47 protein-coding genes and 1 tRNA gene (2 of these 48 cut by a window edge) are annotated in these 57,671 nt (G+C 41.7%); 34 read left to right on the forward strand and 14 right to left on the reverse strand.

Going from position 1 to position 57,671, the window contains the following annotated elements; translation table 11 throughout:
* On the forward strand, window positions 1-42 hold the final stretch of the coding sequence (locus PHI47_RS02630; protein ID WP_299933464.1) for a type II secretion system protein. 459 nt of this gene lie to the left of the window's left edge; the window shows 42 of its 501 coding nt (coding positions 460-501); its start codon lies beyond the left edge, outside the window; it ends in the stop codon at window positions 40-42.
* A 50-nt stretch (window positions 43-92) separates the two neighbouring features.
* On the opposite strand, the gene PHI47_RS02635 is transcribed toward PHI47_RS02630, so the two are convergent.
* The 5 genes from PHI47_RS02635 to uvrC all read right to left on the reverse strand — a co-directional run bounded on the left by PHI47_RS02635 (window position 93) and on the right by uvrC (window position 7,766).
* The gene (locus tag PHI47_RS02635; protein ID WP_299933467.1) at window positions 93-470 is read right to left on the reverse strand and encodes a response regulator; all 378 of its coding nucleotides are present in this window, start codon (window positions 468-470) and stop codon (window positions 93-95) included.
* 17 nt (window positions 471-487) lie between these two features.
* Window positions 488-3,886 carry an ATP-binding protein gene (locus tag PHI47_RS02640; RefSeq protein ID WP_299933469.1) on the reverse strand — a complete coding sequence of 1,133 codons (3,399 nt, stop codon included), beginning with the start codon at window positions 3,884-3,886 and terminating at the stop codon, window positions 488-490.
* A gap of 11 nt (window positions 3,887-3,897) precedes the next feature.
* Entirely contained in the window at window positions 3,898-5,463 is a 1,566-nt protein-coding gene (locus PHI47_RS02645) for a hypothetical protein (RefSeq protein WP_299933471.1), read from the reverse strand.
* 10 nt (window positions 5,464-5,473) lie between these two features.
* Window positions 5,474-5,887, reverse strand: a complete 414-nt coding sequence (locus PHI47_RS02650; protein ID WP_299933473.1) for a PAS domain-containing protein — start codon at window positions 5,885-5,887, stop codon at window positions 5,474-5,476.
* A 70-nt stretch (window positions 5,888-5,957) separates the two neighbouring features.
* A complete protein-coding gene (uvrC, locus tag PHI47_RS02655) occupies window positions 5,958-7,766 on the reverse strand; it encodes an excinuclease ABC subunit UvrC (RefSeq protein WP_299933475.1) in 1,809 nt (602 codons plus the stop codon).
* A 70-nt stretch (window positions 7,767-7,836) separates the two neighbouring features.
* Here uvrC and PHI47_RS02660 point away from each other — a divergent pair, with 70 nt between their 5' ends.
* From PHI47_RS02660 to PHI47_RS02730, 15 genes are all read left to right on the forward strand, one after another.
* Complete coding sequence (locus PHI47_RS02660) at window positions 7,837-7,965, forward strand: hypothetical protein (RefSeq protein WP_299933477.1); 129 nt, start codon at window positions 7,837-7,839, stop codon at window positions 7,963-7,965.
* Window positions 7,922-9,406, forward strand: coding sequence for an L-aspartate oxidase (gene nadB / locus PHI47_RS02665; protein WP_299933479.1), 1,485 nt, complete (start codon window positions 7,922-7,924; stop codon window positions 9,404-9,406). The genes PHI47_RS02660 and nadB overlap by 44 nt, the downstream gene beginning before the upstream one ends.
* Entirely contained in the window at window positions 9,403-10,731 is a 1,329-nt protein-coding gene (nhaD, locus tag PHI47_RS02670; protein ID WP_299933481.1) for a sodium:proton antiporter NhaD, read from the forward strand. Before nadB ends, nhaD begins: the two co-directional genes overlap by 4 nt.
* 82 nt (window positions 10,732-10,813) lie before the next feature.
* Window positions 10,814-12,358 (forward strand): glutamine-hydrolyzing GMP synthase, encoded by a 1,545-nt coding sequence (guaA, locus tag PHI47_RS02675; RefSeq protein WP_299933483.1) that lies wholly within the window; start codon window positions 10,814-10,816, stop codon window positions 12,356-12,358.
* 12 nt (window positions 12,359-12,370) lie between these two features.
* Window positions 12,371-13,021 carry a uroporphyrinogen-III synthase gene (locus tag PHI47_RS02680; protein ID WP_299933485.1) on the forward strand — a complete coding sequence of 217 codons (651 nt, stop codon included), beginning with the start codon at window positions 12,371-12,373 and terminating at the stop codon, window positions 13,019-13,021.
* Between the two features lie 282 nt (window positions 13,022-13,303).
* The gene (gene purD / locus PHI47_RS02685) at window positions 13,304-14,572 is read left to right on the forward strand and encodes a phosphoribosylamine--glycine ligase (protein ID WP_299933487.1); all 1,269 of its coding nucleotides are present in this window, start codon (window positions 13,304-13,306) and stop codon (window positions 14,570-14,572) included.
* A complete protein-coding gene (locus PHI47_RS02690; protein WP_299933489.1) occupies window positions 14,572-15,021 on the forward strand; it encodes an RDD family protein in 450 nt (149 codons plus the stop codon). Before purD ends, PHI47_RS02690 begins: the two co-directional genes overlap by 1 nt.
* Complete coding sequence (locus PHI47_RS02695; protein WP_299933491.1) at window positions 15,014-17,149, forward strand: LPS-assembly protein LptD; 2,136 nt, start codon at window positions 15,014-15,016, stop codon at window positions 17,147-17,149. Before PHI47_RS02690 ends, PHI47_RS02695 begins: the two co-directional genes overlap by 8 nt.
* A gap of 12 nt (window positions 17,150-17,161) precedes the next feature.
* On the forward strand, window positions 17,162-18,562 hold the full coding sequence (locus PHI47_RS02700) for an MlaD family protein (RefSeq protein WP_299933493.1): 1,401 nt from the start codon (window positions 17,162-17,164) through the stop codon (window positions 18,560-18,562).
* Window positions 18,563-18,577: 15 nt separating this feature from the next.
* Window positions 18,578-20,755 (forward strand): polyribonucleotide nucleotidyltransferase, encoded by a 2,178-nt coding sequence (locus tag PHI47_RS02705; protein WP_299933495.1) that lies wholly within the window; start codon window positions 18,578-18,580, stop codon window positions 20,753-20,755.
* A 93-nt stretch (window positions 20,756-20,848) separates the two neighbouring features.
* Window positions 20,849-21,226, forward strand: a complete 378-nt coding sequence (locus PHI47_RS02710; RefSeq protein WP_299933497.1) for a F0F1 ATP synthase subunit C — start codon at window positions 20,849-20,851, stop codon at window positions 21,224-21,226.
* A 49-nt stretch (window positions 21,227-21,275) separates the two neighbouring features.
* Window positions 21,276-21,360: transfer RNA gene (locus tag PHI47_RS02715), tRNA-Leu, on the forward strand.
* Between the two features lie 125 nt (window positions 21,361-21,485).
* Window positions 21,486-24,314: an EAL domain-containing protein gene (locus PHI47_RS02720; RefSeq protein WP_299933499.1), complete on the forward strand. Its 2,829-nt coding sequence runs from the start codon at window positions 21,486-21,488 to the stop codon at window positions 24,312-24,314.
* A 9-nt stretch (window positions 24,315-24,323) separates the two neighbouring features.
* The gene (locus PHI47_RS02725; RefSeq protein WP_299933501.1) at window positions 24,324-24,674 is read left to right on the forward strand and encodes a hypothetical protein; all 351 of its coding nucleotides are present in this window, start codon (window positions 24,324-24,326) and stop codon (window positions 24,672-24,674) included.
* Window positions 24,674-25,414, forward strand: coding sequence for an exonuclease domain-containing protein (locus PHI47_RS02730; RefSeq protein WP_299933503.1), 741 nt, complete (start codon window positions 24,674-24,676; stop codon window positions 25,412-25,414). Before PHI47_RS02725 ends, PHI47_RS02730 begins: the two co-directional genes overlap by 1 nt.
* Here PHI47_RS02730 and PHI47_RS02735 read toward each other — a convergent pair.
* On the reverse strand, window positions 25,411-25,671 hold the full coding sequence (locus tag PHI47_RS02735; RefSeq protein WP_299933505.1) for a hypothetical protein: 261 nt from the start codon (window positions 25,669-25,671) through the stop codon (window positions 25,411-25,413). The genes PHI47_RS02730 and PHI47_RS02735 overlap by 4 nt on opposite strands.
* 77 nt (window positions 25,672-25,748) lie before the next feature.
* Here PHI47_RS02735 and PHI47_RS02740 point away from each other — a divergent pair, with 77 nt between their 5' ends.
* Genes PHI47_RS02740 through PHI47_RS02780 form a run of 9 tightly spaced genes read left to right on the forward strand, consistent with a single transcriptional unit; the run spans window position 25,749 to window position 37,568 of the window.
* The gene (locus PHI47_RS02740; RefSeq protein WP_299933507.1) at window positions 25,749-26,993 is read left to right on the forward strand and encodes a hypothetical protein; all 1,245 of its coding nucleotides are present in this window, start codon (window positions 25,749-25,751) and stop codon (window positions 26,991-26,993) included.
* Window positions 26,990-27,985 carry a MoxR family ATPase gene (locus PHI47_RS02745; RefSeq protein WP_299933508.1) on the forward strand — a complete coding sequence of 332 codons (996 nt, stop codon included), beginning with the start codon at window positions 26,990-26,992 and terminating at the stop codon, window positions 27,983-27,985. The genes PHI47_RS02740 and PHI47_RS02745 overlap by 4 nt, the downstream gene beginning before the upstream one ends.
* Window positions 27,979-29,064: a VWA-like domain-containing protein gene (locus PHI47_RS02750; RefSeq protein ID WP_299933510.1), complete on the forward strand. Its 1,086-nt coding sequence runs from the start codon at window positions 27,979-27,981 to the stop codon at window positions 29,062-29,064. Before PHI47_RS02745 ends, PHI47_RS02750 begins: the two co-directional genes overlap by 7 nt.
* Window positions 29,057-30,310, forward strand: coding sequence for a DEAD/DEAH box helicase (locus tag PHI47_RS02755; RefSeq protein WP_299933512.1), 1,254 nt, complete (start codon window positions 29,057-29,059; stop codon window positions 30,308-30,310). Before PHI47_RS02750 ends, PHI47_RS02755 begins: the two co-directional genes overlap by 8 nt.
* A 52-nt stretch (window positions 30,311-30,362) precedes the next feature.
* Window positions 30,363-31,946, forward strand: coding sequence for a GAF domain-containing protein (locus PHI47_RS02760; protein ID WP_299933514.1), 1,584 nt, complete (start codon window positions 30,363-30,365; stop codon window positions 31,944-31,946).
* Window positions 31,947-31,986: 40 nt separating this feature from the next.
* Window positions 31,987-32,706 carry a PAS domain-containing protein gene (locus tag PHI47_RS02765; protein WP_299933516.1) on the forward strand — a complete coding sequence of 240 codons (720 nt, stop codon included), beginning with the start codon at window positions 31,987-31,989 and terminating at the stop codon, window positions 32,704-32,706.
* 3 nt (window positions 32,707-32,709) lie between these two features.
* Window positions 32,710-34,440, forward strand: coding sequence for a GGDEF and EAL domain-containing protein (locus PHI47_RS02770; protein ID WP_299933518.1), 1,731 nt, complete (start codon window positions 32,710-32,712; stop codon window positions 34,438-34,440).
* Between the two features lie 28 nt (window positions 34,441-34,468).
* Window positions 34,469-35,050 (forward strand): biliverdin-producing heme oxygenase, encoded by a 582-nt coding sequence (locus tag PHI47_RS02775; RefSeq protein ID WP_299933520.1) that lies wholly within the window; start codon window positions 34,469-34,471, stop codon window positions 35,048-35,050.
* Window positions 35,037-37,568, forward strand: a complete 2,532-nt coding sequence (locus PHI47_RS02780) for an HD domain-containing phosphohydrolase (RefSeq protein WP_299933522.1) — start codon at window positions 35,037-35,039, stop codon at window positions 37,566-37,568. The genes PHI47_RS02775 and PHI47_RS02780 overlap by 14 nt, the downstream gene beginning before the upstream one ends.
* Window positions 37,569-37,589: 21 nt before the next feature.
* On the opposite strand, the gene fetB is transcribed toward PHI47_RS02780, so the two are convergent.
* The 5 genes from fetB to PHI47_RS02805 all read right to left on the reverse strand — a co-directional run bounded on the left by fetB (window position 37,590) and on the right by PHI47_RS02805 (window position 43,080).
* On the reverse strand, window positions 37,590-38,324 hold the full coding sequence (fetB, locus tag PHI47_RS02785) for an iron export ABC transporter permease subunit FetB (RefSeq protein ID WP_299933524.1): 735 nt from the start codon (window positions 38,322-38,324) through the stop codon (window positions 37,590-37,592).
* A gap of 7 nt (window positions 38,325-38,331) precedes the next feature.
* Window positions 38,332-39,588 (reverse strand): diguanylate cyclase, encoded by a 1,257-nt coding sequence (locus PHI47_RS02790; protein ID WP_299933526.1) that lies wholly within the window; start codon window positions 39,586-39,588, stop codon window positions 38,332-38,334.
* A gap of 132 nt (window positions 39,589-39,720) precedes the next feature.
* Window positions 39,721-40,317: a peroxiredoxin gene (locus PHI47_RS02795; protein WP_299933528.1), complete on the reverse strand. Its 597-nt coding sequence runs from the start codon at window positions 40,315-40,317 to the stop codon at window positions 39,721-39,723.
* A 151-nt stretch (window positions 40,318-40,468) separates the two neighbouring features.
* Window positions 40,469-42,691 carry a 5-methyltetrahydropteroyltriglutamate--homocysteine S-methyltransferase gene (gene metE / locus PHI47_RS02800; protein ID WP_299933529.1) on the reverse strand — a complete coding sequence of 741 codons (2,223 nt, stop codon included), beginning with the start codon at window positions 42,689-42,691 and terminating at the stop codon, window positions 40,469-40,471.
* A gap of 44 nt (window positions 42,692-42,735) precedes the next feature.
* A complete protein-coding gene (locus tag PHI47_RS02805; protein WP_299933530.1) occupies window positions 42,736-43,080 on the reverse strand; it encodes a hypothetical protein in 345 nt (114 codons plus the stop codon).
* Window positions 43,081-43,138: 58 nt separating this feature from the next.
* On the opposite strand from PHI47_RS02805, the gene PHI47_RS02810 reads away from it, so the two are divergent.
* Both PHI47_RS02810 and PHI47_RS02815 read left to right on the forward strand, forming a co-directional pair.
* Entirely contained in the window at window positions 43,139-44,905 is a 1,767-nt protein-coding gene (locus PHI47_RS02810; RefSeq protein WP_299933532.1) for an ABC transporter ATP-binding protein, read from the forward strand.
* A gap of 10 nt (window positions 44,906-44,915) precedes the next feature.
* Window positions 44,916-45,983: an AI-2E family transporter gene (locus PHI47_RS02815; protein ID WP_299933534.1), complete on the forward strand. Its 1,068-nt coding sequence runs from the start codon at window positions 44,916-44,918 to the stop codon at window positions 45,981-45,983.
* Window positions 45,984-46,004: 21 nt separating this feature from the next.
* Here the strand turns inward: PHI47_RS02815 and PHI47_RS02820 are convergent, their stop codons facing one another.
* Entirely contained in the window at window positions 46,005-46,322 is a 318-nt protein-coding gene (locus PHI47_RS02820; protein WP_299933536.1) for a hypothetical protein, read from the reverse strand.
* A 9-nt stretch (window positions 46,323-46,331) separates the two neighbouring features.
* A complete protein-coding gene (locus PHI47_RS02825; protein ID WP_299933538.1) occupies window positions 46,332-46,736 on the reverse strand; it encodes a hypothetical protein in 405 nt (134 codons plus the stop codon).
* A 148-nt stretch (window positions 46,737-46,884) separates the two neighbouring features.
* On the opposite strand from PHI47_RS02825, the gene PHI47_RS02830 reads away from it, so the two are divergent.
* The 7 genes from PHI47_RS02830 to PHI47_RS02860 all read left to right on the forward strand — a co-directional run bounded on the left by PHI47_RS02830 (window position 46,885) and on the right by PHI47_RS02860 (window position 56,836).
* Window positions 46,885-47,529 (forward strand): ParA family protein, encoded by a 645-nt coding sequence (locus PHI47_RS02830; protein WP_299933540.1) that lies wholly within the window; start codon window positions 46,885-46,887, stop codon window positions 47,527-47,529.
* A 29-nt stretch (window positions 47,530-47,558) separates the two neighbouring features.
* On the forward strand, window positions 47,559-47,780 hold the full coding sequence (locus tag PHI47_RS02835) for a hypothetical protein (protein ID WP_299933542.1): 222 nt from the start codon (window positions 47,559-47,561) through the stop codon (window positions 47,778-47,780).
* A gap of 113 nt (window positions 47,781-47,893) precedes the next feature.
* Window positions 47,894-48,712, forward strand: a complete 819-nt coding sequence (locus tag PHI47_RS02840) for a polysaccharide biosynthesis/export family protein (protein ID WP_299933544.1) — start codon at window positions 47,894-47,896, stop codon at window positions 48,710-48,712.
* A complete protein-coding gene (locus PHI47_RS02845) occupies window positions 48,696-50,990 on the forward strand; it encodes a polysaccharide biosynthesis tyrosine autokinase (RefSeq protein ID WP_299933547.1) in 2,295 nt (764 codons plus the stop codon). Before PHI47_RS02840 ends, PHI47_RS02845 begins: the two co-directional genes overlap by 17 nt.
* A gap of 20 nt (window positions 50,991-51,010) precedes the next feature.
* Window positions 51,011-52,081, forward strand: coding sequence for an acyltransferase (locus PHI47_RS02850; protein WP_299933549.1), 1,071 nt, complete (start codon window positions 51,011-51,013; stop codon window positions 52,079-52,081).
* Between the two features lie 73 nt (window positions 52,082-52,154).
* Window positions 52,155-54,413, forward strand: coding sequence for a right-handed parallel beta-helix repeat-containing protein (locus tag PHI47_RS02855; protein ID WP_299933551.1), 2,259 nt, complete (start codon window positions 52,155-52,157; stop codon window positions 54,411-54,413).
* Window positions 54,414-54,604: 191 nt separating this feature from the next.
* On the forward strand, window positions 54,605-56,836 hold the full coding sequence (locus PHI47_RS02860) for a hypothetical protein (RefSeq protein WP_299933553.1): 2,232 nt from the start codon (window positions 54,605-54,607) through the stop codon (window positions 56,834-56,836).
* 4 nt (window positions 56,837-56,840) lie between these two features.
* Here the strand turns inward: PHI47_RS02860 and PHI47_RS02865 are convergent, their stop codons facing one another.
* Window positions 56,841-57,671: the 3' portion of a glycosyltransferase family 4 protein gene (locus PHI47_RS02865; RefSeq protein ID WP_299933555.1), read on the reverse strand. Its footprint extends 387 nt past the window's final position; 831 of the gene's 1,218 nt are visible here — the last part of the coding sequence; its start codon lies beyond the right edge, outside the window — the gene reads right to left on this strand; it ends in the stop codon at window positions 56,841-56,843.

Below are 57,671 nucleotides of genomic sequence, written 5' to 3' on the forward strand. Positions count from 1 at the left end.
GAACCAATCCGCTATGAACGAAGAACATTACAAAAACTATAAGAAAATATGGGTTAAAGAGTTACCCCAATAAGGGGTAATGGAAGCGTTTTTTAAAGGGCTAGTTGTGCGATTTTAGCGAGGACATCTTTTTCACGTACTGGCTTCATCAAGAATCCATTTGCTCCGCACTCTAACGCTTCCCCTTTTTTGGTCTCATCGGTGGTGAGGACGATGACAGGAAGCTGACGGAGAGATTCATCCGCACGGATTACTTTTAGCATTTCAATACCACCCATCACAGGCATAATGATATCGAGCAAGATAATATCGATGTCATTTTGCGATTTGAGTACACCGATTGCATCCGCACCGTTTTTGGCTTCAACAACCTGTGAAACGTTCGGGGTTTTCATTAACATGGTTTTGAGTAACTTGAGATTGATCATATCATCATCAACCGCAAGCACTTTTAATTTTTTCTCGCCCATTTAGAATTTCCCCAATCTTAAATAAATTTTTCAAAAACAAGACGGAGTAAGTCTTTGTTAACGATGTTTTTGATGATTTCATGCACATACATCGTATCTTCAACATCTTCCGTAGCACTTGGATCGATGAGCATGACAAGCGATGTTTCACTATCATTGGTACGGATTATATCATACAGATCCTTGAGATTTAGTTCGCGAAGTGTTTTGTCAAATAATGCAAGCTTGTAACGGTGATCTTTTAGTTCAGACATCAACTGATCTGACGTATTGACACTTTTATAGGTGTATCCCAAATCATCCAAAATACGTGAGAAGAGCTTCATTTCCAATGTATTTTGTTTGGCAATCAAAATATCGGCATCAAAGGCTGAACGACGAACTTCAGGGAGGCTCTCATCTGCAACCGGAGCAATCTCATTTTCGATTACATCATTTAGGGTCTCTTCTTCTGGAAGTATTGTATCTTCAACAGCCGGTTCGGAAATTTCCTCACTCACTACCGGAGTTGCTTCGAAAGAATCTTTAAAGATATTCTCACTTTCAATAATCTCAGCAACTTCTTCTACTTGAGGTACTGCGATATCTACTAAAGGTTCATTTTTCGTGTCAGTATCCTCATCTATGGATTCTGCATCAGAAGATTGTGTAATATCATGGATTGATTTAGGTACGGCTTTAATATCGATAATTTTATGCGACAAGAAATTATTGAGTAATCCAATAATCTCGGCACGTACCAACGGTTTGGTGGTATATTCATCCATACCGGCGCTCAAGAAGCGTTCACGGTCTCCTTTAAGTGCATTGGCTGTCAATGCAATGATTGGAATATGGTGTTGTGAATAATCTTCTTCAAAGTCTAAAATTTCTTGTGTTGCTTCAATCCCATCCAATACCGGCATTTGGATATCCATGAAAATAATATCAAAAGTACCGTTTTTACGTTTTTCGAATGCTTCGAGACCATTGGAAGCGATGGTGATCTCAAGGCCTAAATCTTCAAGGGTACGTCGGATTAGTTTTTGGTTAATGACATTGTCTTCGGCAACCAATGCGCTCGCTGCAAATTTGGAGTTTTTCTCATCGAATTTTTTACGGCGGGTTGCTTTTTGTTTGCGATTACTGAATGCTTCGGCATCATAAGCATCCAACGTCGTACGAATTTTAGAACTATTCAGCGGCTCATAAAGAACTTTGAAAATATCGATTCCCATAGAATCGATTTTTTTCATATAGTATGATTTGGTGATAAGAACCAACTGCTCTTGAGTCGAAGCATAGGCCATAATGTCACTGTCATTCGTATAATCATTATCAATGAATAACAGGTCATAATTGACCTGACGTTCTAACATTTTGAGTTCATCAAGTTCATGGAAGGTCGTATAACTGACACCGAAATAATCCAGATACTCTTTCAGATAGGTGTTTTGGAGTTTTTTCTTCGTATTGCTTTCCAATATGACGGCATTGATATTGGAGAATGATCCTTTAAGCGGTTCATTGAGTGTTTCGATTTCTTCAAATTCAAGGGTAAAGAAGAACGTTGTTCCACTGCCCGGTTCACTTTCTAGATCGAGTTTAGATCCCATTAGCTCTACGAAGCGGCTTGATATGGTAAGACCCAATCCGGTACCGCCGTATTTACGGGTAATAGAAGTATCGGCTTGAGAGAATGCCTCAAAGATACGCGAACGTTGTTCACTGGTTACCCCGATACCGTTATCTTTTACCTCAAAACGAACTCGTGCACGATTTGGGGTATCACATTCGATACGTCGGATATCGACACTGATCGCTCCACCGCTGTTGGTAAATTTGACGGCGTTACTGAGAAGATTGATGACAACTTCTTTGATTTTTGTCGGATCCCCTTTGAGCGGACGCTCAAGGCTTGGATCAACATAACAGGCAAGGTCAATATGTTTTTCAGACGCGCGAACACCATATACTTCGACAGCGCTTTCAAATTCATCCATCGGATTAAAGACGATCTCTTCAATTTCGAGTTTATTACTTTCAATTTTAGAGAGGTCAAGAATATTATTGATAATTTCAAGAAGATTCTCAGAGCTTTTTTCGATGATATCGATAAATTCACGTTGTTCATCGTGTAACTCGGTATCTTTGAGCAATTCGGTAAATCCGACGATACCATTGAGCGGGGTACGGATTTCATGAGACATATTTGCCAAGAACATCGATTTGGCTTCGGATGCTTCCATCGCATATTGTTTATCATTAAGGGTTTGTTCAATGATACGTTCTAGCAATGAATATGCTTGTGCTGTACCTTCGGCCGTATCAAGATTGATGGTATGACTGAGAGCTTCTGCTTCGGTGTCGTGGGTATCTTCGGCAACCCGTTTGAGAACCGATTCGAGATTTTGGATATTTTTGGTAATCTCAGCTGAAAGGAAGTAACCCAATACGGCAACCAAAACGGCAATGATCCAAACGATAATCGCTATAATTAGAAGTTGAACGGCATGCTGTTGGATTGCCAAGGCACGTTTGTCCATTGCTTCGATCAGAATTTTTTGAGCACCGTCAATGGCACCGATTTTCTCTGAGATCATTGCGAACCAAATACCCGACTGTGTTGAGTATTTTCCGGTAGCACTGAGCTGCAAAATTCCGCTTCGTTCAGTTGTAATATCTTGGAAAAGTTCAGTATTGTCTTCACTGAATAGAGTAGCTTTGATTTTAGATTGGATATCTTTGTCTTTCATCCCCTCAATCGTAAGCATATCAGCTTTACTCATAAGGCTAATCCATTTATCAAGCTCACCGGCGCTTAGTGGGGCAGCACGAGAGAGGAGATAGGTGATGTAATCGCGTTCGATACTACTGTATTCACTTGCGCGAACGAGAGAAAGATAGGTCGTGGAGAGGGCGTTAATCTCATCATCGAAATGAAGACCTGCCAGTTCGGCAAGTTCATTAATCAGTTGTTCTTGAGATTTTCCATAAACATCTGAAAATACCTGATCGAAATCAGCTTTTTGCGTATCTACGAACGGACGTGATTGATTAAGCTGATTTTGAAGTTTCACAATAAGGGCATTTAATGCTGTTGCTTTGGCACTTTCAGCGTTATTGGCATGTCCAACAGTTGTTAAATATTTTTCATAGGCTGCAACTTTCTCATCAACAATAAGGCGTTGAGCATGGAGTGATTTTAGGGTTGCCGGAGAAGCATTTCCCATATACATCACCGTCATACCGCGTTCACGTGAGAGGTTGTTGATTAATTCGGTAAGCTGTTTATTCCCTTCAAGTCTCACTTGAAGCTGCCCAGCCCCTTTATAACTGACGTACGCATCGAAAACGTAGTAACTGGCAAGGGTAAAAAGTATCAGAATCGGTACGAGACTGATGAGGCGGAGTCGATTTCTAAGTCCTAATTGCATGGGATATCCTCTTATAATTGTTCAAGAAAACCATTGAGGCGTTTGGAAGCTTTATTAGCTTCCTGTGCGTCATTGGTTTGTGACAAAATTGCTAATTCGTCCGAAATTTCACTCAATCGGAGATTATCGCTAATCCCTTTAAGCTGAGAAGCAGTTCGTTTCCATGAATGGGTATCAAACGCACTGATAGCAGCTGAAATTTCTTGACCGGCTTTAAGCGAATCATGTTTATATTCATCGATCAATTCATCGAAGAAATCGTGTTCAATACCAAGCTGATTGGCAATGAAATCTTTATCGTAATGAAGACTTTGAATTGGTGTTTCAACTAAAATGTTCTCTTGCGTTGAAACTTCCGGCGTTAAATCAATTTCTTCTGAAACATCTTCTTCAACTGATTTGGGAATAAATAATTCTTCACGAACTATTAATGGTTCATCTTTTTTTAGTGACAATTCGTAGATATCATCAGATGATGAATCATACGTTACCGTTACAGGAGCAGTAAGGTCCGGTGCTTTAACGGGTACTTCAACCGGAGCCTCTTCCGGAGCCATAACAGGCTCTTTCCCCTCTAATTTGCTGATAATAGTATAGAAATATTTCAGATTCGCTTCGATTTCTATCGGATCAGCTGAAGTGTTGATGACACTGAGTGTTTCAAAGGCATCTTCGATACGGAGATTTGCGGCTACCCCTTTGAGTTTATGGGAAAGAATTTTAATATTATTACTGTCTCCTTTGAGAACCGCTTCAAAAAGTTCGTTTTTGAATTCGTAAGACTGTTGAATGAAGTCGCCGATAAATTCCAAAATAAGATCAACAGGGAGACCCAGTTCATGGGCGGCAACATTGGGATCAAAACGATAGGTTTTGTCAACTTTTAGATTATTAATAAACTCTTTTTCGGCTCGGCTGTAATGAATGTCTCCAAGCATTGGAAGCTCTACCCGTGATTCGACAGCAGGGGCAGGGATCTCCTCTCTGTGAAGCTCTGCATCGCTGAGGGGGAGTGTTAGCTTTGCATATATATCTTCTGATGAGGGATGGAAAGATGTTTCAAAATCACTTTCGTTATAGGAAGGAACATCCAAGGTTCCAGGCTCACTTAAAGGAGTGGGAATAAGATCAGTATAATCAGGAAGGCTGTCAGTGGCAAATAGTACGGGTTGAGGTGTAACAGGAACCGGTTCATGAATCTCTTTGATATATTGAGGCGGTTTTGGAATTACTGGTTTAATTTCATCACCGCTGATCGACTGTATATGTACCATATCGATGATATAGCCGCTTTGTTTAGGCTCTGCGGACAAGAAGAGATTGCTTACTTGAAGGGTACAAGAGAATGTGCGGCCATTACCATGAACGATAGCAGATCTGGCATCCGAATCGGCGTGGAGTAAAAAATCGATCCAGCCGAAACTTTTGAAATTATGGATGTATCCCGGCTCTTTTGCAAATAAGTCGGCCACATCGGAGCATACCCCTAATAAATCTTCCAAAGTAGCGTAATTTAGAAGTTTTAATCCCTCTTCATCGATACCTATAAATTCGTGTTTATGATTGTAAAATAACACTCATTTCCCCTTATTGTTCTTGTTCAAGCATTTTTTTGTACAACGCTGCAGTCTCTTCAACATTTTTTCGTGATGCCGGCTTTCGAGCGGCCATATACCCTTTTACCTGTCCATTGCTGTCATACGTCGGAGTAACTTCCGTATCTACCCAGTAATAGCGTCCGTCTTTTCGGAGATTTTTAACCAATCCGTGCCAAATTCCGCCGCCTTGGATTGTTTTCCACATTTGTGCGAATCCGGCTTTTGGCATGTCGGGATGACGAATAATATTATGCGGTTCGCCAATCAGTTCTTCGACGGTGTAGCCGGAGATTTCGCAAAATTTTCGGTTGGCAAACGTTATGATCCCTTTGAGATCCGTTTCGCTGACAATGGCACGCCCTTCAAACAAATATTCCTCGTCGATTGGAATAGGTTTTTCCATTATTTGACCCCTTAGCTAAAAAACTGCTGAAAACACAATCCGTGGAATATGGCATAAACTCCATAAAAGATTACTTAGATATCTCATCAGGGTAACAATTTTGGATATTTTTCGCATCTTTTGCCCCGATTAGTTCACGAAGTGTCTCAAAATCGCTTTTTGCAATGGCTTCAAACGTTCCAAAATATTCAATCAGTTTATGAATTTTTGCTTGAGAAATTCCATGAATCGAGAGAAGTTTTGAGTGTTGATCAAGTTTTAGTTTGCTTTTTTTATGAAAGCTAATGGCGCTTCTGTGTGCCTCATCACGGAGCATTTGGACAAATTGGAGCCGTTTATCCGAACTTTCCAATCGTAATGTGTCTGCTGTGCTATGGAGGATATCACGTGCGGAACCTTTCGCACGGTGTGCTTTAGCATCGATTTTTTCTTTACTGATCGCAATAACATCGAGATGGATGCCGTGAGAGTTGAGTAAATCAACCGCTAAGGTACGCAATGTCTCGCCTCCGTCAAGCACCCAAAGATCCGGAGGTGGATTATTGGCAAATCCATCGATTCGTCGTCGTAACATTTCGTCCATTTGTCCATATTCGTCGTGGGTATGCAGATGAAATGTGCGATATCCTTTCTTATCAAAACGGCCATCGTCATATACGATCATAGCTCCGACGGGTGCAGTACCGCCGAAATGGGAATTATCAAATACTTCGATTCTAGCGGGAAGCGTATCGAGAAGAAACAATTCTTGGAGAGAATGAAGAAGCGGATCATTGGAGGGTTGAGGGGTACGAAGAAGCTCATAGGCGTTGGCGAGAGCTAAATCGATTAGCTCTTTTTTTGCCCCTCGTTGCGGTACTTCTAACTTGGCTTTTTTTCCGAAGAGCTCGCTAAGGTGTTCGCAGACCCAATCGCTCGATTCAAAAGAATGCGCGCTCAAGATCGGGGCGATAATAGGAGGCTTTTCATTGCCGTAGAATCCCATCAATGTCCGCTCATATGCCTCATCAAGTGAAAAGGAGAGGCTAAGGGGGAGAAAATCGTGGGAGGTTGAAGCAACTTTTCCCTCACGGATAAAAAGGCGGAGGATACAAGCGCGTGTTTCGTTGGTGGCGATGGCAAAGACGTCATAGTTCTCGGCGGATGCCAGATCGATCTGAGAGGTTAGTTCGCTTTTTCTGATCCGCTCGATTCGATCTCTCAGCGTCAGCGCTTCTTCGAATCGGAGCGATTCGGAATAAAACTCCATCTTTGCTTCAAGTTGCTTAATAAGACGTCGTTTGTTTTGTATCCACTCTATCCCCTGCATCACCATCGGCAGGTAGGTTTCGCGGGATATCGGAAATTCGCATGGTGCGAGGCATTGTTCCATCTGATAAAAAAGGCAGGCTTTTTTCCCTTTTAGGCACCCTTTCTTTTGCACCAGTTTGAGCAGTTCGTAGAGGGAGTCGAGTATATCGCGCGCACCGACTGAAAAAGGGCCGAAATAGCGAATTCCTTTGCCTCGGACAATTTTTCGGGTGAGTTCGAACCGAGGATAGGGTTCCTCCATATCAACATAGAGGTAAGGATAGGTTTTATCATCACGCAGAAGAATATTGTATTTGGGTTTAAGCTGTTTGATGAGGGAGTTTTCTAAAATCAGAGCATCGTGTTCGTTTTCGACAATGATGTAGTGCAATCTTACCGTTTCGGAAAGCATTTTTTTGATTCGTAATGACAATGCCGATTTTGGAATGAGTATAGGGGTAAGATTGAAATAGCTTTTGACCCGTTTGGAAAGATTCTTTGCTTTTCCGATGTAGAGGATTCTCCCTTTTTCATCCAGGTACTGATAAATTCCCGCTTGATGAGGGAGGGAGCGAATTTGCTCAATCATAGTGAATCTCTTAATGAATAATTTATGGTAGCTATTATAACATCCCCCTAGAAGAAGATGAGGGGATAAAATGGCAAAAAAATTAATAATTGCCTTATGTGCCGCCACAATGATGGCACTTTTGGGCGGATGCGGCTATAAGGCTCCTCCGTATTATGAAAAACCCTCACCGAAAGAGAACTCTTCCGTTGCGCTATGATGTTGTGATTATCGGATCTGGGGTAGCGGGGCTTTATACGGCGATTGCCCTTCCGAAGACACTGAAAGTGTTAGTGATCAATAAATCGTACCCGTGGGAATGTAATACCTATTATGCGCAAGGTGGAGTGACAACCGCTTATGATGATGCCGATATTGAGCTGCATGTGCAAGATACGCTCGATGCAGGGGCTGGTATGTGTAACGTTCAAGCAGTTAGAACGATGAGTGAAGATTCTCAAGGGGTAATTCATGATTTGATCGATCGCGGGTTTGGTTTTGATAAAGACGAAGAGGGGAATCTCCTCTATACGAAAGAGGCTGCCCACTCACGCAGTCGTATTCTCCATGCCGGAGGAGATGCGACGGGGAGACATCTGCACTTTTTTCTCCTAAACCAAAATCCTCATCCGATGCTCAGCGATGCGACAGTCGTTGATCTGCTTATTGAAAACGACCAATGCTGCGGTGTTGAAATTATCAATGAGGGAAAACGACGTCTTATCTACGCAGATAACGTTGTTATCGCCAGCGGAGGGGTAGGGTCCTTGTATGAATATCATACGAATGCTTCTACGATCAGCGGTGACTTGCACGGTATCTGTATCGAAAAAGGAATTGAACTTGAATCGATGGAGATGATGCAGTTTCATCCGACCGTTTTTGTTGCGAATAACTGGGTGCGTAAACAGCTTCTCTCCGAAGCACTTAGGGGTGAGGGGGCGCATGTGGTCGATGAAAACGGTTACCGTTTTTTATTTGAATATGACCCTCGCGGTGAACTGGCTCCGCGTGATATCGTCAGCCGAGCGATTTATGATTACAAGCAGCGAAGCGGAAAACAGGTCTATCTCTCCTGTGAAGATTTTGAGAGCGAGTATTTTAAAGAGCGCTTTCCGAATATCTACAAATCGTTGAACGATATGGGATTTCATCTTCCGAAAGAACGTGTTCCAATCTCCCCTGCCTTTCATTATGCGGTAGGGGGCATTAAAACCAATATTGACGGAAGCATACCGGGAATAAAAGGGCTTTACGCTGCCGGAGAGGCGGCTTCGACGGGAGTGCATGGAGCCAACCGGCTGGCAAGTAACTCATTGCTCGAAGGGCTTGTATTTGCTAAAAAAGCGGCAGAATCGATCTTGACCCAGCCGATTAAAAGTTGTGACGGTCATTTTGAACTATCAGAAGAAGTACTTGAGCTTCCCGAAGATAAAGAGAAAAAAGATGCGCTTCGGCATATCATGTGGGACAACGTATCGATCGTTCGTACTCCAGAGGGGTTAAATCGGGCTAAAGAAGCTGTTGAATCGATGCTCGGTGAAAAGATCGGAAGATTGTTGCGTCTTCGTCTTTTGAGTGCACTAGCGATTATTGAAGGGGCATTAAACCGTACCGAATCGATCGGTGTCCATTTTATGGACAAAGGGGATAAAAAATGACAGCTCAAGTGTCCGAACATACGGCGTTGAATCTTGCCGCACATCCGTTTGGATGGTTGTTATTGATTATTTTTGTCGTGGGGTACTATTTTATTGCCGTAGAAGAAAAATATCATCTCGATAAAGCGAAACCGGCCCTTTTTATCGGTACGTTTATGTATGTGTTGATCGGAGGATACTATTTTATAAACGGAGTAGATTTTACCCCTTTTGAAGCAGCTATCGACCACCTTATTTTAGAAATCGCCGAAATTTTCTTCTTTTTATTTGTTGCGATGACATTTATCGAAGCCTTGATTGAACGAGGAGTGTTTGGTGCTTTACGATCGAAGTTAATTGCCAAAGGGTATAGTTATCGTGAACTTTTTTGGATTACAGGATTGCTTGCATTTTTTATCTCACCTATAGCGGATAATTTGACAACGGCACTCATCCTCTCTACCGTTTTACTGACGATTGAGGGGAAAGATAAAGCATTTTTAGTCCCCAGTGCAATCAATGTTGTTGTTGCCGCCAATGCCGGTGGGGCTTGGAGCCCGTTTGGAGACATTACGACGTTGATGGTATGGGCAGCGGGAAAAGGGGCATTTGTTGAATTTCTTTATCTTTTTCCGGCAGCATTTTTTGGATGGCTCATCACGGCATTTTTACTAAGCAGATATGTTCCCGATCTTGATCCGAATAAAGAGGGTGATCCTGATGCAGCTTCAAAAATTGAAATCCTCAAGGGGGGAGAAGTTATTATTGGAATTGGTGCTTTAACCATTGCATTAGCGGTTATTGGTAAGCAGGTAATGCATTTGCCTCCGATGTGGGGGATGCTTTTCGGACTCTCAATTTTGCAGCTTTATATGTATCATCTCCAAAAAAAGTACAAGCAGGATGTTAGTATCTTTCAGGCGATGAGCAGAATAGAAAACAATACACTACTTTTCTTTTTCGGTATTTTGGCTGCAGTCGGGGCTCTTCATTTCGTAGGTTTTTTAGCTTATGCCGCAAAGTTATATGAACTTTTCGATCCGACTGTCGTTAATATCGGCGTAGGCTTCCTTTCGGCAATCGTAGATAACGTTCCCGTAATGTCGGCTGTTCTTAAAGCGAATCCGGCAATTGATCAGGCTCAATGGATGCTGGTGACGATGACCGCGGGTATAGGAGGATCATTGATCAGTTTCGGAAGTGCCGCAGGTGTCGGAGTGATGGGAAAAATGCCTGGGATTTATACGTTTGCATCCCATATAAAACTGGGATGGACCGTATTAGTAGGCTATGTTGTATCGATTGCAATATGGTATTTTCAATTCATGATATTAGGTCTTTATTAACTCCTAAATATCTTTAGAGTATCCTTTCATCACTAAAGGGTACTCATCCCCTCCTAATCATCTTACCCTTAAAGGCTTACCCGTGAAAGATGTCAGTATTATCGTCCTCGATTTCGGCTCTCAGTACACTCAGTTGATCGCTCGCCGTTTGCGCGAAGATAAAGTCTATTGCGAAGTTCTCCCTTATCACACAAAAATCGATGCGATCAAAGCAAAAAATCCGCAAGGGATTATTCTCAGTGGCGGTCCTTCATCGGTTTACAATAAAGATGCGTATGAAGTGGATCAAGGGGTTTATGCCCTTGGTATTCCGGTTCTCGGTATTTGTTACGGTATGCAGCGTATTGCGGTCGATTTCGGCGGTTCGGTTATTCGAAGTGACCATCACGAATACGGTAAAGCGGAACTTACGATCGATATGACGCAACACTCTGTCCTTTTTGAGGGGTGTGAAGATGAGCGTGCCGTATGGATGAGCCACTCTGATAAAGTTGATGTGTTGCCGGAAGGTTTTGTCCCGATCGCCTATTCACCGAATTCTCCGTATGCGGCGATTGCGGATGAAGCGCGACAAGTGTATGCTATGCAGTATCACCCTGAGGTAAATCACTCCGAAGAGGGATATTTGATGCTTCGCAACTTTGCACGCAAAATTTGCGGTATTACGTCAAAATGGGATATGGGACATTTTCTCAAAGAACAAATCGTCAAAATCCGTGCCCAAGTGGGAGATGGGAAAGTTCTTTGTGCCCTCAGCGGAGGAGTCGATTCTTCGGTTGTTGCGGCATTGTTGTACGAAGCGATCGGCGATCAGTTGATTCCGGTATTCGTTGACAATGGCTTACTCCGTAAGGGTGAACGTGAATCGGTTGAAAACATTTTCAAAGTTCACCTCAAAGTGCCTCTCGTTGTTGCGGATGCTTCAGAAAATTTCCTCGGGAAACTTGCCGGTGTTACCGATCCGGAAACCAAGCGTAAAATTATTGGACACACGTTTATTGAAGTGTTTGAAGCCGAAGCGAAAAAACACGACGGGATCAAATTCTTGGCACAGGGGACATTGTATCCGGACGTTATCGAATCGGTTTCAGTCAACGGTCCATCGGTTACGATCAAATCACATCATAACGTTGGTGGATTACCCGATTGGATGGATTTCGAGTTAATCGAACCTCTTCGTGATTTGTTTAAAGACGAAGTACGTAAACTCGGGCTTGAACTAGGACTGCCGGATTCACTCGTTAACCGTCATCCGTTCCCGGGGCCGGGTCTTGGTATCCGTATTATGGGTGAAGTGAACAAACCGGATTTGAATCTTTTGCGCGAAGCGGATGCTATCTTGCTCGATGAGCTCAAAGTAAGCGGCTATTACACCAAAACATGGCAGGCGTTTGCCGTATTGCTCAACGTAAAATCGGTCGGGGTTATGGGTGATAACCGCACCTATGACAACACCGTGTGTGTCCGTGTCGTCGAAGCGGTAGATGGCATGACGGCAACATTTGCGCATCTTCCTCACACATTGCTAGAGCGAATCAGCCGTCGTATCATCAACGAAGTAGACGGGATTAACCGCGTCGTATACGACATCAGCTCAAAACCGCCTGCAACGATCGAGTGGGAATAAGGGGTACGCGTTTTGCGCCCCATCTATCTTATCTCCAAAACTCCCTATGCGGGAGTGACTCACATCCCTATTCTCACCATTACTTTTTTACATCCTGTCATTGATTTTTCGAAATACGAAGGGGTTATCGTCACCTCAAAGCAAGCCCTTTTAGCCCTTCAAGAGTACACATTCGAATGGGGAAATCTTCAATGTATCTGCGTATCGGAAGGTACGGCTGAAGCGGCACGGCAAGCGGGAGCTGAACAGATCGAAGTGGGTGATGGATACGGAAAATCGATTCCGGATGTGTTACGTACAAAAAAACGTCATGGAAAATGGCTTTATCTGCGTCCAAAAGTGATTGCATCTGAATGGATTGAGCGTGCACGGAGTGAAGGGTTTGAGATTGATGAAGCGATTCTTTATGAGACAACGTGCAATAAAGAAGCTTCTCATTATACCATTGCCCAGGACGCTGTTTTAGTTTTTACGTCCCCCTCATCGATTGAATGTTTTAATGCATCCTATCAGATACTCCCCTCCCATACTATTGTCACGATAGGTAAAACGACTCAGCGTGCGTTTCAAAGTGCGTATGAGGTCATTGTAAGCCCCCAAACCAGTGTTGCTTCGGCCGTAGAATTGGCACAAAAAATTGCCCAAACTCCTTCCCCCTTTTAAGCATTTTGAGGTTATAATTCTATTCTCTGGGCGCAGCGAGTAACCGCACTATGAGGGTTCTACATATACAACTAGTCACATCTGTAGACGTTTCGGTGTGTCGGGGGTCTTGTTTGAGCGCAAACGCGTGAGAGATTGCCGCCGGAAGAGACGCTCGATGTGGCGCAATTACAGCTTTGAAGAACCAAAGCTACTGCGAAACGCCCGCCCGGGCTTTTACCTTATTTGAGAGACGTTAACGTATTTCAGATAAGATAATTAAATTTTTTCTCAAGGTGATCTATGCGAGTAATGGTAATCGGTAGCGGCGGGCGTGAATTTTCAATCGGAAGAGTATTAAAACAAGACGCTGAAGTCACTTCACTTTATTTTGCTCCGGGTAATGGCGCAACGTCGATACTGGGAACCAATGTTGAGATCAAAGATTATGAAGAACTGGCGCAGTTTGCACTGCATAATGCTATCGATTTGACGATTGTAGGTCCTGAGGGACCCCTTAGTGACGGTGTTGTCGATGTGTTTAAAGCCAAAGGGTTGGTCATTTTCGGGCCATCCAAAGCCGCTGCACAGCTCGAAGGCTCAAAAGTCTATATGAAAAACTTTTTAGCCAAATACAACATCCCGACTGCTCGCTATATCGAGACTGATCATATCGGGGATGCGTTCAAGTTTATTGAGTCGTTAACCGCTCCGATCGTTGTCAAAGCGGATGGTTTGTGCGCCGGCAAGGGTGTGATTATCGCGATGAGCCATGAAGAGGCTAAAGTGGCCGTTTCAGAAATGCTTAGCGGAAAGTCATTCGGCGATGCCGGCAAGCGTGTTGTTGTTGAAGAGTTTCTTGACGGATATGAGCTGTCTATGTTTGCCCTTTGCGATGGAAAAGATTTTATCCTTCTCCCTGCAGCGCAAGATCATAAACGTCTTCTAGATAATGATGAAGGTCCCAATACCGGCGGAATGGGGGCTTATGCACCGACCCCGTTGGTCGATGATGTGATTTACGAAAAAGTAAAAGATCGAATCGTCCGCCCAACGCTTAAAGGGATGCAGGAAGAGGGGGCACCGTTTGAGGGGGTTCTCTTTATCGGGTTGATGATTGTTAACGGCGAGCCGATTACGTTGGAGTTCAATGTCCGTTTTGGTGACCCTGAATGCGAAATTCTGATGCCGCTTCTTAAAACACCGGCGAGTGAACTTTTTTACAAAGCTGCAACCAAGCAGCTCGATACTTTAAATGTTGAATTTCATGATAAATATGCTGTCGGCGTGGTGATGGCAAGCCGCAACTATCCGTATGACAACTCTGAACCCGCCGAGATTATCGTAGATGATGTTCATCACGAAGAGATTGCACAAAACACCCATATCGCCTATGCCGGAGTGGCTGAAGAAGATGGAAAACTCTATGCTACGGGTGGACGTGTTCTAGTCTGTGTCGGTGTCGGGGATAGTATTAAACAAGCACGTGATCGTGCCTATATGCTCTGCGGACAAGTTCATTTTGCCGGTAAAAAACTTCGTACCGATATTGCGTATCAAGCTTTGCGATAATGGATGAACAAATCGATACGCTGATCCAGCGTGAGCATCTCGAACTTGCTTCGATTCGTCAACGTGCTGCGGCATTCGGGATTGACGAAGTCCTCCTATCGGTGTTATTGATGATCATTTTATGGGATACGATATCAAAAGCGCAAACGCTTGAATCGATGATTTCGGTTAGCAACAGCTTTCTCCTGGAATATATGAGCATTAAAATTATTTACCAAACCTTTTTTACGATGCAGTACGGCGGCACTATCGGTAAGATCATTATGAAAATTCGTGTCATTGAACTCTCTACCCTCTCCCACCCAAGTTTTCTCAGTTCATTTAATCGAAGTGTTTTTCGGGTTGTCAGCGAAATCCTTTTCTACTTTGGATTTATCTGGGCGATGTTGGACCCCTATCGACGCAGCTGGCATGATCGAACCGCGCGTACATTGGTGATTAATGCGTAATATTTGCTGGATCAGTCTGATTGCATCGACTATTTTATTGGGTAATGAACGGGTAGAACTCTATGGAACAACGGTCGATGCCAATGGATCTATCGTTACCGTTAGCGGTAATCCGGTTGCTTTATACCAAGATCAGATACTTAGTGCCGATGAATTCACGTATGATCGCAATGCCAGTATTATAGAGGCCAAAGGATCGGTTAACGTATTCAAGGCAAAGCAGTTTTATGCTATCAGTGATTATTCACGGGTCAATCTTGCCGATGATACACGCTATTCGAAACCTTATTATATGTTTGATCAAAATTCCGGTTTATGGCTCAATACCGAAGAAGCGCAAACGTGTAAAAATGAAATTGATTTAGCCAGCGGTGCGGTGTCCGGATGTGATTCACGTGATCCTTTATGGAAAATACGTTTTAGTAGTGCCGATTATGATACCGATAATATGTGGATTAATCTCTACAATGCCCGATTGGTCGTGAATGATCTTCCGGTCTTTTATCTCCCTTATTTTGGATACCCTACCGATCATACACGACGAAGCGGATTATTGATTCCAACATTTGGATTATCGAATACAGAAGGATTTTATTACGAACAGCCGATCTATTTTGCGCCGCAAAACTGGTGGGATGCAGAATTGCGTCCTCAGATTCGTACCAATCGAGGAGAAGGGGTATACACTGACATTCGTTTTGTGGATACCCCATCTTCCCAGGGCTCCATTGAAGCAGGATATTTTAAAGAGCAAGGTGATTATGCCTCTGCAAATGACCTAGCAAATCAGAAACATTATGGTTATGCCCTCAACTACCGACACAGTGCCCCTTTAAGAGAATGGTTTGATGCAAAGTTAGAGGGTGAATCGGGCTTGTATGTTGACGGTTCATGGATGAACGATGTCGATTATCTGAATCTTCAACACAGCGATGAGACTCAAAATATCACTGATAATCAGGTGATGTCGAGAATTAACGCCTATTACAGCAGTGAAGACAACTATTTCGGTGCCTATGTTAAACATTATCAGTATTTGGATCAAGCCAGCAATGCGCAAACGATCCAAACACTTCCAAGTCTCCATTATCATCGTTATTTGGAAAGTTTATTCGGGGATCACCTTATTATTAGTGCCGATGCAACGGCAACTGATTTTTACAGAGCCGAAGGAAAGCGCGCACTGCAGGGTGATTTCACCGTTCCGATGACATTCCAGACAGCACTGTTTGATGAATATCTCGATCTCAGTTATACGGCTACAGCCTCTTCCAAAGTGATTGGTTTTTATGGCAATGCGCTTCCAACCGAAACAGGAAGTTTGTATAACCACGGGCTGTATGCTTCACTCGACCATACCGTTTCTCTTTCTTCGACATTGATACACCCGTATGATTCCATGACCCATGTTATTTCTCCTTTTGTCAGCTATACCGCTGCCGGAAATCGATACTATAACGGGTATTACGATACCTATCATACAAACGGCGAATGTGTTGTGGGAAGTACGAATCCGGTGTGTGACTATTACACTCTGAATGAGCCCAGTGATACTCTCTCGTTTGGATTAAGTAACTATGTATTCGAGGGGAATAATCAGCTTCTTGTGGATCGGCTTTCCCAAAATCTTCGTTACGACGATCAGGGGAGCTATTACGGTGAATTACAAAATGAGTTGGAATGGGAGATCAGCAGTGCCGTTTCGTATTACAACCAAACTGCTTATAATCATGATCGTAATCGTATCACGAAAGAACAAAACACACTTCGCTATAATGACGGAATCGTAACAGCAGGTGTGAGTCATTATTATGCAGATGAAATACGCAACAATATTCCTGCATATGCCAGTTACTGGACGGCTGATGCGGCATATCAGTACAATCGCAATTACCGAATTTTCGGCCTCGTAGCGTATGACTATCATGAAGATTTGCTCAAACGGAGTGAAATTGGATTTTTACATACGCAACGATGTCTGGATTTCGGTATTCGATACGTTCAAAATCGACGTCCGATCTTGACCAATGCAAACGGGAATGATTCGGTTGATGATTCGTATATTTTTATTACAATTATTCTCAAACCCATCGGTGGGTCTGAATTTAATTACAAACTGACCAACTAAAGAAGGTAGTACATGAAACTGGAAGCGAAAATCGGTCTCTTTGTCGTTATGGTTTTGGGTGCGTTGTTGATCCTTTCAACGCAGGTAACATCACTGGGTAAATGGGGCAGTAATGGCTATATCATTCAAGCTTATATTGATGATGCTTCCGGCATAGAGAAACATACCCATGTCCTAATGAACGGGGTTACGGTTGGGGATGTCGATAAAATAACGATTGAAGGCAAGCGGGTGAAATTAGCCCTGATGATCGATGAAGGGGTTAAAATTCCGGATGATTCATCGGTTATCGTTACTCAAGAATCGTTACTCGGTACCAAAGTGATCAACATTGTTGTGGGTGATTCTGCAAAAACACTTAGTGCTGAGGGGACACTTGCCCAAAGCAAGCGCTACGCATCGTTTGATCAAACCAGTGATTCGGTAAATAATGCCGCAAAAGAGTTAGAATTACTTTTGCATGATTTGAGAGGAACTTTGGATGACGAACATCGTAAAGCGATTCAAGACGCCATTATTGCCTTCCGTAACGTAGGGACAAATCTCGATGGTGTTATTGTCGATAATCGCGCTGATCTGCATGAAGCAATTGCTAATTTTAGAGCAATGAGTGCCGGATTTGCGACAACGGCCAATACAGTGAATAAAGATTTACCTGAGATTATGGCACGCATTAATTCACTTTCAACACGCATGGATAATATTAGCGGTTCATTGGAACACAAGCTTCCTGAAGCGGTTGATAAATTTACGCTGATCGAAGACAATGTCAGTACGATCTTGACCGAGAACCGAGCTTCTCTAAAAGATACAATCGCATCAGCCGGAGCCTTTTTCAAAGGGGGAGAAGAAGCCTTCAATAAAGTCGATGCTATTTTGGGTACGTTGACTACCAGTGAATTGCAAGTGGCCATGCATACGGATTATATGGTGCGTGATCAGTACAGTAAGATTTATTTGGGAGTCAATTACCTCCCTAATCCTGAAACGTATTATATGTTTGATTTGATCAGTAAGGATGATTATTCCAGAGCGAATCAGCTCCCGGTAAAACATGAAAAAAGTGATACCCTTTATTCGCTCCAATACGGGAAACGTTTCGACAATACATTGCTTCGATTTGGAGCGATTGAATCGACCGGCGGTGTCGGTGTGGATTACTTTACCAATCATGACCGTTTGAAATTTAGCGCCGAAGCATTTGATTTCAATGCGGTTAATGATAGCCGTGCAACACGTGCGCACCTAAAAGCACAAGCGCGTTATCAAATGCTTAAACATCTCGAAATGTACGGGGGATGGGATGATTTCCTTAACCCCGGATCACAAAATGTCTATTTGGGTCTTGGTCTCCGATTTATCGATAACGATTTGAAATACGTTATCGGTGGTGCCTCTTCAATGAAACGATAAAAAAATGGAGAAATAATGAAATACAATGTAGAACTGGATTTACGTAACAAACAAGAGGCATACGCATTCTCACAAGTAGCAGCGCAAGCAAACGGGGCTGCATGGCTTAAATGCGGCAATACGGTTATTTTGGCAACGGTTGTTATTGATGAAACTGATTTTGTAGACGAAGACTTTTTGCCGCTTACCGTACAATACATCGAAAAAAGCTATGCTGCCGGAAAATTTCCGGGCGGGTTTATCAAACGTGAAACGAAACCGAGTGATTTTGAAACCCTTACATCACGTATTGTGGATCGCTCTCTTCGACCGCTCTTTCCAAAAGGATTTGCGAACCCGATTCAAATTACCGTAATGGTACTCAGTGCTGATGCCGAAGCCGATTTACAGGTATTGGCACTGAATGCCGCATCAGCCGCATTGTATATTTCCGATGTTGATATCTTTAACTCGGTAAGTGCTGTTCGTGTGGGTAAAATCGACGGAGAGATCATTTTTAATCCGACACGCAGCCAGCTAGAAAACAGTACACTTGATTTGTATTTGGCCGGAAGCAAAGACGATATGCTGATGATCGAAATGCAGACTCTCGGAACGGATGAGGTAGAAATTATCGATCTTGGTATGATTGAGCCGATGGTTGATCCGGTTATGAGTTCTACGGCTATCCCGGTTCGTACGAGCAATGCGTTGGCTGAAGATGAATTGATTGATGTTTTGTCTCAGGCACAAGAAGCTCTTTTTGAAGCTAATACTGCTTATGAGAAGGCATTTAAACCGTTTGCAAGCGAACCGTTTGAACTTCAGTATGTCATCAGTGAGACCAATACAGAGATGATTGATTATGTACGTACAAATCACACGGATGATTTAAAACGAGGCATCAATCAAATGGCCAAAACCGAGCGTAGCACGGCACTTCGTACGATCCGTAAAACGATTTTAAAAGAAAAGCCGGAGTGGAACGAACATGAACTCAAAAAAGCGATTGAAGCGGTAAAACGTTCCATGGTGCGAGCACAAATTTTGGATGAAAAAGTACGTGCAGACGGACGTGGACTAAAAGAAGTACGTCCGATTCGTATCGAAACGAACGTATTGCCAAGTGCACATGCTTCTGCTCTCTTTACCCGTGGACAAACGCAGGCTTTGGTCATTTTGACTCTGGGCGGTGCTAAAGATGCCCAAATGTTTGAAAACCTTACCGACAGCGGAACGCAAAACGAAGCATTTATGGTTCATTATAACTTTCCGGGATTCAGTGTCGGTGAACCTTCCCCGATCGGAGCACCGCGTCGCCGCGAACTGGGGCACGGAAACTTGGCTAAACGGGCGTTAGAGGGCTCATGTGTTCGTAATGGACAAACGATTCGTCTGGTTTCTGAAATTTTGGAATCGAACGGTTCATCATCAATGGCTACCGTATGTGGTGGTTACATGGCTCTACGTGCCGGAGATATAGAGATGGCTAATCCGATTGCCGGTGTGGCGATGGGGATGGTTTCCGAAGGGGATCGTCACGCAATTTTGACTGATATTATGGGGTTGGAAGATCATGACGGCGATTTGGATTTCAAAGTAGCAGGTTCGAAAGAGGGTATCACTGCAATGCAGATGGATATCAAACTCGGCGGTATCCGCCTCGACGTCCTTAAAGAAGCTCTTTATCAGGCGAAAGAAGCACGCGCACACATCATTGATATCATGCTCAGCAGTGAAGACAAAATCGAACTTAACGAAGGGACATTGCCAAGCAGCGATCTTTTCCACATCGATCCGAGTTTCATCGGTGATATCATCGGACAAGCGGGTAAAACGATCCGAGAAATCATTGAGCGTTTTGATGTAACGATCGATATCGATAAGAAAAAAGGCTCCGTAAAACTGACTGGTAAAAACCGTGAAGGACTTAAAGGGGCACGTGATCATATCGAAGGGATCGTGAGTGGTTCTACTGCAGTCGAAAAAGTGGAATACAAAGTAGGCGATATCGTAAAAGGAAAAGTGAAAAAAATCGTTGATTTCGGAGCCTTTATCGAACTCCCAGGCGGAGTGGACGGATTGATTCATATTTCAAAACTATCGGACGGTCATATCAGCCGCGTGAGCGATGTAGTGAGCGAAGGGGATGAATTGATGGTTGAGATCGTTGAATTCAAAGGAAATAAGATCGGATTAGGGCGAGCTAAGTAATTTTTTAGCTCATCCTCACTATACTTCCACCCACAAAGTGATAAGTAGGGACACTATCCGAACAGACTTTGATATTATTCTCGGAGATTACTCATGAAAAAAGTATTTTTTCTTTTACTCGCTCTTGTAGCTTCTGTATTCGGTGCTGACGAAGCGGCAGCGGTTGTTGAAACTGCTGTTGACGCTGCACCTGCTGTAGCTGCTGCTACTGCAGACGTTGCTAACCAAACATTGAAAGCGTATTCTATGATCGCTGCCGGTGTTGGTCTTGGTTTGGCTGCTCTTGGTGGAGCTATCGGTATGGGTAGCACTGCTGCTGCAACTATCGCTGGTACTGCACGTAACCCAGGTCTTGGCGGAAAATTGATGACAACTATGTTCATCGCTCTTGCTATGATCGAAGCACAAGTTATTTATACACTTGTTATCGCTCTTATCGCTCTTTACGCTAACCCATATTTGGCTGCGTAAGTTTCGACCTCTTCCGGTCAGCTTCGGCTGATCGCTTTTTATTCTTTACGCGGACGTGGTGGAACGGTAGACACACTACCTTGAGGTGGTAGCGCATTACGTGTGTGGGGGTTCAAATCCCCCCGTCCGCACCATCTATACTCTTTTCTTCTTTCAAACTTAAATCATTAAAATCTCACTTCAATCCAAGTACTCTTCTCGTATTAATCATTATTTTATTGGTGTATAATCATCCTAATTTAGTTTAGGAAAAGACACAATGTTACTCACTGATCTAGTCGCGTATAAAAATGATTCTATTCCTTCTGATGCGACATTGTATGATGCCATTAACCAAATGGGCAAAGAGGGAATCAGCCATGTCATATTGGTTGAAAATAATACAGCTGTCGGGATATTGACGCTCAAAAATATTATTGAACTTTATCGCAATGGCATTGATGGAAAAAGAAAAGCAATAGAATATTCCAGTTATCCTGTAATATCGATACATTCGGATCGTCCTGTTGAAATGGCGATAGAATTGATGATTGATTATGAAATACGAAGACTTGTATTAATCGACGAACAAAAAAAATATATTTCCACCCTTATTCAAAGCGATATCCTTTCGTATTATGAAACCAAAGTTCATACGGCTCATGAAGTGTTCCAATGTTTGAACCGTCGCAATCGTGCGGTCATTATTCAGAAGGATGCCAGCGTCTATGATGCAATTACTCTTCTTCAACACGAAAGTCGGGATGTTCTTATTGTTACGGATCAAACCGGCCCCATCGGGATAGTAACGGAACAGGATATATTGGAATTAGCGTATAAGAATATTTCAAGCAGTGAAAGTATCTTACGTTATATGCATGCTCCAATCATTTCCGTTGAAATGAATGAAAAAATTCATTATGCAATCGATATTATGAAAGAGAGAGGGATCCATCATTTAATGGTGCAAAGTAGAGAAAATGAATTGTATCTCTTAACTGAAAAAGATCTGGTCCTCAATTATAACACCGCATTAGAAGTGAAACTCGAATCAAAGCTTCGGGATACCAAAGCTACGTATAATTTATTAGGATTGGCATTTTGTGAAATCATTGATCTGGGAGAACAACAGATTATCAAATGGCTGAATGCCGAAGCGATGATGACGTTTCAGGTGAAAATTGATGATCCTGTTTCTAAAATGTTTCCGGACGAGATTTGGAAACACTTTTTACATATATTACGGACACAGGGTGGTGTGGATAAAGAAAAGGTTGAGATTCAGGGTCGTATGTATGAAGTGACATTGATCGAAGCAGAGGTGAATAATCAACCTATTATGAAGCTTTTTTTAAATGATATCAGCGAATTGATCCGTTTGAGTGAAGAATTGCGTAAGACGTTGGAATATACGATTGAGCTGGAACAGGAAAAAAGCAGTCTTTATCTGGATGTCGCATCAGTTATGTTTTTAGCACTGAATCAAGAGGGAAAAGTTGATTTGATTAATCCTAAAGGATGTCAAATCTTAGGAATTAGCCAAGATGAGGCAATAGGAAAGGATTGGTTTGAAACCTTCACTTACAGTGAAGATAGGGAGATGGCTAAAGTTTTATTTGAGGATATTATTTCTGGAAGGCGTGAAATAGTCGAATATTACGAAAATAAGGTGCATACTAAAGACGGAGACATCCGGGTGATTGCATGGCACAATGCGGTGTTAAAAGATCGTAACGGTGTAATTACAGGGATGTTTTCCTCAGGAGAGGATATCACCAAAATCCGAGAATCGGAGCGTGAAATTGAACGAATAACGCATTACGACGTTTTGACCAATCTGCCGAACCGATTACTTTTGGGGGCACGTTTAGAGCACTCCATGCATCGGGCAAAACGTGAGAAAACAAAGCTAGCCGTGTTGTATGTGGATATTGATAACTTTAAAGATATTAATGAATCGTATGGCTACAATATAGGGGATTTTGTTATCAAACGAATAGCTTTGGAGATGAGAACATTGATCCGTCATGAAGATACTATTGCACGTATAGGGGGCGATGAGTTTGTTATTATACTTGAAGAGATTCAGGAAATTAATGAGTGTGAGCGAACACTGAAGCAGGTTATGAATCTTTTTAAAGATCCGATAGATACATCATCCGGCAATTTAAAATTGACGGCGAGTATCGGGATTACCATATTTCCTGACGATGCAGAGGATGGAGAAACACTCTTAAAGAATGCTGATATTGCCTTGCGTCGTGCTAAAGAGAGTGGACAAAACAGTTATTATTTTTATACTCAGGAGATGAGCGTTCAATTGTTTGAGAGAGTGCTTTTAGAACGAGAACTTCATCGTGCGGTTGAAGAAAAGGAATTTATCGTTTACTATCAGCCGCAAATTGACCTTAAAAGCGGTAAGGTGATCGGTGCAGAGGCATTGGTGCGATGGCAACACCCGTCGATTGGGATCGTACGGCCAGATATGTTTATAGCCCTGGCGGAGTCCAATCGTCTAATCATCCCCATCGGTGAGCAAGTCTTAGCTCAAGCATGTGAGAATGTCAAGCACCTGATCGAAAAGGGACTGTTCAGGGGAAGGATATCGGTTAACGTATCGGGTAAACAGTTTGAGCGTCCCGATGTTGTTGAAACGCTTCATCGCATCATCATGGACAGCGGGCTAAGTCCGGAGTTTGTTGAATTAGAGATTACAGAGAGTGTCTTAATGAGTGATCCGAAAGTATTCGGTGAAAAACTTATAGCCCTTAAGGCACTTGGAATTGAAGTAGCGATTGATGATTTTGGTACGGGGTATTCGAGTTTGAGCTATCTGAAAACTTTTCCGATCGATAAATTGAAAATAGACCAATCGTTTGTTCGGGGAATCCCGAATGATGAACAAGACAGTGCGATCGTGAATGCGATTATCGCAATGGCCAATGCATTAGGGCTTAAAACGATTGCTGAGGGGATTGAAGAGGAAGTTCAGGCTGATGCATTAAAAAAATACGGATGCCAACAAGGACAGGGATATCTGTACGCAAGACCACTCAGTGAAGAAAAATTTGTCGAATTTTTAAAGTATAATGAGATATCCAAATCATAAGGATTGAAAATGGCTTATATTGCACAATTAAAACATTTGATTCAAAACGAGTTGATCCCCGATGTCGAGGATCATATTGACGATATTTTCGAATCTATAGCATCGCAAAAAGATGCAACTCCCCAAGAACGGGCCCAATTGGAAGACATGCAGGCTCTTCGTGATGAGTATAAAGAGCTTCTTGCAGAGATCCAAAGCGGTGATATTGACGAAGAAGAGGCTGAACAGCTCTATACGGAACTCACTTCCATGCGCGAAGGCGAGGACGAAGAAGAGGATGATCTCTACGATGATGAAGAGGATGAAGACGAAGACGATTATGATGAGTTTGATATTGATGCAGAAGACGATCAGTATTAATGGCAAAATACGTTTTACTCGACACTGAGACGACAGGTGCCGGGGATAGTGATCGGATCATTCAGCTTGGTTTTATGGTATTAGATGGAAAAAACGTCGAAGTATACAATGACTTGTGCTTAGCTCCGCTTCCTATCGGATACGGAGCGATGGAGGTACACGGTATAACCCCTGATATGGTCGAGGGGAAACCGCCGTGTATCGAAACGTCTGCATTTCAAGCGTTATGTGCGCTCAATACTCCTGATAATGTTCTTATTATCCATAATGCCCCGTTTGATCTTGGGATGTTGGCAAAGGAAGAGTTTACATCACAGATGCGTCTGATCGATACGCTTCGATGCGCTCGACATTTGTTTGATGACGAAGAAGCGCATCGATTGCAATATTTTCGCTATCGATTGGGATTGTATAAAATCGAGCAGGCCGAAGCCGATGCTTTGGGAATCGAAGTGAAAGCCCATGATGCAATCGGAGACGTTCTCGTATTAAAACTCTTTTTGAGTGAACTGCGTAAACGGTTGCAGGAGCGGTTCGAGGGGGTCAATCCGATCGATAAAATGGTTGAATTGACTCAAACACCGGTATTTTACACACGACCTTTGAAATTCGGAAAGTATAAAGGAAAAACCCTCACCGAGATCGCCGAAGTGGACAAAGGATATCTCACGTGGATGCTCGGCAATATGGATACCCTCGATGAGGATATGCGTTACAGTATCGGGCGGGTTTTAGGTTAAAAGGTTGTTTTTGTGGATGTAGCGATTTCGCTGAGGCGATACGCTGCATCGACATGACCGTTTTTCATCGCTTTTTTCCACCATTCCATCGCTTGGGGAATGTCTTTTTCAACCCCTTCGCCGTAAAAATAGATCATTCCCATGTGAAATTGGGCTTCGGCATTGCGTTTGTAGGCGGCTAACGGGTAAAGAATCTCATACGCTTTTGTATAATCTCCCGCATCGTAGGCACTTACCCCTTCATAGAGTTCACTCATCGTTAAAATCCTTTTAAACTATTGACGACATTATACCTCCGCTGTGTTTTTTTAGCCTGATGGATTATAATGCGCGTATGAATTATGGTGATCTTAATGGAAAATCGGTACTACTGTTGGGTAAAACCCGTTCATTAAACGGTGAAGAGTTTGAAACGCTTTTAAAACTTCACGGTATCGCCCTGTGCAAAGTGTATGAAGAGGGTATTGCACTCATTATCGAGGGTCGGATGATGAATCCGCTTGAATCGCAAGAAGCTGAGCGTTTGTATGCGATAGATGTCGCCCCGATTGTCTCACTTGATCCGATAGAAAAATGGCTGTGCAGCTCCATCGAGCCCAATCGTCTCTTGATGAGTCTCAAACTTTCACGCGACCAGGAACGCCTCGTCGATTTTATCCAAAACCCCTACATCACCGATGAACTCTTTTTCAAACTGCTCAAACTCTACGATTGGAAAGGGGAGGGATTCTTTGATAATGACAGTAATCGCGATGTTACTGCCGCTATCATCGGACGCTTTTATGAAGATTTAGCGCGGAATCATAATGTCCAGTACGCTATGAGCGGTTTGGCACATTTGATCGAGCGGTATGGAAACGGTGAGCTGATCGATGCAATTGCACAACTTGCTCCTCTGTCTCGTGAGATTAAAAATCCTCAGAACAGTTCTCTAAATGGAGTTTTGGATGCAATTGCTCTGCATCCCGATACACCTGAGCCGATCTTGCGGACATTAATGGCGCAGCGTTCCGAACTTTTGGTTCATCGCGTTCCCCTTTCCCTCGAAGCAGAGCTTTTAAAAGAGGAAAATTTGCATCCTCTTTTGGCACAAAACGAGAGTCTATCAAACGAGGGGGCATTGCTTTTGGAAGCAAAGCAGGGGCATATTCTTGCTGCACATATAGGGTTGAATGAAGAGTGGTTCGATCGCTTCTTTGGAGCATACTCTGTCGAACTCGCGTCCAATCCAACCCTTAGCGAGACAATGCAGGAGAAGCTGATGAGTATGGAAAATAAAGAGGTCTATCGTGCATTGGCGTCTAACGCTGTTTTGAACTTACAATGGTGTCAATATCTCTATGATTTAGGAGAGTATAATACGCAACTTGCAGCAAATCCTTCATTGACTGACGAAATACTCGAAAAACTGTACCGAAGCGATGAACCTGCTGTTTTGAGCGCACTCGCGGCAAATCCTGCTACTTCGATCGATATACTCTATCAGCTTTCACTCGATCGTCGCTATGAACGGAGTGTCAAAACCAATCCGACGTTCGGAAATCATATTCAAACCCACAACATAGGATGGCAATCGTGAGAACTTCGGAAACAATCGCGACGATGAGTGCAATGATCGGTGCAAAAATCCCTACCTTTTTATGGGGTCCTCCGGGGATCGGGAAATCGTCTATCATTAAACAGATTGCTCGTGATGAGGGGATTGAATGTATCGATTTGCGTTTATCTCTGATGGATCCGACCGATCTCAAAGGGATTCCATTTTATGAGAAAGATACCCATACAGCATTGTGGGCACCACCGTCGTTTTTGCCGCGAGAGGGTCGGGGGATACTGTTTCTCGATGAACTGAATTCCGCCGCTCCCGCCGTACAAGCTTCGGCGTATCAGCTGATTTTGGATCGTAGAGTTGGTGAATATATTCTCCCTGATGGGTGGGCGATTGTTGCAGCCGGAAATCGTGAGGGGGATCGCGGGGTAGTGTACCGCCTCCCCTCACCGCTCTCAAATCGTTTTGTCCATGTCGAGATGGAGGTGAATGTCCAAGATTGGCGGGAATGGGCGATAAAACGGGGAGTGGATGCACGGATTGTCGCGTATATCGGATTTAAAAATGATGCCCTTTTTACATTTGATCCGACCGCCAATGAACGGAGTTTTGCGACACCTAGAAGCTGGGAAGCGGTTCATCTGATCTTGCAAAGCACACTTGCCCAACCTTTGTTACTCGATACCATTGCGGGTGCGGTAGGGAAAGCTAATGCGGTGGATTTCTTGGGATTTTGCAAGGTGATGAACCTTTTACCCGATATTGATGCCATTTTACGCGGAGAAAATGCAGAATATCCGAGTGATATTTCAGCGTTGTATGCCCTCTCATCGACTCTGGTCGGGCGAATTTTGAGCAATCCGGATGAGATAAAAATCGATCATTTACTGCGTTATACCCTAAATCTGCAAAGCGAGTTTGCGGTAATGATCGTCCAAGATTTACAGCGTCAGGGGATCCGTATGGACCATTTGAGTGGTTATGGCGAATGGGTCAATGCCTACGCCTATCTGTTATGTTAGATTTTTCACGCGTTAAATCCAAGCTTTTGGTGGAACATCCCTATTTCGGAACACTCTGCAGTGCACTTGAAATCGTAGTGAACGATAACATCGAGAGCTTTACTCTGCAGGGGAATCGTTTCGAGTACCGAGAAGACTTTTTCAACACCCTTAGCGATGATCAGGTGGCATTTTCCCTCTCTAATGCCGCTCTTCACACCGTACTCTCTCATCCTTACCGTATCGGAAACCGCTCTCCTTGGCTATGGTATACTGCCTGTGAACATGCGATCAATAACATGCTGATCGATAACGATTTCACCCCTCCCAGTAAAATCACCTACGATCCCCGCTTTCGAGGGCAATATGCCGAAGAGATTTATGAGTTTTTAAAAGATACGATCACCCGTGAAGATATGAACGATAAAGACAGCGATTCACGCCGCAGTGATGAAAGTCTGGATCAAAAACTCCAAGGCGCACAAAATGAACAAATAGCCCAAAGCGCACTCGAAAAAGCGCAAAGCATGGAGACCCTTCCCGAAGGGCTGGAGCGGCTCATCCCTATAGTCGGTCGTGGACAAATCGATTGGCGCAGCGAGTTGCGCGATTGTATCGGCGGATATTACATCAGTGATTATGCGATGATGCCCCCTTCCAAAAAGCTTCTTTACAGCGGTATCTATCTCCCCAGTGCCACCTCGCATCATTTAGAACTCGTCATTGCGATCGACAGTTCGGGGTCGGTGGATGAGGTGCTTCTGGCGCAGTTTATTGCCGAGATTGAGTCGATTACCGAGCTTTTCGGCTCTTACACGATCACCGTGATCGTATGCGATGATCGAGTACGTTCACATCAGAGCTTTACCAACGGAGAATCGATAGCGTATACCCTTATAGGCGGTGGGGGAACCGATTTTATTCCTGTTTTTGAGTTTATCGAAAAGCAATTAACTCCTCCGAAGATATTACTTTATTTCACCGATTTGGACGGTAAATTTCCGCTGTACGAGCCTCACTATGAGACGTTATGGATTGCACCTTTGAAGGCTGAAGTGCCGTTTGGACGGGTAATACCACTAAAGGATGAGAATGGTTGAAAACGCATTAAAAATTTTGGAACATTCAAACCTCTTTATCACCGGCGGTGCGGGATCGGGTAAAACGACACTGACTCGTGCGCTGATCGAGGATGCGGTGCAAAAAGGTAAATCGGTTGCCCGTCTCGCCTCGACGGGGATGGCGGCGACCCTCATCGGGGGACAGACTCTCCACAGTTTTTTTGATTTGGGGATTGCCAATTCCCAAGAGGAGTTGGAGCGTAACGGCAAACTCGACCCTTCCAAAAAGATCATCAAACTCATTCACTCTATGCAGATCATCGTCATCGACGAGATTTCGATGGTGGGGGCAGCGTTACTCGATATGATTCGTTTGCGTTTGTTGCAATCAGAGTTTACGGGGCGAGTGATTGTTGTTGGGGATTTTTTACAGCTTCCACCCGTCGTGCGGGGGAATGAGCCGATCTATTTTGCGTTTGAATCTCCCAGCTGGGAGCGACTCGGATTTGAGACACTGCATTTAGAAGGGTCATACCGAACCCATGAAGCGGAGTTTTTGAGCTTGCTCGAAAAAGTACGTCATGCCCGTCTCGATGAAGAGGCTCATGAGGCGTTGGACGCATTGGTAAAACCGCTGAATGAGGATAAATCGACAATTACACTGCTGTACGGTAAAAATATCAGTGCTCAGAATCATAACCGCTCTCAGTTGGAACATCTAGGCGGAGAGAGCATAGACATCTCCACCTATGTCACGATTCATGATAAAAAGATGCAGGAGCGTGAAGTAGAGCGATTTATGAGTGAAAGCCGAATCGAACCGACTTTAGTTCTCAAAGTAGGTGCCCCGATCCTCTTTACTCGAAACGCATGGAACTATTACAACGGGGAACGGGGACGAATCACCTCCATTGAAGAAGAGGTGATTTGGGTCAAAAAAGAGGACGGGGTGAGTGTCAAAGTAGAGCGTGTCGATACCACTAAAACACGGTGGGTAGAAAAAGGGAGTACGGCAAGCGAAGAGAAACTGATTACCCTTGGTCAGTTTCCGATTACATTGGCCTTTGCAATCACAATTCATAAATCGCAGGGGATGAGCTTGGCAGATTACGTCATCGAGACCAATGAAATTTTCGCCCCTTCACAGTTTTATGTGGCGCTTTCCCGCTCCGTATCGGCACACCGTGTGACATTGATTCGTCCGAATCGAGGGTGGGAGAAGCTTTGTTTTGTCCATCCCAAAGCGAGAGTATTTACGGAGAAACAATTTTTTATTATGAGATAGAATCAAAACAAGGTATGATAAAACATAAGGTTTGAAAAAGAAAGATAATTTGATGATTGATAAACTACTCACAACGTGTGATCAAGAGCCGATTCATATTCTCTCACGAATTCAACAGTCCGGTTTTGTATTTGTTGTCAGCTATGAAGATTTCAGTGTTCTTCAAGTAAGTGATAATTGTATAGATCTCATCCATTGTGATCCCGATTTTATTCTCAACAGACCGCTTCAAAACTTTTTTGATGATCTTTTTATGCAACGTATAAAAGATAATGTTACTTTGAGATTTTTCGAAAAACGTCACTTTAAAGCCTTTAGTGCAGTCAATAATTCCAAAAAACTTTTTTGTGCTGTCCATTGTGAAGAAAGATTTATTATTCTTGAAATAAGTGTTGAAAATAGTGCATTGGATATGAGCACAGAAATGATGTTCACAAGAGCAGTTTCATACGATAACCCACAACTCCCATTAATTGATCTTCTCCATTCTATCGCTTCCACTGTTCAAGACATCAGCGATTTTGATCGTGTTTTGATTTATAAATTTGATGAAGACAACAACGGTACTGTGTTGGCCCAAGTAGAAAAAACATTCAGTGAAAACTTTTTAGGTCACCATTTTCCGGCATCAGATATCCCGGTACAAGCGCGTGCTCTCTATTTGAAAAACCGGTTTCGCATTATCGAAAATGTTGAGGAAAGCAGTGCTGTTCTCATCCCGACCATTAACCCATTGACCAACACCCCGCTTGATATGACTTTTTGCTATTCTCGCAGTGTATCTCCTATTCACCTGCAATATCTAAAAAACATGGGTGTGAATTCTTCGATGTCTATATCTTTGATTATTCAAAATAAATTATGGGGATTGGTAGTATGCCATCATCCGAGTCCAAAAAAAATACCGTACGGTTTATATGAAAGCTATTCTCTTTTAAGTACCGTTTTTTCATCTCAAATTGAACAAAAAGAACATCTTATCCGTTATCAAGAATCGTCTGAATTACGTTTAAAACGGGAACTTTTTCTCAATTCACTTGGTTCTAAAAGTGATCTAACTTTTGTAAGTGCACTTACTGAAGAAATTGCAGTTTTGGAAACAGTTCTACCGTGTGATATCGCGGCTGTATATTACGAGGAAGATTTTATTGCCAGCAATGCGAAAGTTCCCGGATCAGAGCTATTTGATCTGCTTAGAATTATAAAAAATAATTTTAATGGCCAGTGCTTTCAGACTTCTCGCTTAGGAATTGAATTTCCTCAAGTTGCCCATTTTTCAATACCATTAGGGGGAATAATCGCAATTGAAATTTCCAATATTAACAATGCTTATCTTATGTTTATCCGATTCGAACAAATTTCTACGATCGAATGGGCAGGAGAACCGACCAAACAGTTCAATACAGAGAAAGGTATTTCTGTCATTAACCCCCGAGCTTCGTTTGAAAGCTGGAAAGAGATTGTAACTGGAACATCTCTCCCATTTTCTAGCGAAGAGCTCGATTCGGCACGACAATTATCTGAAGACCTTTACCGCGTTTATAACCAATGCAGAGTATCAGAAGAAACACGACAACTGAAAGCATTGCACACTCAACTTTTCGAATTAATAGAATGCAATCCCGAAGAAATGTAAAAAGGCACTTTTAAGGCACTTTTACATTACAATGAGCTTTATGGATGCGAATCAACTCATTAAATTATCGGAAAATTGCTATTGGAGCCCTTCTGATGAAGCAATAGTACAGGATAATATAACTGAACTTCTCCCTGTAACTATGACAAAATTGATAAAATTTTTTGTTGAAAATCATGACAGACCAATCAGCAGTGTCGATATTTTCTTCGCTATATGGGATGACTATGAAAAAGAATATAACGCAAAAAATGTTCGCAATTTAATTAGTAGTCTCAGAAAAAAAATACCGCTTATAAATATCAACAACTATTACGGCGGACGGTATGTACTCAAAAAATATCGTGATAACACCCCTGATATAAGCGATTATCTGATTGAAATTCTAGACCAAGCTAAAAATGGGATGATTATTACCGATCCGAACATAAGTGATAATCCTATTGTATTTGTTAATGAAGCTTTTACGGAAATGTTTGGTTATTTGCCGGAGGAAGTCATCGGACGAAACAGCCGTTTTCTCCAAGGCGAAGACCGTGATCAACCTGCTCTTGATAAAATCCGAGCTGCGATCAAAGAAGAAAAAGATATTACGGTAACCGTGCGAAATTATACAAAAGAGGGGCAATTGGTTTACAATGAATTGTCCATTAGTCCTATTTTTGACAAAAAAACTGAAAGAATAAAATATTTTTTAGGAATTGAAAAAAATGTGACCGCTATCCAAGATATCATCAAAAAAATTAAAGCTATTGTCTGACGTATGTTGAAACAGCCAATAGAAATAGTCAAAAATGATGAAGTTATACAGGCGATTATTGATCAAATTCCTGATCCGATACTCTATATAAAACCTGATTATACGGTTACATTGATGAACAAAGCAGCCAATAATTTAGATCTTTCGGTTTCCATCAATGATAGTGCAAAATGTTACAATCTTATTCATCATAGCCGATTTCCTTGCACCGAAGATATTGAATATTGTCCACTTGAGCATGTTCGTTCTACTAAAAAACCATCTATTTCTCGACATCAACGGATTGATAAAAAAGGTGATCTACACCATGTTGAAATTAGTGTCAGCCCAATGATGGATAATGAAGGTTCCATCATTGGCTATCTTGAGGTAATGCACGATATTACTGAACATCTCTCCATCCAGCATAAATTACTTCAAGAGGCACAAAGACTATCTCATATATCGATGCATGACCCGTTAACGATGCTGCCTAATCGAAAACTGCTAACCGATCGTATTGATCAAGCTATAGAGCATAAAAGCCGCTCGGGTGAAATGTTTGGCGTGTTTTTTGTCGATTTAGACCATTTTAAGAATATCAATGATTCTTTGGGACATTTAATGGGAGATAAGCTCCTTATTGAAGTGGCAAAACGGATGCGGCAAGTATGTCGAAAAGGAGATACCGTCTCTCGTATAGGAGGAGATGAATTTGTCCTTGTTATCGAAAATGGAATTTCTAATACTCATTTTGTCACGGTAGCCGCAAAAATACAGAGTCTTTTCAATGACCCTTTTATAATCGACGGAGAAAAGATATTCAGTACCTGCAGTATCGGTATAAGTGTTTTTCCTCAGGATGGGACAACGACAGAAACACTGCTTAATAATGCGGACGTAGCAATGTACGCGTCAAAAAATGTCGGTCGAAATCAATTTCGTTTTTTCTCATCGGATATGACGCAACAAGCCTACGCTTATCTTCAAATGGGGGACGATTTAAAAACTGCTATATTCAATGAAGAATTTGTTCTCCATTATCAACCGCTCTTCGATTTTCATTCAAAAGTATGTTCAAGTATTGAAGTATTAATACGCTGGAATCATCCGCAAAAAGGGTTTATGCGTCCTGATGACTTTTTGCCGGTTGCTAAAAAAGCGGGGTTGATGAAAGAGATCGATTTGTGGGTAATTCAAAAAGCATTTGATACCTTTTCAGCATTGTTATCACGTAATATTGCACCTGATACGATTTCGGTCAATATCACAACATCGACTTTGTTTCTCCCTGAATTTTTATCGGTGTTAGAAAAAATGATAGATAAAAGCCGTATTGATCCACATCGTATCGTATTTGAAATTATTGAGAGTCAGCTTATCAAAGACGCCATCATTGCCCAAAATGTGATCAAAGAACTTCATAAAATCGGTATTCAGGTAGCTTTGGATAATTTTGGAACCGGATATTCATCCCTGAGTTATTTGATCGATTTTGGTATCAATACTCTTAAAATAGATCAGTCCTCTATCCATAATCTTAATGAAAAAGGGGCACTTTTGATCAAAAGTATCGTATCACTTTCAAACACTATCGGGCTTAAAATGGTTGCTCAGGGTGTTGAAACAAAAGAGCAGCAAAGTTTTTTGATCGACAACGGTATCAACACAATGCAAGGATATGTTATTACGAAACCGATGATTGCCAATGATTTAATCCAATTTTTAGAAAATACTTACCATAAAGCAGTATGATGAGATATACAACTCGAAGGAATTTTATATGACACTCCGTCAACGCCTTAAAGAATTAACCGCTCCATTTCATGCAGAACTCGAAAAAACACCCGTTGCAATTGCCCTTGCCGAGGGATCTATCACACGGGAAGACTATGCTATTTATCTAACCAAATTAGCTGCTATTCATCAAACTTTGGAACCGATTTTGATAGGAATGAGGGAATGGGCACACTATGAAATTAATCCGGCTCTTCGTACGCGGTTTGCTTTATTAAAAGCTGATCTTGCTGCTTTGGAACAGGAAATTCCCTATACCGAATCAACAGTTTTTATCGATACGCCTCCAACTTTTGAAACAGCTATCGGGATGATGTATGTTTTGGAAGGTTCTACCATGGGAGGGCAGATACTTTCTCGAAAACTATCCCATATGATCGGTGCCGACGGAGTGCCTTGTACTCGATATTTTCAGGCTTATGGTGAAAATACCATGCGGTTATGGGGCGAATTTTGCCAATTTTTGGATTGCTTTGAAGCGAAAAATCCCCTCTTAAGTGATCATGTGATTTTGGGCGCATGCGCTATGTTTTTAACTATTCAAAAAGATATGTATGAACTTAATTGATTTTAGCCTGTGTGAAAAAGAGCCTATACATATTCCAGGATTGATTCAACCGCACGGGATAGCTCTTTCATACGATATTGCCAGCCTTGTCATTACAGGAGTAAGCGAAAATTTCCCCAATGCTGAGAAGATTATCGGAGCATCACTGCATACCGTATTCCCCGATGAATTGATAGAAAAATTTTCTACCTTTGTTGATGCACCATCCCAGAAACAGCAAATATTTCATAACCAAACCGTCAGTTTCATCAATGAGGCCTCTATCGATTTGATCCAATGTTGCAGTGATAACGAGATGATTATTGAGATGGTGCCCTCTCCATCTTATGAGTATCTCAGTACCTCACAGCATAGCCTGGGAGAGATTACTAAACGGCTGCTCTCCCTTTCTTCAATTGAGCAAATGTGTGAGCAGGCTGCCATCGAGGTTGAGAAGATGACGGGCTATGATCGGGTAATGATTTACCGATTTGACAATGATTTTAACGGATCCGTTATTGCAGAAGCCAAACGAGATGATATGGAATCGTACCTTGGGCTTAACTATCCGGCATCGGATATTCCCTCTCAAGCACGGGAGCTTTTTCGAAAAAATTTAGTACGGTGTATTATTGATGTCGATTACCGTCCGATAGGATTCCTTCGTGAGCCCTCCAGGGTACCATTGGATATGACTTATAGCTATCTGCGAAGTGTATCTCCGGTCCACATAGAATATCTTAAAAACATGGGTGTTCAATCCACCATGACTATTTCTATTCTGATTGACGGTGAATTATGGGGGTTAATTGCATGTCATCATAGACAAGCGCATAAACTTTCATTGAATTATTTGGAACTGGTCGAGAATTTTGGCAAAATTTTTGCAGGACTTATAAAAACCAGGATACAAGGAGAAGAACAGCGTCGAACGGTACAGCTTCATTCTACTCTGGAGGCAATTGCTGCGAGTATCCAGACGGATCGCAGCAACCAAGAGCTTATTTCACTGTTATCAAACCATGCCCAACTCTTTTATTCACTCTTTGATGCAGATGGATTTGCATTGCTGATCGGCGAAGAGATAGTGAGCTATAACCATCAATATTCCAAAGAAGTACTTTCGAAGATGATTCAATATATTCAGCCTTTTATGGAAAATGGATCATTTTTTACTTCACGGCTTATAACGGTTCTACCCGATTTTTCCGAACAATTTTTGAGAGAATGTTCAGGTTTAATCGTGATAGAAGTGCCTATGAATATCCCAAGCTATTGGCTATGGTTTAGACGTGAAAAAGCTCAAACGCTCACATGGGGCGGTAATCCGTATGAAAAAGCAACACTTAATGATCAGGGGGGAATCTCTCCACGTAAATCATTTGCGGCGTTTAAGGAAACGGTGCGTTATCAATCTGATCCATGGCAGAGATCTGAAATTGCGTTTGGAAATCACTTTATCCCCATTATCACCCATCTGTATCAAGGGTTTGAATCCCAGAAAAAAGTGATTGTACAACAACATCAGATCAAACAAATGGAAGATGAAAAACTGTTGCACTACAAACAGCTTTTAGAGAGTCTGGTGGACTTAATAGAGCAACGAGATGCCTACACGGCCGGTCACACTCGACGCGTTGCGGTTTATTGTGATTTGATTGCCAAAACTATCGGATTAACTGTCGATCAGCGGTCTCAACTCTACGAAGCGGCGATCTTGCATGACATTGGAAAAGTAGTCGTCCCTGATGCTATTTTGCTCAAGCCTGGTCGATTAGACAGCAGTGAGTATGAATTGATAAAATCTCATCTCAATACGGGATACCAAATGCTAAGCCGAATTTCGTATTATCGTCCTTTAGCCGACATAATTCGGTGTCATCATGAAAAGTACAATGGAACAGGTTATCCAAGAGGTCTTATGGGCGATGATATTCCTCTTGCCTCACATATTATGATTGTTGCCGATGCGATCGATGCGATGACTAGCAACCGTATTTATCAGCCACGTCGCTCTATGGCAGAATCGATTGAAGAGATTATCCGTTATCGAGGAATTTGGTATCATCCCCGTGTTGTCGATGCCGCTGTATTAGCCTTACAAACCTTAGATGGCGACGATATTGCGTCACAAATTCCGATAACTCCGATAGAACGTGCCCGATTTTCATATTACTTTAAAGACCAGTTAACCGGTGTATACAATGAATCGTACCTGCATATGATCATTCACAGTTTAGTCCCCGATGTTATATACCGTCATTATCTATTGGTTGAGATCAAAGGGATGTCAGATTACAATGCTAATCATGGATGGCATGCCGGAAATACCTTGATACATACCATTTCTCAGCAATTACAATCTACGATTCCCGTTGAGCAGATCTTTCGTGTTTTTGGAGATGACTTCATTATCGGTAGCCATTCTTCAGATGAGCATACACTATACAAACAAACATTGTATCAATGTATGCATGATGTTAGCACTGTCATACAAGAAGTTGATATCGATGATTTGATGAAGATGCTTGAAGAATAAGTAGTAGAGTTGACAGTATAATTATTTAAAAATTGCTACAAATATATATTTATACGAAAACATCACGCTAAACACCGCTGCGAGCAACGCCACCGCCACCATCATATACATCACCGCGAGCTGATAGGAGATTGCTTTGAGCGGATCGGCACCCGCGAGAAGCATCCCCGTCGTAATACCGGGAATATGGATGATCCCGACTGTCTGGAGCATATTAAGCGTCGGAATCATGGACGCTTTGACGGACGCTTTGGAAGCAAAGGAGAGAGCTTCTTTGAGCGGTGCGCCCAGTGCCACCATCCCCTCGATCGTTTCTATCGTATTTTTTACCTCGGCGCGAAACCGCTCGATGCTTTGGGTATAAACATTGAGAGCATTTCCGATAATCATCCCCCCGATGGGGATCATCTCATGGGGAACCATGTGGATCACTCCGAACGCCATCATGGATAAAAATACGACCCCCGAAGAGGCTCCTAGCGTAAAAAAGGCGATTTTAAAACTGTGCTCTCCCAGAGGGGAGCGCTTTTTGGCGGTATAGGCACCGAAAGTGACCATCCCGAGCAAAACAAAAAACAGCAGAGACGGATGGGATATTTTAAAGAGATAAACGAGAGCATAGCCGAGCAGTCCAAGTTGAACCATCGCCAAAATCGAGTTCGTAAGGATGGTTTTCTCTAGACCGAACTGTTCACGGCGTGAGTACCATAGGGCAAAAATGATGAGGAGATACGAGGCTAAAAAAGAGTATTGCATGCTGCTGTTATGAACAGTTTTCGGCTAGAACAATCTTGTTCCGCCCTGTTCTTTTGGCTTGGTAGAGTGCATTGTCAGCTAGTTTGAGGATATCAGTGACATTATTGAGTATCCCACATTGAGGATGATAGATACCGATACTAATCGTTATTCTAAATATAAGCTCATGATAGACAAATGGGTGGTCCTGAATGCGCTGACGGATTTTTTCACATTTAGTGACAGCCTGTTCTTGAGTGATACGGTTAAAGATAACGACAAACTCTTCACCGCCTGCACGATACACACTGTCTTGAGGACGAACTGATTCTAAAAAGATTTTGGCTAACTCGGTCAATACAAAATCTCCTGCATCATGTCCGTAAGTATCATTGATTTTTTTAAACCAGTCAATATCCAGCATTACAACTGCATAGCTGCTTTGGTATACGTGCTGATGATCGATCAACCCTTGTAGCTCTTTTTCCATGTTAAGACGATTTTTCAATCCGGTTAGTGGGTCGTGTGAAGCCAAATGGGCAAGTTTTTCATTCGCCAGAGTCAGTTTATTCGTTCGGATTTTAATCTCTTCTTGCAGGTTATGTTCATGCCAGACTATTTTTTGGAAAAGCGTTGCCATTTTATGTGCCATTGGTTGGAAGATAAAAATAATCTCGAGCAACAAGGTAATAATGGTTAGTATCCAGATCGTGAAAAGCATTGCCTGAATTTTTTCAATATTAGCATTGCCTTCTTTTTGATACTGTAACCCTGCAGCATTTAAATCGTTCACGAGGGTATTGGAAGATGTGATTATCTTAGTTGTTATGATACTGGCTTCTTTATACGTTTTGGCATGTATTAATTTATCGATTAATACTAGATAATCATCTACCCGATTTTTGAGATGTTTTTGTCCAAAATAAAGTTCATAGATTTCGTACGATAGTTCATGTTCGTCTCCATCATTTATCTTTCCGGATAACAGTTTCTCATTCGCATCACGCATTTCAAAGGAGGCTTTGGTCAATAATTCTCGAATTTTGGTGTGTTCATTGCTGTTTTTTGGATTCAATAAACTCAGATAATAGAGCTGTGAATACAATGCGATACGTTGCGAAAGCATTCTCTGATTTCCGGATAAATTGACGATAAAGGCAGTGGATTCACTGCTTTTAAGAGTTGTTTTTAGGGCATAAAAAGCACTGCTTGAAAGGATTGCCAATATTACAATGGCGATGAGATAGTGTCGTGTAAAACTATATCTAATCTCTTTTGAGTGCATGTCTCTTTCCGTAATTTCTATATAATTAATCATATCACATTAGACGGTGGATTACTCAAAAATGCGATTGAAGCGAAGTTATTTGAATGCTTTGGGAAAGAAAAAGAAGAAACCCCCGAAGGGGAAGGAAAATTAAAGGCTATCAGAGTGTGCAGCAAGATACTCAGCAACACCCTCAGTACTAGCTTTCATACCTGCGTCACCTTTTGCCCAACCTGCAGGACAAACTTCACCGTGTTCGTTAGTGAACAACATCGCATCGATCATGCGAAGCATCTCATCAATGTTGCGTCCAAGTGGAAGATCGTTGATTACCGCGTGACGTACTGTTCCGTCTTTGTCGAGGAGGAATGAACCGCGAAGTGCTACAGAATCACCGAGCAATACATCGTAATCGCGTGAGATTTGTTTGGTAAGGTCTGCTACGAGTGGATAGCGAACTTGACCGATACCGCCTTGGTTTACCGGAGTGTTTTTCCATGCAAAGTGACTGAATTGTGAGTCAACCGATACACCGATAACGTTGATTCCGCGTTCTGTGAATGACTCTAAACGGTGATCAAATGCGATCAATTCAGACGGACATACGAAAGTAAAGTCCAACGGATAGAAGAACAATACGGCACCTTTTTCACCAAGGTTTTCATAGAGGTTGAAGTTATCAACGATTTGGTTGTTTCCGAGGACAGTTGTCGCAGTAAAGTCAGGAGCTTTTTTAGTAACGAGCATGGGATTTCCTTGTGTGGTTTTTAGTAATGTAGGGAAATTGTAACACATGAAGATTAATTCAATTGAGACTCATAAAGTTAACTCGAAATTCTAAAGGATAATTTTTATTATTTAGAATCAAAGTTGCAGTCTCCCCGATAAGGGAGAGATCTTATGCTGTAGCACGGACGGCTTTAGTTGCTTTGACCATATTTGCGAGTGCCGCTTCAGTCTCCTCCCAATTACGGGTTTTAAGTCCGCAATCGGGATTGATCCAGAGCTGATTTGTCGGAAGTACTTCGAGGAGTGTATGAATTTGTTGCTCCATTTCCTCTACACTCGGTACACGAGGTGAGTGGATATCGTACACCCCCGGACCTACTTCTTGCGTATATCCTACATCGGCAAATATGCGCAATAGCCGATTGCCGCTGCGTGAGGTTTCGATCGAGATCACATCGGCATCCATCGCTTCGATGGTTTCGATGATATCGGTGAATTCGCTATAACACATGTGGGTATGAATTTGCGTATCATCTTCCGCAACCGCCGTACTGAGCAAGAAACTTTGTAACGCCCATTGCTCGTATAAGCCGCGATGCTCACGACGTAGAGGATACCCCTCTTTGAACGCCGCTTCGTCGACTTGGATCATCTTGATCCCTGCTCGCTGCAAATCATCCACTTCATCTCGAATAGCCAACGCGATTTGATATGCGGTGAGAGATCGGGGCTGATCGTCACGGACAAAACTCCAGTTGAGGATCGTCACCGGTCCCGTGAGCATCCCTTTCATCGGTCGTGTTGTGAGACTTTGAGCATAGGTGCTCCACGTCACGGTCATTGCTTTTGGACGGCTTACATCACCGTATAACAGGGGAGGTTTGACGCATCGGCTGCCGTAGCTTTGTACCCAGCCGTTAGTGCTAAATGCAAATCCATTAAGCTGTTCGCCGAAATATTCTACCATGTCGTTGCGCTCAAACTCACCGTGTACGAGAACGTCCAGATCGATCGATTCTTGAAAGTCGACGCAATGGGCAATGGCCTCTTTCATCGCATGGGTATACTCCGTTTGTGATATCCACCCTTTTTTAAACTCCTGACGCAGTTTGCGAATATTGGCAGTTTGGGGAAACGAACCGATAGTGGTCGTCGGCAGAAGCGGAAGTGTAAAATACTCTTGCTGCATAATCTGACGTTTGCTAAAAGAAGTAAGACGTTTGAAATCATTAGGAGTGAGGCTCTTGAGCCGTTGTTGCACAGCGCCATCTATAGCTGCTTTAGGATGTGTATTGACCGTAATCCCACTATTACTAAAAAAAGCTTTTGAGAGCACGGAGAGTTCGAGCAGCTTCTCCTCGGCAAAAGCTAACAGCTCCTGTACCTCCGCATTGAATCTGTTTTCGTGTTTGAGGTTGTAGGGGACATGTAACAGTGAGCAGGAGGTACTGAGATACAGCCGTTCTTTAGGAATATGGTTCGTGATTTCATTGAGTTGTTTTAGCGAAGATTGAAGATCATTTTTCCATACGTTGCGTCCATTGATAATTCCAATGGCGACGTGTTTATTACTTTTGCCCAATACTTCGAGTGACTGAATATTTTTTTCGCCGTAGACAAAATCGAGGTACAAACCGTGAATTGGCGTATGAACCAAAACGGCCGTCGCTTCGTTGGAATGTTCAAAGTAGGTTGCTACCCAAAGTCTCCCCATTGTCCCCAGTTGGTCATAGGCAATTTTAAGAAGTGACAAATCATTCGGTGTCGGATCGCATACCAAAGAGGGCTCATGAAAAACGATTTCGGCACCGAGAGGTTGCAGGGCTTCGAGTAATACGGTGTACTGATCCAAAAGAGGATCAAAGAGGGCAGACCGGACATCTTCGGAGCATTTTGAGAGGCTTAAAAATGTTATCGGCCCGATGAGATGGATAATTCCCTCAAAACCATGCAATTGTGCTTCGCGGTACTCTTCTAAAATTTTATGAGGATTGATCGCACCGAATCGGAATCCTCCGTGAAGTTCAGGGACGAGGTAGTGGTAGTTGGTGTTAAACCATTTGGTCATCTCCATCGCGATATGAGTCTCATCTCCCCGTGCCATCGTAAAATAACGGCATGTTGGATCCTTAATATCGCTAAAGCGTTCCGGTTCGGCTCCGAGTGTGACCATAAGATCAAGCATATTGTCATAAAGACTAAAATCGTTAACGGCAACTGCTTCAATACCTGCACCGCGTTGAAGATTCCAATGTTTTAAGCGAAGTCCTGCCGCAATACTATTGAGTTCATTTAGGGAAATTTCCCCTTTCCAATAGCTTTCCAGGGCTATTTTTAATTCTCGTTTCTCACCGATACGGGGAAATCCAAGCACTGTTATCTGGTTTGTCATTTTTAATACCTTTAAATTTTGTTTTAGAAAGAGTGAAAATAGGGTTATGACAGACGTAGCGGCGGCGAAGAATCAGTACGTAAATAACGGAATAAAAAACGGAGTTTCGGGACGAATGATGAGATATAGAGGGCGCACCGGGTGCGGCGTCGGAAAAAACAGTTACAGTGGCACTGGCAGCGGGACACTTTCGGGGCAAACGGTTCGATTGCTTCTAAGAGCAGGTCGAGTTCATCCGGAGGGCTTTCATCGATACTCGTATCGCTCATATAAGAGCGGTAAGAATGGCAGGTGTGTGTACGAACAGCACGGTTATGCAGCGTCGTAGCATTGACGGTAGCGGTAATCGCTTGGAGTGAAAAGTAACGCCCCTTAAACCCTTTTGCCATAGTATCCTCATAAAAATATTGGTGGAATTATACATCAAGATATAGATATAATCGCACTATGGTAACCTTTAAAAATCTCTTCTCCATGATGCTCCAATACAAACGTTCCCTCTTATGGGGGAATATTATCGCAATACTCGCGACCCTTATTTCTATTCCGATCCCTTTGTTGATTCCGCTCATGGTCGATGAGGTAGTCCTAAAAAAAGGGGGAAAAGTCACAGAAGCAATCGATTGGCTCACCCCTGTCCACGAACCGCTCCTTTATATCGGGATTGTGCTGGCGGTAACGGTTAGTTTGCGATTTGTTTTTTTCTTCCTTAGCGTCGTATCTCAGAAATTTTTTATTACCCTTTCGCAGGAGCTCAGTTTTGCGATACGTGTCCGAGCGTTGGAACACCTAAAACATGTTTCGATGAGCGCATATGAGCGTCTGGGAAGCGGCAAGGTGATTACCCATCTGATAACTGATATTGATACGATCGAGCAGTTTTTAGGAAGTGCCCTCTCCAAACTTATCGTTTCGGTTGCAACCCTTATCGGTGTTGCGGCAGTGCTAATCTGGATCAATCCTCTCTTTGGGGTTCTCATCCTCATTTTTCAGCCCATGATTATGATAGTGACCCGTAAAATTTCCGGACGGGTAGGGGCGCTCAAAAAAGAACAAAACCGTACCATCGGTGAGCTCTCCGATACCCTCACTCAGATGTGTGATCTCTTCGGTCAGATACGGGCTAGCAACAAAGAGGAGCGTTTTATTGAGAACGCAATCGATCAATCGAAGCGTTTACGTCAAAGTGCGAGCGAATACGGTATTAAAGCGCTGATGGGGGAGAGATACTCGTATACCCTCTTTTTGAGCGGATTTGAGATTTTCCGTGCATTGGGACTGGTGATGGTTCTGTATTCGGATCTGAGTATCGGGCTCATGTTCGGTATCTTTGGCTATCTGTGGTTTATGATGACTCCGGTGCAGGATTTGCTTTCAATGCAGTACAGCTTTGCCAATGCTAAAAATGCTCTTGCACGGCTGAATGAACTCTTATCTCTTCCTACCGAACCGACTTTTAGCGGTTCTGAGACGTCATTGGAAAAAGTACGTGCCCTCTCTATTCAAACACGTGATTTGGTATTTGGATACAATGAGGATGAACCGGTCTTAAAGGGACTTAATCTAGACATTCCATCAGGCAGCATTGTCGCCATCATTGGTGCAAGCGGAAGCGGTAAAAGTACTCTGTCTCAATTGCTGGTCGGATTTTATCCGCCGACATCGGGAGATATTCTCTATAACGGTGTGAGCGTAAATGAAATCGGTTTTTCAAAAGTACGTGATGAAGTATTCGTCGTCTTGCAACAGCCGCTGATGTTTAATGATACGCTCCGATTCAACCTCACTATGGGTGATCCGATCAGTGATGAAGATATACTCAAAGCATTAAACATCGCACAGCTCTCCGAGTTTGTCGGAGCGTTGCCGATGGGATTGGAAACGCAGGTGGGGAAATTCGGTATCCGATTGTCGGGCGGTCAGCGTCAGCGTCTCAGTATTGCTCGAATGGTATTGGCCAATCCCAAAGTAGTTATCTTTGATGAGTCCACTTCGGCGCTTGACGTTCATACGGAGAGTGCACTGTTTGAGGCATTGGAGGCATTTTTGGCAGAGAAAACGGTGATTATCATCGCCCATCGACTCAGTACGGTAACGCGTGCCGATTACATTTATGTATTGGAAAACGGTATCATACTCGAAGAGGGAACAAGAGAAATTTTAGAAGCCAAAGATGGCAGTTTTACTCGGTTTATCAACTCTCAACACGCCTAAGGATACAGTTATGCGACAAAATAATTTTTTACGCTGGATCGGAATCGGGGCATTTGTTCTTATCTTATGGTTGTTTTTGCCTTTTTTAAAAGGGTTTTTTGTCGCATTGCTCCTTGCAATGGCAGTTTCACCGCTCAATCAAATACTCAGGGATAAAATTGATAGCTATGAACGATTAAGAAATTTTGCTTCAGTGACATCAGCTGCCATTGTGACATTGGGGCTTGCTCTTATCATTTTTGTCCCTATTGCTTTGTTTCTATTTCAAGTGCTTGATAATCCTGCCAATACCATGGAACTTATTCGTACCTTTACGAATCAAGTGGATTCGATCAGCACTCATTTGCCTTCCTATCTTGCTTGGTTAAAAGATCCGCTTGATAATGTAATTGCTCTCTCTAAACAACACAAAGATGAGATCATTGCCTTTTTGGCAGGATGGATGGGTAACGGTTTAAAAACATTTATGGCGATGCTCGGTGAGATGGCGATGATCGTAATATTCTTTTTCTTTTTAATGTGGTACGGTCGAAGTATTACCCTTTTCCTTCTCCCGATTATTCCACTAAAACGCTCCGTCAAACGGGAGTTCTTGGATGAAATGACGACTATGATCGCGGTAGTGTTTTATACGTTGATAGGGGTGATGATCGCTCAAGGATTGGCATTTGGAATTTTCATCGCTTTTTTTGAGGGGTACAATGCTTTGTTACTCGGTTTTTTAACCGGTATCGCATCGATTATCCCGGTAGTGGGTACCGCATTGGTATGGATTCCGGTCGTAGTACATGAGTATTTTCAGGGAAACATTATGAATGTTCTTATCATTTCGATCTATTCGTATGCAATGATGGCATTTTTTATCGACAATATAGTAAAGCTGGTAATTCTAAATTTTGTAAATCGTACACTCAGCCGCGGGAAACGTCGTATCAATGAGTTTGTGATCTTTTTTGCGATAGTGGGAGGATTGGCAACATTCGGGTTTTGGGGAATAATATTAGGACCGGCTATCGTCGCTTTTGCAGTGACAACATTGCGGACAATGCGAAAGACTAATCGTATTATCCTCCCTTAAAAAGAGAGGATAATAGCGAATTTAAACCGCTTTGAGTGTCTGCATCTCTTGACGCAGTGCATTGAGCTCTTCCGTCAGACGCGCGATTTCATCTTCTTTTGATGGTTCTTCATTCGAAGAATGGGAATAGCGTTGAACAGCCGACTGGAAGGTGTGTGTCAGATGATCGAGCTGGTCTTTTGCTTTCTCAATCCATTCGTGTTGATCGAAGTGGAGATTGTCTTCCATATCATTGATTTTTTCCAAAATCTCATCTTTGTGTTTATACGCATAATACGCAGCTGCACCGCCGATGGCAGCACCGAGTACGAAACTGAGAAGAGTGTTTTGCTGATTCATTGTTAGTCCTTATTCGTTGGGTTTTTTCTTGAAAAACTGAGAAAGTGCACCGATAGCAAGTGTCCCTATCGTCACTTTGGCAATTCCGTTTGAAGCTTTAAGGGCAAGTGATTTTGTTTCATCATGAAGAAATGCGATCAAAGCGTGCAATTCGTGCAGAGACATTAATGATTTCTCGGTGACTGCACGTGTTTCACCTTTGAGATGACCGAGTAATTCACTTACATCCTGTAATGTAACTACCGCCTTACCGGAGATAAAACTAAGTTCATTTTGGAGATGTGTGATAAATTCGTTCACTTTGCTCATTGTTTTGATCGAATTGATTCCGATATAAACGATTACGACGGTGATGGTTACCATACATATCGCGATGATCCCGACAAATAAGGTAAGTAATTGTTGTTCGGTCATACTAATTCCTTTCGCGATAATGTTTATTATACACCTCTTTTAGATAATTTAGTGAATCAATTTTTTATTTATACGGTTTATTGTGTTGATTACTTTAAGTATCTAAAGTATATACTTTTTATATTCTATAAATATCTAAGGTATATATATGACACTTACTCTATCGCATCAAAAAGGGGGCGTCGGAAAATCAACGGTTGCTTGGAATCTGGCTGTTAATTTTTCGAAAATTATTGACACCCGCATCATCGATCTTGATACCCAGCGCTCATTGACGGTTACCAATGCTCTCCGTCAGGAACATAATCTTTTACCGATACAAATGCTCCATTTCAATACAGCCGAAGAATTAGCGGAATACGCTCAAAAAGATTCGGACGATATTTTGACTATTATTGATTCGGGAGGATTTGATAGTGCCCATAATCGTGTTGCTATTATCGCTTCAGATTTATTGATTACACCAGTTAGTGATAAGCCATTCGATCTGATGGGATTGCAAAAGTATGAAGAAATACTTAAAAGTCTTTCGGATATTCAAGGTGAAATATTAAAAACTCACATTTTATTCAATAATATCAACCCGGCTATGAAACGCTTTGGAGATTTGATCGAGTTTATCTGTATGTCAGAACACTTTGAACTTCTTACGTCCGTTTTACGTCAACGGGTCGACATTGCTCATTCAGTCGGAGAGGGTAAAAGTATCAAAGAATATCGTATTTTTAGTCGTGCCGATCAGGAAATGGATGAACTGTTTCAAGAAGTAAAATCGATTTTAAATATCAAATAGATATTTAAAATATATATAAAGGATATAAAATGGTAAAAAAAAGCTTTCTCCAAAATATCGAAAAAGTCAAAAGTTCCGCCGCCATGAGTGAGAGGGAAGATCAGGTTAAAAGGGATAAAGAAAAGAAGAAAAAACTGATTACGATTCCCGTTGAATGGGAAGATAAAATCCGTGAGTTTCATGGGGGAACAGTAAGCGCATATATATTGATTGCATTACAAGAGAGGATGCAGAGAGACGGGTTACTTTAAAGCCGAAAAATTTGGCATATTAGGAATAAATTTGTGTAAATACGTTATACTAATCGCCATATTTGAATATTAAAATTGAGCGTAAAACAACAATAAAATAATGAGGATGAAGTATGAAGAGTACATTCTGTTTGATAACTATAGCCGGTTTACTCTTTAGTGGGTGTTCGACAAAAACATTTAAATATTTTGATAATAATAGCAGTACTGCGATACGGAATGTGTCAGATACTGAATATACACAAGAAGCTGAATTTGAGTGGAAAATTGCCAAGGGAGATCGTGTTGAGATTATTGTTGTAAATCAATCGTCCAACGAAGGGGATCAACAGCTCAATCAAATTCTTAACACAGGCGGGCGAATGCAGGCAGCGTTGACTCGGGATGGGACAGAGGGATATTTGATCCCCAATGACGGTACAGTACGTCTTCCACTGGTAGGGGCTGTAAACATAGGTGGTTCGACTGAAAATAATGCATCAGAAAAGTTAACCAATGCCTATAAACAATATCTAAAAAATCCCTTTGTCACCGTAAAAATCCTCAACCAAAAGCTTTTTGTTTTAGGGGAAGTCAAAAAGCCCGGTGTGGTTCAAGTAACCAATGGAACAATGTCACTGTTTGAGGCACTTGCATATTCGGGGGATCTGACTGATGATGCAGAGCGAACAAATCTGTATGTAATACGAGGAGGGTTGCGTAACCCGGAAGTTCGTGAAATTAATTTATCAGACCTCTCATCGATGAAGTTTACAAGTTTGATTCTTCAGCCAAATGATATTGTATACGTACAGCCTCGTGGTATGAAAGCTTACAATGTTGCATTTAAAGAGCAAATGCCATTCTTTGATATGCTGCATTCAATGTTATTTCCTTTTGTTGACTATACACAAATTAAAAATGGGAAGGCTATTAATGTACTCTTCAAATAATCAAACTAATATTTCTTCTTCACATGAAGAAGAAATCGACTTCAAGGAAATTATTGCAACTATAGGTCGATATAAGGTTTCGATTACAGCTATAACGGTAGTAGCCCTTTTTATTGGAATTCTATTTGCCTTATTTTCTCCAAATGTATATCGCGCAAGTTTATCAATGCAAGTGCAGCCTGAATCCCTGACTGGTGAGAATGGTGGAGATATGCTTGCTAGTGCATTAAACGGTCAAAAAGTTAATTTAGAAAATGAGTCGGTGATTTTAAAATCGAAGGCAGTCATCGGCAGAGCCCTTGAGAGTGTTCCTATGGAAGTGCGGTATTCCACTAAGGAAGGGATGCATTCAATAGAATTGTACAAAAATTCTCCGTTTACAGTTAATTGCAAAACAATATCCGATAGTGCATTAAGATATAAATTTCAACTTCATCCGGTGGATAGTCAACATTTTAGATTGACTATCGAGCCATCATTTATGATGAAATTAATGGGATTATTAAGAAGTGAAAAGTTAATTTCATTGTCAGAGATATATGAATATGCTCTTCCAATTCATAATCCATTGTTTGATATGACAATTAGTATGAATGGGGATATGAGTAATAAAGACTATTCGTTTACTATTATTCCAAATGAACAGACGATAGAGTCGGTTCAGGCATCTCTCAATGCTTCTCCGGCATCTGATAAAGCTTCAGTGTTAATCTTGACATATGAGGATAACTCCTTAGAACGAGCAGAGGATATGCTTAGTGCGATAGCGCATGCCTATCAAGAGCAAAATATTGCAAAAACAAGTGCCAGTGCACAAAAAACATTGAATTTTATTGATAAGCAGTTAGGTGAAATAAACCAAAATCTTCAGAATTCAGCAGGCAGTTTAAAAGATTATAAATCGTCACACGCAGTTACGGTTGATTTAAGAGATAAAGCACTGGCTGAAACAACCAAGCTCAGTGAATTGGAGAAAGAACAGGATCAGCTTAATGTAGAGGAAGAAGTTTACAAAAAGTTACTATCCAATATCAAAGAGGGGAGTTCAGTTGCAGAGGTTGACCCAGGGTCTGCAGCGCTTGTCGGTTCCCCGTTGCTTATTCTAATTCAAAAGCTACAGGAAGCAGTTACTTTACGTGCAACATTGATCGTAGATTATACGGACAAACATCCTTCCGTGATAAAAGTTAATCAGCAGATCAGCTCACTAAAAAGTAGCATAAAAGGGAGTATTGAGAGCAATCTTCGCAGCATTCAACAGAGAAAAGATACACTCAATGGAATTATTCAAAAAAATAAGGGTGTTATAGCTGAAATTCCAGAAGAAGAAAAACAGTTGTCTAAGCTTTCAAATAGTTATGAAGTTAATAAAAATGTTTACGCATATCTTCTACAAAAAAGAGCGGAAACGACTATTCTGGAATCATCTACCGTTTCAGGTGATTGGATTCTTGATCATGCATATGCAGATAGAAACCCTGTAAAGCCTAATCAAGGTTTGATTGTTTTCTTAGGATTTCTTATTGGACTTATATTCGGTATCTTACAAGCATTAGCAAGAAATGCGCTGGCTGCAACGATTCAATCTGTTTCGGATGTTGAGAAGCGTACTGCATTACCGATATTTGCAGTATTGCCTTATTTTAAGAATAAAAAAAGTCTGTATCAAGATGCATTACGTGTACTTCTTACTAAATTTGAATATAGCTCGGATCAGCAGAAACCAAATATTATTACCTTTACTTCATCTATGTGGGGGGAAGGGCGTGCTACAACAGCGATTGAATTCGGACGAGTTATGGCACAAAGTGGAAAAAAAGTTATTATTATAGATATGGACTTACGTCATCCTTCCGTTCATCAAAAATTTAATTTTGATAATAATAAGGGGATTAGTACACTCCTAAGCAATCAAAATGAATTTGGCGAAGTCCTTCATCATACAGATCAGACTAATATGGATGTTGTCTGTAGCGGTTTAGCCGCAGTAAACCCATATGATATGATGATGTCTGCGGAGTTTAAAGATCTTCTTCAAAAGTTGAAAGAGACGTATGATTATATTTTATTTGTAGCTCCACCAGCTGGATTGGTTGCGGATGCCCTTGTGTTAATGCATCTTTCCGATCTTAATTTGGTCCTCTTTAGAGCGCAGTATTCTAAAAAAGATTTTGTTAATAGTATTGACCGTTTTGTAAAAGAACATCGATTTGAGAATATTGGAATTATATTGAATGCATTAGAATTGAAGAAAATTAGGTATTGGAAGAAAAAATGAATGAATGCATTTCTCTCTAAATGGTCTTTTTAATGGCGAAGACTAGGATTAATGAAATTGATTTATTAAGATTTATGGCAGCATTTTCAGTTGTTCTTTTCCATTATACATTTAGAGGTTATGCTGCTGATTCAATGTCTGTCATACCTTATCCACTGCTGGCTCCTTATTCTAAATATGGGTATCTTGGTGTCGAATTGTTTTTTATGATAAGTGGTTTTGTAATCTTAATGAGTGCATCGGGCGGGAACATGAGACGTTTTGTCGTTTCAAGGTTTATTCGACTCTATCCAGCTTTTTGGGCGAGCTGTACAATCACTTTCATTGTTATCCTATTAATAGGTGAACCGAGGTATACAGCAACATTGAGCCAGTATTTAATCAATATGACAATGATAAGTGGTTATTTACATGTTCCATCTATTGATGGCGTTTACTGGACATTGTTTATCGAATTGCAGTTTTATTTTTTAATTGCCATCCTACTATTTATGAAAAAAATCTCTCATATAGAATCTTTTTTAACGCTTTGGATTATTCTCTCTATAATACTGGAATTATTCCCCATTAAAATATTGAATTTTTTACTAATAGTGAATTTTTCTGCTTATTTTATTTCCGGTGCTATTTTTTATTTGATTTGGCTAAATGGACTTTCGTGGAGAAAGGTGGCAGTTTTATTTTTAGCATGGGGACTTTCCCTGCTGCAAGAAATACATTATATGGTTGAGTTTGAGCATCATTATAATACCGATTTAAATGTATTTATTGTCGGAGGAATATTGACTTCTTTTTTTATTGTGATGTTGTTAATGGCTTTGAAGAAAACGGGTAAGCTCGGACAGAAACAATGGATTCTAGCTGGGTCGCTTACATATCCATTATATTTATTGCATCAAAATATAGGGTTTATGATTTTTAATTCTACCTATGGATTGTTGAGTCCTTTTTGGCTATTTTTTATGACATTAGGCAGCGTACTCTTACTAAGTTACATGGTGCATATTTTTATTGAGAAACAGTTTTCATCTCCTTTAAAGGTATTTGTGAATAATACGATAGATGCTGTCTATCGTTTGAAAATAAAATAACTTGTTTTCTTCTGGTTAACAAAGTTTCTGCTATCATACATTTCATTATAATTTAAGTAAATAAGGGTTATTTTTGATTCGTATGTTATTGAGATGCAAAAATAGTATATTTTTCTCTCGTCAAAAGTATTTATTCATTTTATTAACTATTGGTATTTTTCTAATCGGATGTGGCGGCGGCGGTGGCGGCAGCACCAGCAGTACCAGCGACACGCTTAGCGGTGTCGGTAATTTGAGTACTGGCGATTCGTATCCAAGCAGTGTGGATGGGACTGCAAATTATTATGTCACGGTATCGGATGATGTAATTGTCGGTGCTAGGCTTATCGGGATAAAAAGTATTACCGATACCTATGAGATAAGTCGGGATACATCAATTTGTGAAAGTTTTACGGAGATGGGAAGCGGAGTTTATTCGCTCAATAACTGCAGTGTTAAACCCGCAAAAGTTATAGCAATCGGTGGTTTTATCGATTTAAACGGAGACGGTAAGTTCGATACCAACGAACCGACCCAAAACAGTCCGTTGGTCGTTGATACTACTGTATTGGCGGATGTAAATTTGACAATTACCCCAATGAGTACATTAGCGGCAGCAAATTACACTATCAATCGCGGTACTTTGGCTACTAAACTTGGGTTTGCTAGCAGATCGGCGGCGTATACCGTTACCGCTGCCAACCAAGCGATGAATCGGATAGTGAATGCGGTCTTATCCGCAGCCAATAGCAGCGGATTTGATGTGACAGTTTTTAGTGCTGATTTGGTTCATCGCATTTTGCTAGCTGATGGTACTGGAATTGATAATCTTCGCGCGGCAATCAGCAGCTTGGTCAATGCCCCGGAGAGTAAAACTGCATACGGAGATGCGAAGATACAAAGTTTTTGGAATGATTCAAGGGTTCAGGCTGTTATTAATGGAACGGATGCGATGAGTGCAATGCTCGCTAAAAAAGTTCCGAATGGAAAACTGCGTATTTCAGGGTTGGTGACAACGACTCCTACAGGGGCGAATATTGTAAGCGGTGCAGCACTCAGTGTGTATGTCGGAGGGAATAAAGTAGGTAACGGAGTATCTGATAAATACGGGAAATACAGTATTGACGTAGATCAATCGACTATCCCTAAAGATACAACGCTTTCATTAAATGCGCAAACCGAAACGCTTAACCTTACATCATCAGTACCGACGAATGTCTTATTGAATAAAAGGGTAAACGGGCATATCAATTCGAGCTATATCGGTTCTTTGGCTATCTCTAATCTTACCAGCCTTGTCGATAACTATACCAAATCCCCGGTGAGTACACCGTGCGACAATACTCATTACTATCGTATTCAAACCAAAGAGTGCTTACCTCTTGAAAATCCTACATGGGGATTTCAAGGATTTACGGTACCTGCAGATAATGTCTATCCCTTACTAGAGTGTACGCAAAAAGCGTTACAAGGGCTCCTTAACGCTATTCCAGCAGAGGGCGGGAAGATCGTGATGCCGGCATGTACCATCAAGACAACAGATGGTATTGTAATTCCAGACAATGTGATTTTAGAAGGCTCGGGGATGGGAAAAACCATTCTTGAGAACAATATGACATCTTCAAATTCTCTTCCTTCCGCAGTGGATATTAGAGGTGAAAATATCATTGTTAGAAATTTTACGGTGGATGGGAGTGGTACGACGGTGCTTGGTATCGGTGGTCCCACTGCAAAGGGGAATGTTCTCGTTGAGTTTATAGAGGCAAAAAACTTTAAACCCGATCAAGGGGCAGGGATCTCTTTTCGTAGAGATACGGCTTGGGATAATTCAAGAATTACGATTAGATATAGCCGTTCGTCAAACGGACTGCACGGTATTGTAAATAGATTGTTGGCTCCGGCAAAAGTGCTCATTTATTCGAATGAGTCGTTCGGAAATGCAAACTACGGATTGGATTTAAGTACTAGTGACAGTATAGAGGTGGCAGGTAATTATTTACACAACAATGTTGCTGCCGGAGCAAAATCACCGGCTTCCACTAATATTATTTATCATCATAATGATATTAATTTCAATGGTACGACTAGCCTTGGTGCAGGATTGGTCTATATCGATTCAAATCCTAGTGCTATCATTACGGTTAAAGAGAATAATATCAGTAATAACGTCGGACCGGCCTTTACATCTTGGGGTGCAAATTTTTATCAATTGACCTTAATCAATAACAAGATTACAGGAAGTGCAGATGCCAACGGCTACAATATTCTTGGAACCGGAGTAACAAGAATTGATATAACAGGGAATCATGGAAAACTTTGGACGGAAGGTACCACTACGGTTCTCTACCATTAACCATTTGGTTATCCTCGCTCTACATCTGCTGATTCAATCCATTCATAATTTTATACTTTGCAATATAGCTAGTTTACGTAATATGATCAGGGCTTATTAATATTTTATGTACATTTATCGAGATAGTAAATTTACATTAATTTAATAATTATGGAGTATATTAATAGATTATATAAATGAAGGGGCTGGAAATGTTGAATATCAAAAACCAATTCTATATTCAGCCTATATTGTTGTTAATCTTTGTCAGCTATTTTATTTGTGGTTGTGGCAGTTCGGGAAGTAATAGTAGTAATGAAGCTCTTATGAGTGGGATAGGTAGTATGAGTACCGGTGATACGTATCCAAGCAGCGTGGATGGGACTGCAAATTATTATGTCACGGTATCGGATGATGTAATTGTCGGTGCTAGGCTTATCGGAATAAAAAGTGTTACTGATGCCTATAAAATTACTCGGGATACATCAATTTGTGAAAGTTTTACGGAGATGGGAAGCGGAGTTTATTCGCTCAATAACTGCAGTGTTAAACCTGCAAAAGTTATAGCAATCGGTGGTTTTATCGATTTAAACGGAGACGGTAAGTTCGATACCAACGAACCGACCCAAAACAGTCCGTTGGTCGTTGATACGGCCGTATTGTTAGATGTGAATTTTACGATTACCCCGATGAGTACGTTAGCCGCGGCAGATGGAACTGTCAATCGCGGTACTTTGGCTACCAAACTTGGGTTTGCTAGCAGATCGGCGGCGTATACCGTTACCGCTGCCAACCAAGCGATGAATCGGATAGTGAATGCGGTCTTATCCGCAGCCAATAGCAGCGGATTTGATGTGACAGTTTTTAGTGCTGATTTGGTTCATCGCATTTTGCTAGCTGATGGTACTGGAATTGATAATCTTCGCGCGGCAATCAGCAGCTTGGTCAATGCCCCGGAGAGTAAAACTGCATACGGAGATGCGAAGATACAAAGTTTTTGGAATGATTCAAGGGTTCAGGCTGTTATTAATGGAACGGATGCGATGAGTGCAATGCTCGCTAAAAAAGTTCCGAATGGAAAACTGCGTATTTCAGGGTTGGTGACAACGACTCCTACAGGGGCGAATATTGTAAGCGGTGCAGCACTCAGTGTGTATGTCGGAGGGAATAAAGTAGGTAACGGAGTATCTGATAAATACGGGAAATACAGTATTGACGTAGATCAATCGACTATCCCTAAAGATACAACGCTTTCATTAAATGCGCAAACCGAAACGCTTAACCTTACATCATCAGTACCGACGAATGTCTTATTGAATAAAAGGGTAAACGGGCATATCAATTCGAGCTATATCGGTTCTTTGGCTATCTCTAATCTTACCAGCCTTGTCGATAACTATACCAAATCCCCGGTGAGTACACCGTGCGACAATACTCATTACTATCGTATTCAAACCAAAGAGTGCTTACCTCTTGAAAATCCTACATGGGGATTTCAAGGATTTACGGTACCTGCAGATAATGTCTATCCCTTACTAGAGTGTACGCAAAAAGCGTTACAAGGGCTCCTTAACGCTATTCCAGCAGAGGGCGGGAAGATCGTGATGCCGGCATGTACCATCAAGACAACAGATGGTATTGTAATTCCAGACAATGTGATTTTAGAAGGCTCGGGGATGGGAAAAACCATTCTTGAGAACAATATGACATCTTCAAATTCTCTTCCTTCCGCAGTGGATATTAGAGGTGAAAATATCATTGTTAGAAATTTTACGGTGGATGGGAGTGGTACGACGGTGCTTGGTATCGGTGGTCCCACTGCAAAGGGGAATGTTCTCGTTGAGTTTATAGAGGCAAAAAACTTTAAACCCGATCAAGGGGCAGGGATCTCTTTTCGTAGAGATACGGCTTGGGATAATTCAAGAATTACGATTAGATATAGCCGTTCGTCAAACGGACTGCACGGTATTGTAAATAGATTGTTGGCTCCGGCAAAAGTGCTCATTTATTCGAATGAGTCGTTCGGAAATGCAAACTACGGATTGGATTTAAGTACTAGTGACAGTATAGAGGTGGCAGGTAATTATTTACACAACAATGTTGCTGCCGGAGCAAAATCACCGGCTTCCACTAATATTATTTATCATCATAATGATATTAATTTCAATGGTACGACTAGCCTTGGTGCAGGATTGGTCTATATCGATTCAAATCCTAGTGCTATCATTACGGTTAAAGAGAATAATATCAGTAATAACGTCGGACCGGCTTATGCATGCTTTAATGCAACTTTTTATCAATTGATCCTAATCAATAACAATGTTACGGGAAGTACAGATGTCAACGGTTACAATATTACTGCAACTGGAGTAACAAGAATAGACGTGACTGGAAATCATGGAAAAATTTGGACGAATGGTGCAAATACGATTTATTATCATTAATTCCTTATTTATTGAAAAGGGAAGCTGTAAGAACTGAAAGCATCTGCTTAGCGAGAACTTTGCGGTTATATGCTTTAGCAAGTTTTTCACATCCTGATTGAAGATTTTGATATATTGAGTCGTTTTCTTTGAGTAAGATGACTTTTTCAATAAAATCTTTTTCATTTTCCGGTTCAAAACAGAGTCCGGCATTGTAGTATTCGATGATCTCTTGTGCTTGCCCTTCAACACCTAGTAGCGTCGGTTTTTGCATAGCTGATGCTTCGAAAATTTTGGAAGGGATAACGGTTTTAAAATTTTCTTCTTTTTTAAGAGGTGCAAGCGAAATATCACATAAAGAGAGATATTCGGGAACCAGATCTTTGGAAACAGGATCTAAAAAGGTTGCATTCTCAATCCCCAGTTCTTGCGCAATAGTTAGAACAGTATTTTTCATCGCGCCATCGCCGACAAAAATAAAATGGATTTGAGGATCCTTTATTTTGGCAATCGATCGGACAATAAAATCGAGGCTGTGTGCCAATCCGTGTGTACCGATATAGCCGATAATAAATTTATTTTCCAATCCGTATCGTTTAAGCAGTTCCGGATTTTTAATTCTGGGATAAAACAGGTCGAGATTTGATCCGTTAGTAATAACATCTATCTTTTTGGCATCAATGCCACGTTTTATTAAATTTGTCTTAAATGCATCCGTAACGGCAACGACTCGTGTAGCATCACGATAGAGAGCAAGCTCTATTTTTTCTAAAATATCAATAGCAATACCTTGCTTCATAGCTCCGACTGTTTTAATCGATTCCGGCCATAAGTCTCTTAATTCAAATATCCACGG

The sequence above is a fragment of the Sulfuricurvum sp. genome, assembly GCF_028713855.1.
In the GTDB taxonomy this organism is placed as follows: domain Bacteria; phylum Campylobacterota; class Campylobacteria; order Campylobacterales; family Sulfurimonadaceae; genus Sulfuricurvum.

Excerpts from the sequence above, each read along its gene's own strand:
- PHI47_RS02690 (WP_299933489.1), top strand. The coding sequence starts at position 14,572 with ATGGATGAACAAATCGATACGCTGATCCAGCGTGAGCATCTCGAACTT.
- PHI47_RS02815 (WP_299933534.1), top strand. The coding sequence starts at position 44,916 with ATGCGACAAAATAATTTTTTACGCTGGATCGGAATCGGGGCATTTGTT.
- purD (WP_299933487.1), top strand. The coding sequence starts at position 13,304 with ATGCGAGTAATGGTAATCGGTAGCGGCGGGCGTGAATTTTCAATCGGA.
- PHI47_RS02660 (WP_299933477.1), top strand. The coding sequence starts at position 7,837 with ATGGCAAAAAAATTAATAATTGCCTTATGTGCCGCCACAATGATGGCA.
- PHI47_RS02725 (WP_299933501.1), top strand. The coding sequence starts at position 24,324 with ATGGCTTATATTGCACAATTAAAACATTTGATTCAAAACGAGTTGATC.
- PHI47_RS02640 (WP_299933469.1), bottom strand. The coding sequence starts at position 3,886 with ATGCAATTAGGACTTAGAAATCGACTCCGCCTCATCAGTCTCGTACCG.
- PHI47_RS02705 (WP_299933495.1), top strand. The coding sequence starts at position 18,578 with ATGAAATACAATGTAGAACTGGATTTACGTAACAAACAAGAGGCATAC.
- PHI47_RS02650 (WP_299933473.1), bottom strand. The coding sequence starts at position 5,887 with ATGGAAAAACCTATTCCAATCGACGAGGAATATTTGTTTGAAGGGCGT.
- PHI47_RS02825 (WP_299933538.1), bottom strand. The coding sequence starts at position 46,736 with ATGACCGAACAACAATTACTTACCTTATTTGTCGGGATCATCGCGATA.
- PHI47_RS02700 (WP_299933493.1), top strand. The coding sequence starts at position 17,162 with ATGAAACTGGAAGCGAAAATCGGTCTCTTTGTCGTTATGGTTTTGGGT.
- uvrC (WP_299933475.1), bottom strand. The coding sequence starts at position 7,766 with ATGATTGAGCAAATTCGCTCCCTCCCTCATCAAGCGGGAATTTATCAG.
- PHI47_RS02735 (WP_299933505.1), bottom strand. The coding sequence starts at position 25,671 with ATGAGTGAACTCTATGAAGGGGTAAGTGCCTACGATGCGGGAGATTAT.
- PHI47_RS02765 (WP_299933516.1), top strand. The coding sequence starts at position 31,987 with ATGGATGCGAATCAACTCATTAAATTATCGGAAAATTGCTATTGGAGC.
- PHI47_RS02860 (WP_299933553.1), top strand. The coding sequence starts at position 54,605 with ATGTTGAATATCAAAAACCAATTCTATATTCAGCCTATATTGTTGTTA.
- PHI47_RS02710 (WP_299933497.1), top strand. The coding sequence starts at position 20,849 with ATGAAAAAAGTATTTTTTCTTTTACTCGCTCTTGTAGCTTCTGTATTC.
- PHI47_RS02830 (WP_299933540.1), top strand. The coding sequence starts at position 46,885 with ATGACACTTACTCTATCGCATCAAAAAGGGGGCGTCGGAAAATCAACG.
- metE (WP_299933529.1), bottom strand. The coding sequence starts at position 42,691 with ATGACAAACCAGATAACAGTGCTTGGATTTCCCCGTATCGGTGAGAAA.
- PHI47_RS02820 (WP_299933536.1), bottom strand. The coding sequence starts at position 46,322 with ATGAATCAGCAAAACACTCTTCTCAGTTTCGTACTCGGTGCTGCCATC.
- PHI47_RS02635 (WP_299933467.1), bottom strand. The coding sequence starts at position 470 with ATGGGCGAGAAAAAATTAAAAGTGCTTGCGGTTGATGATGATATGATC.
- PHI47_RS02805 (WP_299933530.1), bottom strand. The coding sequence starts at position 43,080 with ATGGCAAAAGGGTTTAAGGGGCGTTACTTTTCACTCCAAGCGATTACC.
- PHI47_RS02780 (WP_299933522.1), top strand. The coding sequence starts at position 35,037 with ATGAACTTAATTGATTTTAGCCTGTGTGAAAAAGAGCCTATACATATT.
- PHI47_RS02790 (WP_299933526.1), bottom strand. The coding sequence starts at position 39,588 with ATGCACTCAAAAGAGATTAGATATAGTTTTACACGACACTATCTCATC.
- PHI47_RS02795 (WP_299933528.1), bottom strand. The coding sequence starts at position 40,317 with ATGCTCGTTACTAAAAAAGCTCCTGACTTTACTGCGACAACTGTCCTC.
- PHI47_RS02810 (WP_299933532.1), top strand. The coding sequence starts at position 43,139 with ATGGTAACCTTTAAAAATCTCTTCTCCATGATGCTCCAATACAAACGT.
- PHI47_RS02750 (WP_299933510.1), top strand. The coding sequence starts at position 27,979 with ATGTTAGATTTTTCACGCGTTAAATCCAAGCTTTTGGTGGAACATCCC.
- PHI47_RS02695 (WP_299933491.1), top strand. The coding sequence starts at position 15,014 with ATGCGTAATATTTGCTGGATCAGTCTGATTGCATCGACTATTTTATTG.
- PHI47_RS02775 (WP_299933520.1), top strand. The coding sequence starts at position 34,469 with ATGACACTCCGTCAACGCCTTAAAGAATTAACCGCTCCATTTCATGCA.
- PHI47_RS02755 (WP_299933512.1), top strand. The coding sequence starts at position 29,057 with ATGGTTGAAAACGCATTAAAAATTTTGGAACATTCAAACCTCTTTATC.
- PHI47_RS02835 (WP_299933542.1), top strand. The coding sequence starts at position 47,559 with ATGGTAAAAAAAAGCTTTCTCCAAAATATCGAAAAAGTCAAAAGTTCC.
- nhaD (WP_299933481.1), top strand. The coding sequence starts at position 9,403 with ATGACAGCTCAAGTGTCCGAACATACGGCGTTGAATCTTGCCGCACAT.
- PHI47_RS02840 (WP_299933544.1), top strand. The coding sequence starts at position 47,894 with ATGAAGAGTACATTCTGTTTGATAACTATAGCCGGTTTACTCTTTAGT.
- PHI47_RS02720 (WP_299933499.1), top strand. The coding sequence starts at position 21,486 with ATGTTACTCACTGATCTAGTCGCGTATAAAAATGATTCTATTCCTTCT.
- fetB (WP_299933524.1), bottom strand. The coding sequence starts at position 38,324 with ATGCAATACTCTTTTTTAGCCTCGTATCTCCTCATCATTTTTGCCCTA.
- nadB (WP_299933479.1), top strand. The coding sequence starts at position 7,922 with ATGAAAAACCCTCACCGAAAGAGAACTCTTCCGTTGCGCTATGATGTT.
- PHI47_RS02740 (WP_299933507.1), top strand. The coding sequence starts at position 25,749 with ATGAATTATGGTGATCTTAATGGAAAATCGGTACTACTGTTGGGTAAA.
- PHI47_RS02770 (WP_299933518.1), top strand. The coding sequence starts at position 32,710 with ATGTTGAAACAGCCAATAGAAATAGTCAAAAATGATGAAGTTATACAG.
- PHI47_RS02730 (WP_299933503.1), top strand. The coding sequence starts at position 24,674 with ATGGCAAAATACGTTTTACTCGACACTGAGACGACAGGTGCCGGGGAT.
- PHI47_RS02845 (WP_299933547.1), top strand. The coding sequence starts at position 48,696 with ATGTACTCTTCAAATAATCAAACTAATATTTCTTCTTCACATGAAGAA.
- PHI47_RS02850 (WP_299933549.1), top strand. The coding sequence starts at position 51,011 with ATGGTCTTTTTAATGGCGAAGACTAGGATTAATGAAATTGATTTATTA.
- PHI47_RS02760 (WP_299933514.1), top strand. The coding sequence starts at position 30,363 with ATGATTGATAAACTACTCACAACGTGTGATCAAGAGCCGATTCATATT.